Here is a 56,087-nt window from a genome sequence, read left to right as displayed (position 1 = left end):
ATCCACTCGCCCTCGAATCGATCTGCTCCGTTTGCTCCGCGGTCGTCGACGAGGTAGTCGCCACGATTGAGGTGTTTGTGGTGCGAGAGGATCAGACGTTTGTACGCGACGCTGCCTTCCTCCATTCCGAGGTGCTCTTGGACCCACAGAACCTTGTCGTGCCAGGCTGTGGCGTTCTTCCACGGCGCCGTCGAGAGGATGTAGGTGTCGAACTGCTGTGCCAGTTGGTGGTAGGCGTCGATAGCGCCGTCGAGAGGATCCATGCGAGAGAAGATGTGCGGCGCTTCGTCGAGGTCGTTCTTGTACTTCTCTCGGACGCCGTCGGTCAGGCGATCGATGCCCGACTGGAAGTTGACCAAGGTGTTGTCGAGATCGACGTAGAGAATCTTTTTGGAAGCCGGCATGGGAACCCTCTCTGGAGACTTTCTGAGTGCGAAAGAGTCCAGTTTTACGCAACTGGACTGAGATCAGTGCATTCTTCCCCCTGATCACAATCGCACGGGGGTCTGACAGCGTCGTTCTCGCGGTCTGAAGTCTTGTCGTGGAAGATGCCGCCGAGGGGTGCTGCCAGGCGAAACTGCTCCAACCGAATGTATGTACCTTCACCTTCGGCGGGCGCGAAGAAGTAGACGAGTGCCACGAAGAGTCCGATGCCGATCAGGGTTGCGAAGGTAGTCATGGACATATGATCAACTTGACTGGTATTGAGTTACATAGCCAAGTTGTCGATACTGGACTGCATGATGACTCGAGTTCTCGGTGCCCGTTCGCTTGCGCGCGATCTGGGATCCTGGCAGGAAGAGTCCGGACGCAGGCCCGCGTACCGTGCGCTTGCCGACGGTATCCGCCTGCTCGTGCACGACGGTCGCGTTCCGCTGGGAGTCGCACTGCCGAGTGAGCGTGAACTTGCGGCGGTACTCGAACTCAGTCGAACCACGATCACGTCGTCGTACTCGGTGCTGCGAGACGAGGGGTACCTGATCAGCAGGCAGGGTTCGCGAAGCACCGTGGCATTGCCTGCCGGCGCGCGGCCGAACGGGTTGATGTTCCGCTCCCATCAACCCGGGCCGAGTGGCCCCGTCGTCGACCTCAGTTACGCGGCGATGGCAGCTCCCGCCGCTCAGGTCGAACTGGCGTATGCGTCTGCGCTGCAGGAACTTCCGAACTTCCTTCCCACACACGGGATGGAACCGGTCGGGATCGCCGACTTGCGTGACGTGATCGCGCAGCGCTACACGGCGCGGAGTCTTCCCACCACCGCCGAACAGATCATGGTGACCTCGGGTGCGCAGCACGCGCTTCGATTGTTGCTGTCGGTGCTCACCTCACCCGGCGAGCGAGTGCTGGTCGATCATCCGACGTACCCCAATGCGCTGGAAGCGATTCGGCGAAACGGCGCTCGGCCCGTACCGGTTCCGGTCCGACCGGAGTTCGCGGCCGCCGGAGCCTGGGATCTCGACGGGATTCGTAGTGCAGCAAGGCAAACCGCTGCCAGAATGGCATACCTGATCCCCGACTTTCACAACCCGACCGGCCTCTGCATGGACTCTTCCGGCCGCGCCGAGCTTGCGAAGATTGCGCACGAAACGCGAATGACTCTGGTCGTCGACGAGACGATGGTGGATCTGTGGCTCGACGCACCACCGCCGGCGCCGGTCGCCTCACATGGGCGAGGCGCAGCGAAAACCGAAGTGGTGACGCTCGGTTCGACCGCGAAGTCGCTGTGGGGCGGGCTACGTGTCGGTTGGATTCGCGCCGATGCCGCGCTCATCACCCAGTTGGTGGGGGCGCGTGCCGCGGTCGACCTCGGTACTCCCGTCATGGATCAGTTGGCAGCCGCCTACTTGCTCGCCGACGACCGCTCGTTGCTCGAACAGCGTCGCGAAGTTCTGCGAGAACAGCGTGCGGTACTCCTCGGTGCGGTGGCCGAGCATCTGCCGGACTGGCGTCCCACCATCGGTTCCGGCGGAATGTCGGTCTGGATGCGAATGTCCGCGCCCGTCTCGACGGCGTTGGCGGCGGTGGCACCCAACTTCGGCGTACTCCTTGCCGCCGGCCCCCGTTTCGGCGTAGAAGGTGCGTTCGAACGATTCATCCGCGTGCCGTACGCACGTTCTCCCGAGGACCTCATTCGCGGCGTTGCGTCCATCGCCGCTGCGTACGACACTCTCGCGACGGATCGCGACACGGCAGACCAACGAATGGTCGTCGTCTGAGAACTGGGTACACACCCTGAAAGTGGTGTGAAACCAGGAGGTAGGGCATGACGGCGGTAGACGGTACAGGCGCAGCGGGAACCAGTGCGGCGGAAGCGCTCGCAGAACGATTGTTCGCGGCCACGCTCGGGGCATCGGAGCTGCAGGCCGTGTATCTGGGCGACCGGTTGGGCTGGTACCGCGCGCTGAGCGATCACGGCCCGCTCACGTCGACGGAGCTGGCGGACCGGACAGGGACCGTCGAAAGATATGCGCGGGAGTGGCTCGAGCAGCAGGCCGTCGCCGGTTATGTGGACGTCAATTCGGATGCCGATCGCCGGTACAGCCTGCCGCAGGCCCACGCCGATGTTCTGTTCGACGACGAGAACCTACTTTTCCTGGCGCCGCTGGCGAGGCTGTTCGTCGCGACGACGTCGTCGATGCCACGTCTACTCGACGCTTATCGTCACGGTGGGGGAGTCACGTGGGAATCGATGGGCCCCGATGCTCGCGAGGGTCAGGCGCTACTGAATCGGCCGATGTATCTCCATCAGCTCTGTCAGCAGTTTCTGCCGGTGGTCACCGACCTGCACGCCACACTTTCGGACGGCGGGCAGGTCGCTGATCTCGGGATGGGGGAGGGCTGGTCGTCGATCGCGCTCGCCCTCGGATACCCGAAGATCGAAGTGCACGGCTTCGACGTCGACGCGGCGTCGGTGAACGCTGCCCGTCGTAACGCTCATGATCGGGGGGTGGACGACCGCGTGCATTTCTCGTTGGTCGACGTCGCCGGACAGGCTCCTGAGGCCGGGCGAGCCGATGCCGGGACCTACGACGCCGTCTTCGCTTTCGAGTGCCTTCACGACGTTCCGGATCCGGTGGGTTTTCTTTCCACGGCTCGGGCGATTGCCCAGCCGGGCGCTCCGGTGATCGTGATGGACGAACGAACGGCGGATGAGTTCGATCCCGAGGCGGGTCCGATCGAGCAATTGCTGTACGGATTTTCGCTGACCTGCTGCTTACCGGACAGTCTTTCGCATCCGGGAAGCATTGCCACCGGGACGGTGATGAGGCACTCGACACTCGAAAGCTATGCCAAGGCGGCAGGTTTCGAGCGGGTGGACGTGCTGCCGATCGAGCACGAGATGTTCAGGTTCTACAGGTTGGGCTGACGCCCCGTGCGCCTTTTTGGTTGCAGTAACTACCAAAAAGGCGCACAGGGGCCGAAGGCCCTAGGTCCAGACCGTATCGATATCCGTCGCCTCACGCGCCGGCGCAGCGGGCGTCGTGGTGGGCGTGCGCGAGAAGCGCGGTGCGGGAGCATGCTGGGTGACGCCGTCCAGTTCGATGAGCGAACCGCGAGCCGCGATGTGTTCGTTGGACGGAGCCTCGGCGAAAGTCAGGACAGGGGAGACGCAGGCGTCGGTGCCGAGGAAGATCTTGGCCCACTCGTCGCGAGTCTTGGACAGGAACTTTTCGGTGAAGAGCTTCTTCATGTCGTCCCACTTGGACGTGTCCATCTGGTGAGGGAGCGTCGCGGGATCGAGTTCGAGGCCCTCGAGCAGCAATGCGTAGAACTGGGGTTCGATGGATCCGACGGCCATGTACTTGCCGTCGGAGGTCTCGTAGGTGTCGTAGAACGGAGCGCCGGTGTCGAGGAGATTGACGCCGCGCTCGTCGGACCAGACGCCGCGACCGCGGAATGCCCACATCATGTGGGAGAGCGCGAGGGTTCCGTCAACCATTGCCGCGTCGACGACCTGGCCCTTACCGGACGTCGAGCGCTCGACGAGAGCCGACAGAATGCCGAAGATCAGGAACATGGAACCGCCGCCGAAATCGCCGACCATGTTGAGCGGCGGGACGGGACGTTCACCCTTGCGTCCGATGGCGTTGAGGACACCGGTCAGTGAGATGTAGTTGATGTCGTGACCGGCGGCGTTGGCGAGCGGTCCTTCCTGTCCCCAGCCCGTCATACGGGCGTAGACGAGGCGCGGATTGCGCTCCGAGACCACGTCGGGTCCGAGTCCCATGCGTTCCATGACGCCGGGGCGGAAACCCTCGATGAGGACGTCGGCGCGGCCCAGGAGATCGAGCACTTTCGCGACGTCGGCCGGGTCCTTCAGGTTGGCCTCGACGATGCGGCGGCCGCGCTTGATCTGGTCGGTTGCGTTCGAGTCCTGCGGAATCTGCCCTGCGCGCTGCACGATGACGATGTCGGCGCCCATGTCCGCCAACAGTGTCGCGGCGTGCGGGCCCGGTCCCAATCCAGCGAATTCCACGATCCGAATGCCCGCGAGCGGGCCCTTCTTCTCCACAGCTTCTGCAGACACACGCACTCCCAATTCAGACGGTGACAACACTTCTGACCCGACGGTAACGTGTCGAATCGATCAGGTGTGCTCCGGGGCACTGTGTCCGCCGAGGGAGGCGCCGATCACTAGACGGCGGCACCCTCGAACTGAGCGTTGTAGAGACGGAAGTACGCGCCCGCCGCTGCGATGAGTTCGTCGTGTGTGCCCTGCTCGACGATCTTGCCCGCCTCCATCACGACGATCAGATCGGCGTTACGGATGGTGGAGAGCCGGTGCGCGATGATGAAGCTGGTCCGCCCGACGCGCAACGCGGACATTGCTTGCTGCACAAGCTGTTCCGTACGTGTGTCGACCGAGCTCGTCGCCTCGTCGAGAATCAGCAGCGACGGCTCCGACAGGAATGCACGAGCGATCGTGATGAGCTGCTTCTCGCCGGAGCTGATGTTCGACGCCTCCTCGTCCAGCACGGTGTCGTACCCGTCCGGGAGGGTGTGGATGAAGCGGTCGACGAAGGCAGCGCGTGCGGCTTCGTGAATCTCGTATTCGCTGGCGCCGAGTCGGCCGTATGCGATGTTGTCGCGGATCGTGCCGCCGAAGAGCCAGGTGTCCTGCAGAACCATGCCGACGTGCTTGCGCAAGTCGGAGCGGCGCATCTGCGAGATGTCGACGTCGTCGAGAGTGATTCGGCCGGAGTCGACTTCGTAGAAGCGCATGAGCAGGTTGACCAAGGTGGTCTTGCCGGCACCGGTGGGCCCGACGATGGCGACCATCTGCCCGGGCCGGGCCGTGAGGTACACGTTCTCGATCAACGGCTTGTCCGGCTCGTACCGGAACGAGACGTTCTCGAACTCGATGTGACCGACGTTGCGATGACGTCCGGCGGGCTCGGGGAGAAGCGGCACGTCGATGTCGGGCGACTGCTCGGGTTCGTCGAGAAGCTCGAAGACCCGCTCCGCCGACGCGGCTCCGGACTGCAGGCTCGTCGACATGGACGCGATCTGCGTCAGTGGCTGGCTGAACTGGCGCGAATAGACGATGAAGGCCTGAACGTCACCGAGTGACATGTTGCCGCTGGCGACCTTGAGAGCGCCGACCACAGCGAGCAGCACGTAGGTGATGTTTCCGACGAAGTTCATGACCGGCATGATCAGGCTGGAGAGGAACTGTGCGCCGAAGGACGCGTCGAGGAGCTTCTTGTTCTGCTCGGCGAATTCACGCTCGGCTTCGGCCTGATGCCCGTACACGCGTACCAGGTCGCGACCGCTGTAGTTCTCCTCGATCTGCGCGTTGATCTTGCCCGTCTCGGTCCACTGAGCCTTGTACAACACCTGTGCTCGCTTGGCGACCCTGGCAACGAGGAGCACCGATACCGGCACCGCGATCAGTGCGATCAGGGCGAGCATCGGAGAGATGACGAACATCATCGTCAGGACGCCGAGGACGGTGAGCACCGACGTCAGGAGCGAGGTCAACGTCGACGACAGCGTCGACGAGATGTTGTCGATGTCGTTGGTGACGCGGCTGAGGATCTCGCCGCGCGGTGTCTTGTCGAAATACGGAAGGGGGAGACGGTGAAGCTTCGCCTCCACCGAGGCACGCAGGTTGTAGATGGTCTTCTGGACGATGATGTTGAGGAGGAATGCTTCCAACCAGGCAAGCAGCGACGAGAGCAAGTACACGCCGATCGCGAGCATGACGACCTTGCCGATGGCGTCGAAGTTCAGACCCACACCGGGAACGACGTCGGTCGAGTTGGCGACAAGATCGGCGAACGTCGAATTCCCTGATGCCCGGATGGCGTCTGCGGCCTGCTCGCGGGTGAGTCCGGCGGGCAGGCTCTTGCCGATGAACCCGGCGAAGATGAGGTCTGTCGCGTGACCGAGGATTTTCGGCACTGCGACCGACAGCGCGATGCTGGCGATCGTCGCAACGACGACACAGAAGACCGCAAACTTGTGCGGCTGCAGAAGCGAGAGAAGCCGCTTCATCGTCGCCTTGAAGTGGCGAGGTTTTGTGTCCGTCGCGGTCAGCGCGGGCTTCGGCTCTTTGTCGGGGGTCTCGGGGTTACTCGACTTCGCATCCCCGTCCGCGGATTCAGGTTCGCTCGGGATCTTGGCGAACACCACCGTCGGGGCATCGTCGAAGTACTGGCTGTTGGGGCCGCCCCATGTCGGGTCCTGCGGGCTGGTCATGCGCTCATCTCCGCGGGAATCTGGGAAGCCACGATCTCTTGGTACGTCGGACAGTTGGCCAGAAGGAACTGATGGTCGCCGAGGCCGACCGGCGCACCGTCTTCGAGGACCATGATCTGGTCGGCATCGATGATGGATGCGACGCGCTGAGCCACGATGATGACCGTCGAATGAGTCGAAACCGTCCGGAGTTCGCGTCGGACCGCGGCGTCCGTATGCATGTCGAGAGCGGAGAACGAATCGTCGAAGACGAAGATCCGGGGTCTGCGGACCACCGCTCTGGCGATGGCGAGACGTTGTTTCTGTCCGCCCGAGAGATTGCCGCCGCCCTGCGCGATCGGTGACTCGAGACCGTCGGAGAGTTCCCGGACGAAGTCGTCTGCCTGGGCGATGGTGAGGGCTGCCCAGATGTCGTCGTCGGTGGCGGTCGGGTTTCCGTAGCGGATATTGCTCGCGATCGTGCCGGCGAACAGATAGGCCTTCTGGGGCACGTATCCGAAGTTGGCGAAGAGTTCGTCCTGATCCCAGCCACGGACGTCCAAGCCGTCGACCAGGACGGCGCCGGCTGTGACGTCGAAGAGCCGGGGGATGAGTGAGACGAGGGTCGATTTGCCACTGCCCGTACTGCCCACGATCGCGGTGACCGTGCCTGGCATGCATCGCATCGAAACATTCGACAGAACCGGCGTTTCTGCTCCCGGATACGTGAATCCGGCTCCACCGAACTCGACCACGCCGTATGGGCTGGTCGGGCGAAGGGGCTGGGCCGGCGCGGGCACGGTCGCCTCGGTGTCGAGTACTTCGGTGATGCGGTCGGCGCACACGGCGGCGCGGGGGATCACGACGGCCAACATGGTCGCCATGACCACCGACATCAGGATCTGCATGACGTAGGCGAGGAAGGCGCTGATCTGTCCGATCTGCATGTCCCCGGTGTCGACCAGATGCGCGCCGAACCACAGGACCGCCACGCTCGACAGGTTGGCGATCAACATGACGGTGGGCAGCAGAACCGCCTGGTACCGGCCGATGAGGAGCGAAGTGTCGGTCAGTTCCTTGTTGGCCTTGTCGAAGCGGATCGTCTCGTCGGGTTCGCGAACGAAGGCGCGAATGACACGCATACCGGTGAGCTGTTCGCGCAGTGATCGATTGATGTTGTCGATCCGCGTCTGCATCGTCCGGAAATGCGGGATCAGCTTGGCCACCACGACCGAGACGGTGATGCCGAGCAGTGGTACCGAAATCGTCAGGAGCCAGGACATCTGCAGGTTCTCGCGCAGAGCCATGATGATGCCGCCGATGCACATAAGTGGGGCGCTGACAAGCATCGAGGACGTCAGCATGACCAGGGCCTGGATCTGCAGGACGTCGTTGGTGTTGCGTGTGATCAGCGTCGGCGCACCGAAACTGTTGAATTCGCGATCCGAGAAACTGCCGACTGCCTTGTAAAAGGCGCCTCGAACGTCGTGGCCGAAGCCCATCGACGATTTTGCAGCCAGATAGGTCGATGCGACCGACGCGATGATCGACGCAAGCGAGACCAGGAGCATGATCCCGCCGGTGGACATGATGAATCCGGTGTCGCCTCGGGCGACGCCGTCGTCGATGATCCGCGCGTTGAGTGTGGGGAGGACCAACGACGCGATGGCCCCGAAGAGTTGCAGTGCGAGGACCCCGGCAAGCAACCAGCGGTACGGCGGCAGGTACGTCTTGAGGAGTTTTGCTAGCACGACGGTTCCCGGTGAGTTGCCTCGGTTGCCGCTCGTTCGCGATTGATCACACGCACACGGTATGACAGATCGCGGTCGAGGTTGGCACCGACTCTGACGATTGCATCCTTTTGTCCTAATTGACTGTGATCTCGAACACACTCGAATTCGAGATTGGATTCAGGTCACAGCACCTGAACTGCAGGTTTACATATTAATCCAATGTGTCACGTTTTCGCTTGGACAGAAACAAACTGGACGTACGTATTTAGCTTGGCTACAAAGACGTGGAGCGAACAAAACGTGCGCCGCGTCATAGATATTCATGCAAGGAGTCACATATGGGATCCCTCGGAAACCTCCTCAAGGCCAACGGTATGGGCTGGGGCATTCTCCAGCTTCTGCCCCTGGTCAACATGCTCAAAACCCTTCAGGGGCTGGACACCGCGAGCTCGAACTCCTGACGTTCGACCTCGAGAAATCTTCCGAAACAACGCAGGAGTAGTCGCATGACCTCGATTCAGAATCTCGACGCCTTCCTCAAGAGTGTTCTTGCATTCGTGACCAAGTTGAACGCGGGATCGGCAGACGGCTCGGGTTCGGCCGGTTCGGCCGCCGAGTAGTTCTCGGTCCTCACTTCATCTCAACTGCATTCCGACAAAAGGAGGCCCGACATGGGTTCATTCGAAGACTTCAGCGGCGTCGTCAAGACGTTCATTCCGGTGCTCAAGGACCTGTTCACGGCACTCGGTGGTGGCTCTCTCACCCCTGGGACGGGATCGGCGGCCGATAAGTAAGTCCAGTTTGTCCGAAAGTGTGGCTCGCAGTTGTCTGCGGGTCACACTTTTCGGCTTTTCACTGTGAGCTAAATCACATTATGGGACATTCTAGAGGGTGGATTTGCCCTTTGAACTGCAATTATCCGTAAGGGTGTGACCGAAAGTCCGCATTGATAGCTATTAGGTAGCTAGACAAGTGTGGAAAGCCGGTCTATAAATGCAGGCAGCGCCAAGTAAGTGCGCTACATCACAGCTCGGGATGTTGTTCGGGGGGCGGTTCAGCCATCCGTGCGGCAGAAGTTCCCGAACCATCTCGGCCACCGCCTGCGGCCGGAATGGCGCTGGAACATCACATCACCTCACATACAGGAGAACCTCCTATGTTCGGATCACTCAGCACCCTCGGACCCCTGCTCACCGCGCTCGGAGCTTTCCTCAAGTCCGTTCCCACCGAATCGCTGTCCGGCAAGGGCGAGGGCTCGTCCACCGGTTCACTCTCGGGTCTGTCCAGCGGATCCGCCGAGTAGTCATCCCTTCCGGCAGGTCCATTCGGCTCTGCCGATCGGATTGCATGCAGGTGCCCTCTGTCCACTGTCGTGGCCGGAGGGCACTCGCGTTTGCGGAGATGGTCGCAGCTGCCGTTTTGGCATGTGAACACAGAACTGCGAGTGGCAGCACCTGCGTACGATGGTTCGACGACATCGGCATACGGTCACCGCGACGTCCGGTGCTCCCGAATTCAGAGGTAGCCGACCGCGAGGTGACGCATGGTAGGGACGAGTCGCTTTCTGCGCCTTCTCCTAGTGCTGGCCGTCGTACTTGCGGCATCGTTGATCGGCATCCTCACGCGCCCACCAGGTTTGCTCGCGACTTTCTGGTGCGCCAACGCCATTCTGCTTGGAATGATGGTCAGATGGCCGGTCCTGATCGAATGGCGGACGTGGATCGCCGCGGCCGTCGGATACGTCTGCGCTGACCTGATTACGGGCAACTCGCTGTCGCTTGCCCTGCAGCTGAACGGGGCCAACCTCGCCGGAGTGACGCTCGGTGTTCTCGTTCTGTACTACTTGAAGCGCACACCGTTCCGATTGGTCGATTCGCAGTCGCTGGTATGGATGGTCTTTGTTTCGTTCGTCGCGGCGACTGGTACCGCGGCCACTGCCGGCGCCTTGGACCGGCTCTTACGCGGTCAGTCCTTTGCCGACACGTTTTTCCACTGGGGTGCCACCGAGGTCATGGCGTACCTGCTGGTCCTTCCTCTCATTCTCACTCTCACCATCCCATCGAGTCTTGCCGAGTTCCGCAGGAAACTGACCGCCAGAACTGTCGCCGCTCTGAGCGTTCCGCTACTCGCCACTGCAGCCTGCGTGCCGATCGCCCTCAGTATCGAAGGGCCGATTGCGCTGGTCTTGCCGATTCCAGCTCTCCTCTGGTGTGCCACTCGCATCTCGGTTCCGAGCACTGCCTTCGTTTCAGTGGTCTGGTCGGTGTGGTCACTCATGATGGCGGGTAGCGGTCGACTCGACATCGGAGATCAAGCCGCCTCGACGTGGAACGAGGACGTCATCACATCCGTAGCGGTCACCCTGATCGCGTTGGGGCCGATAGCGGTTGCCTGTGCGACCGAGGAACGCCGTGCTGCCGAGCGTGAGCTCTTCCTTGCCGTCGAATTCGACCATCTGACCGGGGTCCTCTCGCGCGGTGCGTTCCTCGGCCACGCGGAAGCGGAACTTGCCGACGCGGCTCGCACACAATCTCCGGTCGGCCTGCTGATGCTCGACCTGGACCACTTCAAGAGCATCAACGACACGCATGGACATATGACCGGTGACAGCGTTCTCGCGAACTTCGCCGAGCGGGCCGCTGACCGATTGTCGGACGGCGATCTGATCGGAAGGCTCGGCGGCGAGGAGTTCGCCGTTCTGCTTCCGGACTGCAGCTACGCGCGAGCAATCGATGTCGCCGAGGCGGTCCGCGGCGCGCAAGTCGAGTACTCGGCCGAATCAGATGTGACGAGCACCGTCAGCGTCGGCGTCGCGTGGGTCGATCATGCGACGCCGGCGCTGTCGACCCTCATGAGCGTCGCAGACGAGGCTCTGTACGACGCCAAGCGTGCTGGGCGCAACCTCGTGAAAGTGCACCGCGTCGGCAACGACACCGTGCCGCAACGGAATTCCGAGCCGGACACTGCCACCCGCACCTATCGCAAACCTGCGCTACCCCGAACGATCCGGCGAGGATTTGGCCGCGAAGGTGTGGTGGACGGCCGATAACCGCGCTGACCTGCATCGGGATTGGCATATAGTCGCACCCATGCAGCTTGATTCGACGCCTTCGCCCCTGCCGACGCTTCCGCTCCGATTCGGAACCCCACTGACCGAGAACTCCATCCGCGTGATGATGTTGGGATCAGGCGAGTTGGGTAAGGAAGTTGTCATCGCGCTGCAGCGTCTGGGCGTCGAAGTGATTGCGGTGGATCGGTATCCCGATGCCCCTGGGCACCAGGTGGCTCATCGTGCTCATACCGTCGACATGACCGATCCGGAAGCACTGCTTGCCGTCATCGAGTTGGAAAAGCCTCACTTCGTGGTTCCCGAGATCGAGGCCATCGCGACGGATGCGCTTGCACTCGTCGAAGAACGCGGGGGTGCGGTGGTCATTCCGACCGCCCGAGCCACCCAGCTCACGATGAACCGTGAGGGAATCCGTCGGCTCGCGGCCGAGGAGTTGGGCCTGCCCACTTCGCCGTACGCTTTCGCGGACTCGCTTGCCGAAGTGCAGGCAGCGACAGACCGAATCGGTTTCCCGTGCGTCATCAAGCCAGTCATGTCCTCGTCGGGGAAGGGACAGTCGACGGTTCGATCCGCCGAAGATCTCGACGCCGCATGGGATTACGCGATGGCCGGAGGTCGTGTGAATCACGGCCGGGTGATCGTCGAAGGCTTTGTCGATTTCGATTACGAGATAACGCAATTGACAGTTCGAGCCGTCGGTGAGAGCGGTCAGGTCGAGACGTCGTTCTGCGAACCGATCGGGCACCTGCAGGAGGCCGGAGACTACATCGAATCGTGGCAGCCGCAGCAGATGTCCGCGGTTGCCCTCGCCTCGGCCCGAGACGTCGCCGAGAAGGTGACCACGGCTCTGGGCGGGCGAGGCATCTTCGGCGTCGAGCTATTCGTGAAGGGCGACGACGTCTTCGTCTCCGAAGTGAGCCCACGGCCGCACGACACCGGATTGGTGACTCTGCGGACGCAGCGACTTTCGGAGTTCGAACTGCATGCCCGCGCGATCCTGGGCTTGCCGGTCGACACGACGCTCACGTCTCCGGGAGCATCGGCAGTGATCTACGGCGGAGTGGAGGCAAAGGGGATCGGATTCGACGGCGTCGCCGAGGCGCTCGCGGTTCCCGAGACGGACCTGCGGCTCTTCGGCAAGCCGGAGAGCTTCACGCGTCGTCGCATGGGTGTTGCAGTGTCGACGGCCGCCGATGTGCCTACTGCACGCGACCGTGCTCGCGAGGCTGCGTCGAAGGTGCGTCCCGTCGGATGAGTCCAGCGGCCGAGGTCCTCGTCGGGCTGGTCATCCTGGTCGGTCTGATCGGTGTCGTCGTTCCGATTCTCCCGGGGACGCTTCTCGTTTTCGGTGCAATTCTGGTGTGGGCGATCATGACCGGTGGTGCCACGGCGTGGACGGTGTTCGCGCTGTCCGCGCTGGCACTGGTGGTCACCGGGATCGTGAAGTACACGTGGCCGGGCAAGCGGATGAAGTCCGGGGGAGTGCCCAACCTGTCGGTGGTGGTCGGCGGCGTCGTCGGCATCATCGGGTTCTTCGTGATTCCGGTCGTGGGGTTGTTCCTCGGATTCATCGTCGGAACGTATTTCGCGGAACTAGCGCGGCTGCGCCGTTACGACATCGCTTGGTCGTCGACGCTTCACGCGGTGAAGGCAGTCGGATTGTCCATGCTGGTGGAACTGTTCGGAGCGCTGATCGCGGCGGGGCTGTGGCTGGGAGCCGTTGCGTTCACCTGAGCGCAGCGGTACCAGGAGCGGGCGTTGTCGCACATGACCGCGGGCAGGTCGTCGCCGACAGCGTCGGCGATCACGTCCAGGTCGTGGACCTCGAACGCTCGACGTGCCCGTGTACCGGGTAGATCGGTGCCGAACATCAGCGCAGCGGGATTGACCGCGTGGATCTGGCGCAGCACATCGCTGACGTCGGAGATGGTGGTGCGGCCGAACCCGGTGGCTTTGACGCGCACTCCGCGGTCGACGAGGTTGAGGAGATACGGCAGTCCGCGGGTGGACATTCCCAAATGGTCGATGCTCACCGCGGGCAATTTGGCGAAGACCGGTTCCAACGACAGCAACAGCGTGGCATCGACGTAGAACTCGGCGTGCCAACCGACCAGATCGAATGCGCGGTTGGCAAGATCGGCAAGCAGACGCAGGTCGGTGGCGCCGCGGCGCAGGTTGAACCGGACGGCACGTACTCCCAGTGCGTCCAGAGCAACGATGTCTTCATCCGTCGCATCGAGCGGCAAAGCAGTGACGCCCACCCAGCCTTCGCCAAGTTCGGACAAGGCAGCTTTCAGGTATTCCTGGTCATTGCCCTGGTACGACGCGGTCACCACCGCGCCGCCGTCAACGCTGAGGCCCTTCAGCGAGGCAATCCGGGCCCGGTAATCGGCCACGGTGAAGGGCTCAGGCAGGTACCCGTGATTCTCGACCAGCGGGAAGCGCGGGTCGATGATATGCACATGGGCGTCAAACACGGGGTCTATTTTGCCCTGTTGCCCTGGGTCCCTGCACACACCACCGGCCCGATGTGACCTGGGTCGCGTCGGGCCGGTGGAGGGCTTCTGTTCAGTTACTTCCGCGCACTCAGTTCGCGCGGTCGGGCTCGGATGCCTTCAGCATGTCGTGACGCTCGACGACCTTGATGCGCTCACGGCCCTCGGGCTCGCCCAGGCTGCGCTCGTGCGCGTCGAGGCGGTACCAGCCCTGCCAGGTCGTGTACGGAACCTGCTTGCCTTCGAGGAACTCGATGACGGCGTTCTCGTCGGGGTTCGCGGCGCCCGCGAAGTCGACGGAGTCCTCGAGAAGATTCGCGACGGTTTCGTTGGCGTCACCCTTGGTGTGGCCGATGAGGCCGACGGGGCCGCGCTTGATCCAGCCGGTGACGTAGGTGGCCGGCATGAACCGGGCTGCGCCCTCGGCGTTGTCGTCGGCGACGACGCGTCCGGCGTCGTTGGGGACGGTGCCGGCCTGGTCGTCGAACGGCAAGTGCGTGATGTTCTGCGAGAGGTAACCGACGGCGCGGTACACGGCCTGGACATCCCAGTCCTTGTACGTGCCGGTGCCCTTGACGTTGCCGGTGCCGTCGAGCTGAGTGCGCTCGGTGCGCAGGCCGACGACCTTGCCGTCTTCACCGAGGATCTCCGTGGGAGATTCGAAGAAGTGCAGGAACAGCTTGTGAGGACGGGCTCCGACGTCGCGAATTGCCCAGTCCTGCAGCGTATTCGCAACCATGTCGACCTGCTTGGAGTTGCGGCGAGCCTGCTCGGAACCCTCGTCGTAGTCGATGTCCTCGGGGTCGACGATGACCTCGATGGTCGGCGAGTGGTCGAGTTCGCGCAGTTCGAGAGGGGTGAACTTGGCCTGGGCCGGGCCGCGGCGTCCGAAGACGTGAACCTCGACGGCCTTGTTGTTCTTGAGGCCCTCGTAGACGTTGGCGGGGATCTCGGTCGGCAGCAGTTCGTCGCCGGTCTTGGCGAGAACGCGGGCGATGTCGAGGGCAACGTTGCCGACGCCGAGGACGGCGACCTTCTCGGCTTCGAGCGGCCACGTACGCGGTACGTCGGGGTGGCCGTCGTACCAGGAGACGAAGTCGGCCGCGCCGTAGCTGCCGTCGAGTTCGATGCCCGGGATGCCGAGCGCACGGTCGGCGTTGGCGCCGGTGGAGAAGATGACCGCGTCGTAGAACGACTGCAGGTCGTCGAGGGTGATGTCGGTGCCGTAGTCGATGTTGCCGAGCAGGCGTACCTGAGGCTTGTCGAGCACCTTGTGCAGGGCGGTGATGATGCCCTTGATGCGCGGATGATCAGGCGCGACGCCGTAACGAATCAGGCCGAAGGGCGCGGGCATGCGCTCGAAGAGGTCGATGCTGACGCCGCGGCCGGAAACTGCGGTGTCGGATTTCATGAGGGCGTCGGCGGCGTAGATGCCGGCGGGGCCGGCGCCGACGATCGCGACCCGGAGTGGGCGGTTGGAGTCAGTCATCGTGAGGACAGCTACCTTCTTCGAAGTTCGGACAACATATCGACAAGTATCCAATTTAGCCGAACCTAAGCACAGTGCCTCGGTTGCGGCCGAACGGATCCACACTCTCACTCGATCGGTTGTGGGTAAACCTATTCTTTCCTCCCATTCTCCTGTTGTCTCGGGTATCCGGGGTAGGGGCCTGATCCTTGACGGGCCACAATTTCAAGTTGTGGGGGACTATTGGCGTTATGAGTGACGAGCTGCGCGAATCCGACAACATCGATGGCAAGAAGGCGTCTGCGGGGCCGTTCCTCTTGGCTGTCGCCATCGTCGCCTTGATCCTGGGTGGAATCTTCGTCGCATCGTGGATCTCGCCGGCCGAGGAGAACGTCACCGAGTCGGACCGCGTGAGCCGCTCCGTCACCGACTACGTCGATGCCGAGAATCGGAATGACGCGGAGACGATCAAGACCCTGACCTGCGCGAGCTTCAATTCGAGCAACGGTCCTATGGCCGGCGTCGACGGGACGGTCGAGCTGAAGGGTGTGGACGGGGTCGCGGTCAACGGCGATCGCGCCCGGGCCGACGTGACGATCACCGGTGGCGGAGCGGGCGAGCGAGTCTCGACCTGGGCCCTGACCCGTGACGGCAACCGTTGGGTCGTCTGCAACTGACGGCCCGCTCAGGCGCTCACGGCAGTCTTGTGAAAACATGGACTACGTGAGTTACGCAGGCGATCTGACGCCGGAGCAAGCCTGGGAGCTGCTCCGCGAAAACCCCGACGCCGTGCTGGTCGACGTGCGGACCGATGCGGAGTGGAAGTACGTCGGTGTCCCCGATGTGTCCTCCCTCGGCAAGCAGGCTGCACTGATCGAATGGGTGAGCCACCCGACCGGCGCGCGCAATGACAACTTCGTCGACCAGTTGAAGGAAGCCGGCATCACTGCTGATTCCTCCGGGTCGGAGCGTCCGGTGATTTTCCTGTGTCGATCCGGACAACGTTCCATCGGTGCGGCGGAAGCTGCGACTGCGGCGGGCATCGGCCCGTCGTACAACGTGCTCGACGGGTTCGAAGGCGCATTGGGTGCCGACGGACATCGCGGACTTGTAGGTTGGCGGGCCATCGGCTTGCCATGGAGGCAGCAGTGAGCGGAATTCCCCAGGGTGGCGCATTTCAACGAGCGCTGCCGGACGACGTCGGTCTCGGCACCCTCGGTGTTCGCGGCGGACTGATGCGTACCGGGTTCGAGGAGACTTCCGAAGCGCTGTTCCTCAACTCCGGATTCGTCTACGAGAGTGCAGAAGCCGCCGAACAAGCCTTCACCGGCGAGGTGGATCATTTTGTCTACTCCCGCTACGGCAACCCGACCGTCAAGATGTTCGAAGAGCGTCTGCGTCTCATCGAAGGTGCAGAAGCCTGCTTTGCGACTGCCAGCGGAATGTCGGCAGTCTTCACGGCGTTGGGCGCACTGTTGGCCAACGGCGACCGATTGGTGGCTGCGCGCAGTCTCTTCGGATCCTGCTTCGTGGTGTGCAACGAGATTCTTCCGCGCTGGGGAGTCGAGGTCGTCTTCGTCGACGGTGAGGACAACGCGCAGTGGGAAGAGGCGCTGTCCGTGCCTACCACGGCAGTGTTCTTCGAGACGCCGTCCAACCCGATGCAATCTCTCGTCGACGTTCGACGGGTGTCGGAGCTTGCTCATGCAGCCGGTGCAAAGGTAGTGCTGGACAACGTCTTCGCGACGCCGCTTCTGCAGCGCAGCCTCGATCTGGGGGCCGACGTCGTGGTGTACTCCGGCACCAAGCACATCGACGGTCAGGGGCGCGTGCTTGGTGGCGCGATTCTCGGTACCGAGGAATACATCAGCGGTCCCGTTCGAGAACTGATGCGGCACACCGGTCCTGCGCTCAGCCCGTTCAATGCGTGGACTCTGCTCAAGGGCCTGGAGACGATGCCGGTTCGTATTCGGCACTCCGTGGCTTCGGCACTCGAGATCGCCGAATTCCTCGAAGGACACTCCGGCGTCAAGTGGGTCAAGTATCCGTACCTGACGTCGCATCCGCAGCACGAGCTCGCGAAGTCTCAGATGAGCGGTGGCGGAACGGTTGTCACGTTCGAGCTCGATGCGCCTGACGGAGAGGGCAAGAAGCGGGCGTTCGAGGTTCTCAACGGCCTGCGCGTCATCGACATCTCCAACAACTTGGGAGATTCCAAGTCGTTGATCACTCACCCCGCCACGACAACGCACCGGGCCATGGGGCCGGAAGGCCGTGCAGCAGTGGGTCTTACAGACGGCGTTGTCCGTCTGTCCGTCGGGCTCGAAGACACGGCTGATCTGTTGGCTGATCTGAAGCGAGCACTCGGCTGAATCGCTGGAGCGCCTTGCCTCGAACTTCCGACGGCAAGGCGTTCTACGGTGCGGGCGTGAGACCCAGTTGTTTGACGTCGATCGTCAACGCCGTCGTATTCAGTGTGAGACCTGAGCTTGTCGTGTCGGTGGGGTAGATCGTGAACAACACCTGCGCCGTCAGATTGGTGTTGTTCAGGGCCGACGTGACCGCGATGAGGTTCGGCGTCGGTGCTGTGCTGTCGTACAGCAGATTGTTGCTCTGATCCGTGACGTACGTGCGAAGGTCGATGTTGGCGGCTGCGAGCCCGCCGCTCAACTTGGTCTTGTCGACTGTCACGTTCGCTTTCAGACGTGGGCCGGTGGCCATCACCTTCGAATCGCAGAAATACGTGTAGTTGAATCCGGGCTTGAGCCGGTAGGTAGTGATGTCCGGGATATATACGAGTGGATTCGGATTGGTGGGCGCGTTGACGTAGACCTGCGAATACCAGCCCCCGCCGTTCGTGGTCACGCATGCTCCCAGATCCAGGGTCCCGGACTGGACAGCGGCGCTTGTCAGGGTCGCACTGTCGGTCCACTTCGCCAATGTGCCCGAGCCGCCGAGCAATACAGCTCCGGCCGCGGCGACTGCCATTGCAGCCTTCGTCGTCTTCTTCATCACGGCACCAGTGCCTTGATTTCGTCCGGAAGTTCGCTCGGGGTAGGAGATTCGGCCCAGACTCCCGTTGACGTGTCGATGACGGTGACTCCGGAAGGGGTGATTACGTATAGCTGATCGGTACCGGTGAGCCAATGCAGGACAGCGTCGCTGTCAACGGGACCTCGATATACCTCAGCGCCCGATGAATTCGACACGGACACAACCGTTCCGCTGGCAGTCGAGAGCTTCTGGGCGCTGAGACCGGTCGTGGTCGCCGGGGCGTCGACGGGAACCTCGCTCGGGGTGGTCGTAGTTGGTGGCACCGTTGTCGTTGTCGTTGTCGTTGTCGTTGTAGCGGTCGTCGTCTGGGGCGCCGTAGTTGTAGCCGGTGACGAGGTGGTTGTCGACGGTGCAGTTGTGCTGGTGGTTGTCGACGGTGCAGTTGTGCTGGTGGTTGTCGACGGTGCAGTTGTGCTGGTGGTTGTCACAGCCGGCGCCAATGTCGTGGTGGGCGTGGTGGATGAGGCGGTCGTGGAAGTGACGGCCGTAGTAGGAGTGCTCGGAGCGTCTGCCGCCAGTGCCGGCGCTGCCGATCGACTGAGAGCAGATGTCCCGCTGATCGGACCGCCACACGAGTAGAGCAGGCCGACGAGAATGCTGAATTGGTAGCCGGAGTACGACGGCGTGACCGACGTGCCGCTCAGTCCATGGATTTCGATGTTGTAGGTGCCGACTATGAGCGGGAACGCGACTGTTGTACCGCCCGAGCCGTATCTCATGGAGCCTGTAGTAGACGTTGCGGTGTAGTCGTTCGACCCCAAAAGGTTTCCGCTGGCGTCGCGAGCGATGAGGCGGTATGAGCTTCCGACAGTCGCGGGCCAAGTGATCGTTACTGCGACCGGAACAACGAGCGCAAAATTCACCGCGCAACTGGCTGTGCTTGGCGACGTGGGAAAGGTTGCAGCAGTGCCGAACTGAATGCTTGTTGCCGCGGCTGTGTCGGTGTACCCCGCCTTGGTACCACCGATCTGGGACACACCGACCACCGTGAGACCGACCGTAGCCAAGGCGACGATGGCCTTGAGGGCATGGGAGTCGCCGCGTATGTCCTGACGATCCCGCTGAGGTTCCTCCGCGTCGGAAGCCTCACGTCGACGGAACGCGATGTACAGGAGCCCGCCGACGGCAATCGCACCAAGCACAAGCCCACTCGGTCCGGACAGCCAGACTGCCACGTATCCGAGGCGGTTGATGCTGAAGAAGACGCGATCGGCTTCGGTGATGACGTAGGGATCGGGATCGGCGATCGGATTTGCATCACCACGCAGTTGTGCGACGGCAAGGTTGTTGCCCTGCTGATCTATTGATTCCACACGATGGGTGATGCGCGTGCCTTGGCTGTCGGAGACGCTGACGATGTCACCGACCAGCACTTCCGAAGCAGGCACGGTGCGCGCGAATGCGAGAGCACCGGTATCGATCGTGGGTGACATCGATCCACTCCGAAAGATCAGCGGGGTGATACCGAAAGCCAGACCGGCGATGAAAATGATGATGGATACCAAGCCTGCGAGGGCTCCCAGGCTGAGCAGGACTTCCCGTACCCGGTTCTGCATCGAGGCCTTTGCATGTTTTTTCGTGTGTCGAGCCATTGCCATCACACCTTTGCCGTGAAGGTCAGGACGATGTTCGACGTGCTGTTCGTCGGCGGTGTCGGTGTTGTCGGAAGCTGCACCGAGACACATAAATTCTCGGTAGCCCCGACCGCCAGTGGGCGGTCGGGGCTACCGATGGCTTGATTCGCGGTGAGTGTCAGCGCGAGCGAGGACACAACGTTGGCGCCGTCAGTGCACTTGTTGGCAACAGTTCCGTTGGAGGAAACCGTCATTCGTAGAGAAGTCGTCAACGCACCGCTACTCGTAGACGTGATCGTGTACTTCAGTGGGACAGTTGCCGCTGTGCCCAGGTTGTTGACCTTGATCAGAGCGGTGTTCGAATCACCGGGAATCATTCCGGACTTGCCAAGCTCACTGAAATTCAGGGACTTGGTCAGGGTGGGCTGGGCGGTGCTGTTCAACTGCAGATTGATAGAACCCGTCGTGATGTTGCCCGAGGTTGCCGTGGCGGAAGACGTCCAGGCCGCGAGCGTGGTCACTCCGCCGACACCAAGCACCATCCCCAGCGCGAGCAGCGCGCGAAAACGCGTGCTGGTCAACAGGTGACGAATCCGATGGGCCGGACGGTCAGGGCGCGAGGGCATCGTGCTGGCCTTTCTCGATCTGGGCGGAGTCTGCGGGCGCGAAAGTTGCAGGGTCAGGAGCCAATCGGGCTCGAGCCCGCTCCTTCCGGCCGTCACGGATGCCGCTGATCATCATGTACGACGCGTACAGCAGTAGAGCGGTCACTACGATCACCACGATCACGGTGCGCTGCTCTCCCGTCAGCCAGGTGTTCACGTAACCGAGATAAGGCAGGCTGTACCAGACCTTTCCCCGGATCTGCACCGGCCGCACTTCCTTCTCGTCAGGCTCACCGTTCGCATCGCCCTGGGTGATGAAAGTTCTTTCACCCTTCTGGTTTTCACTTGTGGCGATGATCCGGTGCGTGACGACGGTCGGCTGACCCGATTCCAGCTGGTACGTAATAGGTGTACCGATCCCCAGTTCGGACGGATCGACAGGTTTGACCACTACCAGTGATCCAGGGTTGTACGTCGGGCGCATCGAACCGGTCAGAATCGTGAAGCGCTGTGCTCCGGCAAAGAAGGGAACGACAATCGTTGCGACGATGACTGCCGAAATTGCCAGCAGCAGTGTCCAACTGACGATAGAGGTGATCCACCAGAGTGGGCCGGTGCGATCGGTGCGCTTCGTGGAGTGTTTTGTCATACCGGACCTGCCTGGAAGGTCAAGGTCGTGGTGCTTGTTGCACCTGAGACCGCCCCGACGCCTACCGTGAGTCGCAAGCACAGAATGTACGTACCGCCTGAGACCAGTGGACTCGGCATGTACGCCGGTGAAACCGGGTACTGCAGCGATGCATCCATCGATCCGGACGTCAGTGGGGTCACTGCCGGAGCCGCGGTGTTGACGCCGGCAGGGCAGGCGCCTTCGTTGGCGACTCCGTAAGTGGTCAACGTGAATCCCGTAAATGCGGTCGTCGACTGCATTCGCCATTGCAGAGGATCAGTCCCCGAATTCTTGACGGTGAGCGGTGCTTGCACCGTGTTTCCCGGGACAACGGGCGTCGCGGCCGTCGTCAAGTTCGCCAGGGTGTACGCCGCACTGGTTCCGGCAGATGTACCAACCGTGAGGTTGACGCTGGCGGCTGTCGCCGTACCGCCATTCGCGCTCGCCGAATCGGACCACAGCGCGAGCGACTGCTGTGACGATGCAAACACCGCTACAGCAGCCACCGCGACTGCGATCGCTCCCCAGACCTTTTTCCTCATGAAATTACGGGGCCGGTGTCAGTGCTGTCTGAGTGACGACCAACTTCATCGCCGACAAGTTCAGCGACTGGTTCTGCGCGACCTGATTGGCCACCTCGTTGAAGTTCAGCCGGACTCCGACGTGGACGATCGTTCCGTTCTGGGCTTTGGTGATCTGCGAAATCGGGTTGCCGCCAGTGTCCTTGATTGTCGTCACGGGCACGACAGCAGCGGCAAGCTCGGCGCTGTTCGCACCCGGAACGATTCCGGCCGTATCAGCGGTCAGAACAGCCGCGAGACGATCGCCCACTGCGGTCACAGTGACGTCGCAGGTGTATTCGATGCTCTCGGTGGTGACTATTCGGTAAGCCGAGATGTTGGTGATCGCGGTCTTCGTCGGGTTGAGGGAGTTCCACCCGCCACCGACCGGTGCGCAAGAGCTCAGGTCGAGGGCGCCGGACGTGACGGGCCCGCCGCCACTGACGTCGGCCGAATCGCTCCAGACTGCGAGCGAGCCGGCACCGCCGAGGAGGAGGGCACCGGCCGCCGCAGCAGCGATCGCACCCTTGGTCTGCTTCTTCATGAAAATCTCATTTCATGTCTGGGACCCGAAATGGGGCCATTCAGACATGAGTATCAGACACGGCAAACGATTCGTTACCACTTTTCGAAAAATCAATTTTACGACTGGAGTCCAACTGTCACTCGGTGTCGAAATGAGCTTTTACCTGCGTCTAACTACTCGTTTGTAAGTTTGGTGCGAATAAAACCGTTGGTTTGTTCAGTTGGACAAAGCGGACGAGTCGGAACCTGGCAAATCTGCTGTTTTTTACCAGTTAATTACCGAGTTTCGGTTTTGTTTTGCAATTTGAATCAATTGTTTGTGTTGCTACGAAATGGATCGGTTGTTGTTCCCACAAGATCGGCGACCGACTCGAGGACGATGGTCGGGCGATAGGGATAGAGCTCTACCGACGCGCGGGTCGAGATCCCGGTCATCACCAGAATCGTCTGCAGTCCGGCTTCGAGGCCACAGACGATGTCGGTGTCCATGCGGTCGCCGATCATCAACGTATTGGCGGAATGAGCGCCGATGGACCGCAGGGCTGAGCGCATCATCAAGGCGTTGGGCTTGCCGACGTAGTAGGGATCGCGTCCGGTTGCCTTGGTGATGAGTGCCGCGACAGAGCCGGTGGCCGGCAGCGAGCCGTCTCGCGACGGTCCAGTGGCGTCCGGGTTGGTGGCGATGAACCGCGATCCACGCTCGACCAGGCGAATGGCGGTGGTGATTGCCTCGAAGGAGTACGTTCGCGTCTCGCCGAGGACGACGTAGTCGGGGTCGCTGTCCGTCAGAACGTAACCGATGTCGTGCAGGGCAGTGGTCAGGCCCGATTCGCCGACCACGTAGGCGCTGCCGCCCGGCCGCTGGTTGGCCAGGAACGTCGCGGTTGCGAGCGCTGACGTCCAGATCGACTTCTCCGGGATGTCGAGTCCCGAATTGAGCAGGCGTGCTCGCAGGTCACGCGGGGTGCGGATGGAGTTGTTGGTGAGCACCATGTACGGGATGTCGTTCGACGCCAGCTCTGCCAGGAACGTGTCCGCTCCAGGTATCAAGTGCTCCTCGTGGACGAGAACCCCGTCCATGTCCATGAGGTAGGTCCAACCGGTCTGATCTTCTGTACTGGTCATTACTCCAGTATGTGCGGGTGGCGCCCGATGTGGGCGGTCAAGCGAGAAGGCGCCACAGTCCGATCAGGCCGACGACGACAATCGTGTAGCGCAATGCAGTGGGGGACAGGCGCCGTCCGTAGCGGGCGCCGAGAACGCCACCACCGAGCGACCCGACAGCGATCAAACCGGCTGCTGCCCAATTGATCTGATCGAATGCCAGAGTGATGTACATCCCTGCTGCAACGATGTTGACGAGCAGCGACAGCAGGTTCTTCGCGCCGTTCATGCGCTGGAGGGTTTCCGGGAGGATGGCACCCATCACACCGATGAGAAGGATGCCCTGCGCGGCAGTGAAGTACCCGCCGTAGATCCCGACTGCAAAAGTGCCGGCGGTCAGGAGCATCAGCCTCTTGGTGGACAGCGTCGTTTCTTCGGTGGAACGCTTCTTGGCCCACGCCTGGATGCGTGGTTGGAGGAGGACGAGCGCGAGAGCGAGGACCAGCAGCACCGGAACGATGGTCTCGAACAGTTTCTCGGGTAGATGCATGAGCAACCACGAACCGAGTAGTGCCCCGGCGAGTGACGCCGGAATCTGCCACTTCAGTCGATCCCACTGTCCGGACAGCTCACGTCGGTAGCCCCAGGTACCCGAAACTCCGCCGGCGACGAGCCCGACCGCGTTGGACATGGTTGCGGTCACGGGCGGCATGCCGAAGGCGACCAGCGTCGGGAACGTGATCAGCGTTCCACTGCCGACCACGGCGTTGATCGCGCCCGCGCCGATACCGGCCAACAAGATGAAGAAAGCGTCGAGTCCACTCACTCCGCAGACGGTACGGCAGAGGAAAAGTCAGTCCGGACGGCGGTCCCGGTCTCCATTCGAACGCTCCATTCAACACGCCGAACGCGGCTGCGGACACCGTTGGAATCAATGCGATTTCAACATCGTGGACCCTTCATTTCCCTTGCAGTGCAGGGAAATACAACATTTGACGACTCGACATTTCGCGTCTAGTCTTTGCTCACCATCCAGAGCGACCGAGAGACCTGGCTCGTCGACGTCGCAGCAACCCCCCGAGTGATCGGGAGCGGGTGCTACCGCCAGGACCGATGGAAGGCATCACATGGGTACCACTTCGCACGCTGCGCACAAGCGACGTCACATCGATCTGTGCCGCACCGCTTCGTGTCACTGTCGCTGACCGAACTCTCGTCGTCTTCGCAACTCGAGCACACCAACTCGAGGACACAGCTGCGTTCCCATTCCCCGAAAGGTCTATTCGTCATGTCCACTCCGTCAGGTAGCGCGCCGTGAGCGCGCCCACCGATGTCCGCCCCGAAAAGTCGGTGTCCGAGTCGCAACTTCCCGACTCGGAGCTTGTCGTCGCTCGCACCTGGCACCCGCTGCGCTGGGTGATCAGTGCGGTCGTGCTGGTCCTGCTTGCTCAGTTCATCCACGGGCTCGTCGTCAACCCCGGCTGGGACTGGCCGACGTTCGCGCAGTACTTCACCGCGAAATCAGTGCTCGCCGCGTTGTGGATGACGATCAAACTGACCTTGTGGGGGACGATCCTCGGTTTCGGTCTCGGTGTCTTCCTGGCGCTCGGTCGGTTGTCGAAGAATCCGGTCCTGCAGGTGATCGCCTGGACCTACATCTGGGCCTTCCGCTCGATTCCACTCATCGTGCAGCTGCTCTTCTGGTTCAACATCACTTACCTGTACCAGACACTTTCTCTCGGAATACCTTTCGGGCCCGAGTTCTTCACCTTCCAGGTCAGCGGTGTGATCGGCGGATTCACCGCAGCAGTCATCGGTTTGGCGCTGCACCAGGCTGCATACTCGGCCGAGATCATTCGCTCCGGAATCATCTCGGTGGATCACGGTCAGATCGAAGCTGCTCACTCGCTCGGCATTCCGCGCAGTCGCCAGTTCTTCAAGATCGTTCTCCCGCAGGCAATGCGGGCGATCCTCCCCAACGCCGCCAACGAGGTCATCGGACTCTTCAAGGGAACGTCGATCGTCTCCACCATGGCAATCGCCGAACTGTTCTACCAGGTGCAGGTCATCTTCGGCCGCAACGGACGAGTCGTGCCCCTGCTGATGGTCGCCACGATCTGGTACATCATCCTCACGACATTGCTCTCGATCGGTCAGTACTACGTGGAGCGCCACTATGCACGAGGATCCGCTCGTGCTCTTCCGTTGACTCCGGTACAGAAGGCGCGCAAGAAGTTCGAAGAGATTCGCGATGCGCGTCTCGATATTCCGAGAGGTGCTACCCGATGACCGCAGAACTGGCCGAAGATTCGGTGTACGCCGTCGAAGCACGCGGAATTCACAAGTCTTTCGGTGCCTTGGAAGTACTTGCCGGCGTTGATCTCCTGGTTCGCAAGGGCGAAGTGACCGTCATTCTCGGTCCGTCGGGTTCCGGTAAGTCCACCTTGCTGCGAACCCTCAATCACCTCGAAAAAGTCGACCGCGGAACCGTACGGATCGACGGAGAGCTGATCGGATACCGGCGCAAGGGAAATCGACTCCACGAACTGCGTGACCGCGAGATCCTGAAACAGCGTTCGCACATCGGATTCGTGTTCCAGAACTTCAACCTGTTTCCGCACCTGACCGCATTGGAAAACGTGGTGGAAGCGCCGCTCTCGGCCCAGAAGCGTGATCGTGACGAGGTGTACCGCGAGGCCCGCGCGCTGCTCGAGCGAGTGGGAGTGGGGGACAAGGCGGACGAGTATCCCCGCCAACTCTCCGGTGGCCAGCAACAGCGCGTCGCGATAGCGCGAGCGCTGGCACTGCGGCCGGCGGTCATTCTCTTCGACGAGCCGACGTCGGCGCTCGACCCGGAACTGGTGGGCGAGGTTCTCGAAGTCCTGGCTCAGCTGGCCCGTGACGGCGCCACCTTGGTGATCGTCACACACGAGGTCGGATTTGCTCGGGAAGTGGCGGACACTGCGGTCTTCATGGACGGCGGCGTCATCGTCGAACAGGGCCCGCCTTCGCAGGTGATCGACAATCCGGTCCACGAACGGACCAAAGCCTTTCTCTCCCGCGTCCTCTGACGCGACCCAGACTCTTTCCCGGAAGGAAAAATTGATGTTCTCCACATCCCGTCGCGCGACTTTTCTGATCTCGGCGCTTGCCACCGTCGGATTGCTCAGCGCTGCATGCAGCAGCGCGGACGCCGAGTCCGACGGCGCCCAGGTCACCGCTGCTGCGGGTTACAACCTCACGGCCGATCAGAACCGCATCAGCACCGACAAGGTGGATTCCATCGCCGCCGAGCTACCTCAGGACATCCGCGATCGTGGCACGCTGCGCGTCACCGGTAGTGCCGGTTCCGCTCCGCCGCTCCGTTTCTACGCCGACGACGACACCACCCTCATCGGTTCCGAGACCGACTTCGCCTATCTGATCGGTGACGTTCTCGGCTTGAAGGTCGACCTGCAGACAGCAGATTGGGCACAGAACTTCGTCCGGATCGACTCCGGTGAGGCCGACGCCTTCCTCTCCAATGTGACTGTCACAGAGGAGCGTAAGGAGAAGTACGACTTCGCGACCTACCGTCTCGACACCCTCGCCTTCGAAGCCAAGAAGGGTGCCGGAATCTCCATCAAGGAACCCAAGGACGTCGCGGGCAAGAAGATCGCCGTCTCCTCGGGCACCAATCAGGAAGCGCTGCTGGTCAAGTGGAGTGAGCAGAACGTCGCGGCCGGCCTGGCGCCTACCGACATCTCCTACTACCAGAACACCACCGACTACTACCTCCCGCTGCAGTCCGGCCGGATCGACGCCTACTTCGGCCCGAACCCGTCGTCGCAGTTCCACGCCAAGCAGTCGGGGGAGACCGAGGTTGTCGGTGAGTTCTCCGGGGCCGGCGACACCCTGCAGGGGCAGATCGCGGTGCTGGTGAAGAAGGACAACGGCCTGATCAAGGCGATCAACGACGCGATCAACCACACGATCGAGAACGGCACGTACCAGCAGATCCTCGAGCGCTGGAACATCACCAGCGAAGCCGTCGACACGTCCCTGATCAACCCGCCCGGCCTTCCGAAGACCAAGTGAGCTCTCGTCCATGAGTGAGATTTTCGATGTGATCGTCATCGGCGGAGGACTCGTCGGGTCCTCCGCCGCATGGCGGCTCGCGGCACGCGGACGTAGCGTAGTTCAGCTGGAACAGTTCGGGCCGAGTCACAAGCACGGTGCGTCGCACGGTACTTCGCGTATCTATCGGCAGGCGTACGACAATCACCTGTACACAGGTTTGGCGGCCGGCGCGCTGCCGCTGTGGCGGGAGTTGGAGACCACGACGGACATCGGGTTCCTGGAACTCACCGGTGCCGTCGATCACGGCCTGCCGCAGGCAGTGCAGTCCAAGGCGAAGATACTTCGCGAGGCGGGCATCAAGGGTGAGATCCTCACTCCTGCCGAGGCGTCCGCCCGTTGGCCGGGGCTGCGATTCGACACCACGGTGCTCCATCATCCCGACGCAGGCCGGTTGCACGCGGACCGCGCAGTGACCGCTCTGAAGGCAGGAGCGGTGTTTGCGGGCGCCGAGGTCCGTCACGATGTTCGGGTGTTGGCACTCGCGCGGGCGTCCTACGGCGTGGACGTGGTGACGGACAGTGGAACGCTCGCAGCTCGTCAGGTCGTGATCGCGGCCGGTGCGTGGACTGCGGACCTGATCGCAGACAGCGGTCTCGGCTCCGAGATCGTATTGCCGACACTGCGCACGACACAGGAACAACCAGCACACTTCGCACCGCTCGATCCCGGAGTCGAGTGGCCGAGTTTCGTTCACCACACCGGCGCAGAATTGGAGACCGCGGGGATCTACGGGCTCGGTTCCGAGGACGGGATCAAGATCGGCGAACACGCGACCGGGCCGGTGGTGACTCCGCAGACCCGTGACTACACCCCTGACGTCGACGGAGAGCGGCGATTGGCCCAGTACGCCGAGTCGTGGTTGCCCGGCGTCGATTCCACCCGTGTCGAGTCGATCACGTGCCTGTACACGAGCACGCCGGACAGTAACTTCGTCATCGACCGAGTCGGCGCCGTCACGGTGGCGGCGGGATTCTCGGGGCACGGGTTCAAGTTCGGTCCGGCCTTGGGTGAACTTGTGGCGGACCTCGTCGACGGAACCACCCTCGCTCCGGAAGTTTTCAGGCTGGGGGAGCGTTGACCAGATTCATGGAGGAAAGTGTTGTGGCACTGGAGCTCGGAACTCGACAGCTCGAGGGTGTCGGAGCGGTAGAGGTCTATTCGGTATCGCAGGACGATCCCTTGGCAGCTCCACTGATCGCGGAGTTGGCACTCGAATACAGTTCGCGTTACGGCGGGACTCGCGAAGCGATGCTCGATGATCTCACGACGTATCCGGCAGAAGAATTTGCCTACCCGCAGGGTGCGCTTCTGGTGCTCACCCACGACGGTCTGCCGATCGCCGGTGGTGCGTTTCGTCAATTCGATTCCACCACTGCCGAACTGAAGAGAATCTGGACGTCGGTCGACTATCGGAAGCGCGGCCTCGGCAAGGCCGTCGTTCGCGAGTTGGAACGAGAGATCGAACTTCGTGGATACAACCGTGTGTTTCTCACGACGGGTCCTCGGCAGCCGGAGGCCGTCGCGCTGTATCTGTCCAGTGGATACACACCGCTTTACGACGCTTCACTCTCGCCCGAAGAGGTGGGCGTCCACCCGTTCGAGAAACAACTTCGGGTGCTCGAAAATGTGACTCGAGCAGCAATTCCTACCGACCGGGTTGACAACACCCGGGTTTGACCTCGTACACTTGCGAACGACCATCCAGAGCGACCGAGAGACCTGGCTCATTGACGTCGCAGCAACCCCCCGAGTGATCGGGTGCGGGTGCTACCGCCAGGACCGATGGAGGAACACGAAATGAAGGCAGTCGAAGGCGGTTTCGATACCGCCTGGTCGCGTCGTCACGTAGACCTGTGCCGCACCGCGGGATCTTTCTGTACCAACTGACCTCTCGGTCAGTCATTCACACTCAGGCGAGTCGTCGACAAGTCTGTTTTCTCTTCTCTCACAAGTGATTCGTGCTCGATCGCCTTTTTCGTCTCAGGCGACGGGTGCGCTCTTCGGCATGCCTCTTTAGGAGTTCTTGGTGTCTTCGCCCTCATTCGGTGCCCGCAAACGCGCGACCGTAATCGCCGGTATCGGTGCTGTCTCGGTTCTCGGCACCGTCCTCGCCGGCTGCAGCAGCGGGAGTGACAGTGCTGCCGACGCAGGCCCCGCCCAGTCCGGCGGAACCCTTCGCTACGGTCTGTCGCAGGCGCCGACGTGCGCCGATCCGGCCCAGGCCGGCAGTAACCAGACCGTGTATGTCACTCGGACAGTGGTGGATTCGCTTACCGATCAAAATCCCGACACCGGAGAGATCACCCCGTGGCTCGCCAAGAGTTGGGAGATCAGCCCCGACGCCGCTAGCTTCACGTTCGTCCTTCGCGACGACGCCACCTTCAGTGACGGCACACCGGTGACGGCGGATTCGGTGAAGAAGACCTTCGACTCGGTCAAGAACCTGGGACCGAACGCGTCGTTGGCGAAGAGTTACCTGTCCTCGTACACCGGTACCGACGTCGTAGATGCTCACACGGCGAAGATCAATTTCTCCGGACCCAATGTTCAGTTCCTGCAAGCAACTTCGACGCCACAGCTCGGAATCCTCGCCGATTCCACCACCGCGCTGGCATCCGAGCAGCGCTGCCCCGGTGCAGCGGTGATCGCCTCCGGACCGTTCGTGTACACCGACTGGCAGCAGGACAAGAGCGTCAAGATCGCCAAGCGTGCGGGATACAACTGGGCCTCGGATGCGGTCGCGCATCAGGGCGAGGCGTACCTCGATGGCGTCGACTTCACGGTGGTTCCCGAATCCGGTGTGCGGGCGGGCAGCGTGGCCTCCGGCCAGCTCGATGCGGTCAGCGATGCGCTTCCGCAGGATGCGCCGCAAATCGAGGGCGCGGGTGGACGAATCCTCACAAGGCCGAACCCGGGTGTGAGCTTCTTCTTCCAGCCCAACGTCAGTCGCGGCGTTCTCGCTGATCAGGCTGTTCGTCAGGCCATCATTCCCGCGATCAACCGCCAAGAACTCGTCGACACCGTTCTGGATCCGTCGTTCTTCTCGGCCACGAGCCCGCTGGCTCACACCACTCCGCTCTACAGCGACGAATCCAGTGTCGTGACGTACGACGCCGACAAGTCGGCGAAACTCCTCGACGCGGCTGGTTGGAAGACCGGCAGCGACGGTATCCGCGAGAAGGACGGGCAGAAGCTCACTTTCAGCGTCACCTTCAGTCCGGTGTTCTCGGGTAACCAGGCCATCCTCGAGCTCGTGCAGCAGCAGCTCAAGAAGGTCGGCGTCGACCTGCAGCTCAACTTGGTCTCGAACGGTGAATGGACCGAGAAGGGAGTATCGGGTGATTACGATTCGCTGTATTACAACAGCACTCGCGCGGACGCCGACATCTTGCGGGCATCGTTCAGCACCGAAGGCCGCAACCTGAACCGTCGCGGCGCAGATCCGGAGCTCGACAAGGTACTCACAGACCAGCTTGCAGCCACGGACAACGGCCAACGCGGCGAACTGGTATCCACCGCACAGGAATTGATCCTCGACCGTGGACTCTCCATCCCCACCATCGAGCTCTCGCAGGCCATCGGCGCCGGATCGAGTGTGCAGGACCTGAACTTCGAAGCCTCCTCGCGCCTGCAGTTCTACGACGCATGGTTGTCGGGTAAGTAATCATGACTCGATACGTACTCACCCGACTGGGCCAGGCCGCAGTGGTTCTGTGGGCCGCCTTCACCATCTCGTTCGTGATTCTGTTCCTCCTGCCGAGTGATCCCGTCAGCATGGCTGCCGACTCGTCCGGTCAGGGTGTTGCAGTGGATCAGGCTGCGCTCGATCAGCTTCGGGCACGGTACGGCTTGGACGAGTCGGTGTGGGTGCAGTACTGGACGTCGCTGACGAATGCTCTTCGCGGCGATTTCGGTACGTCCATCTCCACCGGTCAGTCGGTGACGGATGCCATCTTCTCGGCGCTGCCGAGCACTCTGGTCTTGGCAACCACCGCTTTGGTTCTGGCCGTGTTGTTCGGAGTGGCGATCGCGTTCTTCGCTGCCTACACCCGCAAGCGGTGGCTCGCGAATCTGTTGTTCTCGCTGCCGCCGCTGGGTGTGGCGGTGCCTACCTTCTGGGTTGGCCTGATTCTTCTGCAGCTGTTCTCGTTCCGTCTGCACATCTTCCCCGCTTTCGGAGACAAGGGATTCGCAACGGTGATTCTTCCGGCGATCACCTTGGCGATCCCGACCGGCGCGGTGATCGCGCAGGTGCTCACGACCAGCCTGCAGTCGACGCTACGTTCGCCGCACGTGGAGACTGCGTACGCCAAGGGCGCAAGCCGTTGGCGCGTGCAGACCCGTCACGCGTTGCGACTGGCGAGCATTCCGGCATTCACGATTGCCGGTGTGCTGGTCGGCACGCTGCTGGCGGGCTCGGTGGTTGTGGAAACGGTGTTCTCCCGCGCGGGCGTCGGCCGTCTGACACAGACGTCGGTGATGGCGCAGGACATCCCGGTGGTGCAGGGAGTCGTTGTGTTCGCCTCTCTCGTGTTCGTGCTCGTCAACCTCGCGGTCGACCTCTTCTACCCCTTGATAGATCCACGGATCATCCAGACGAAGAAGAGTCACACCGAAAAGTCGAATACCGAAAGCTCGACCGATCTGGAGCCGGCTCATGTCTGACACATTGATCGAACCCCTACTCCTCGATCCGACCGTCGAGGCGAAGGCACCTGTTGTTTCGCGCCGAAAGTCCACGGCCATCGGCTGGATCCGAAAGCCCGGCTTGGTGATTCCGGTGTTGATCGTGTTGCTTGCCATCGGCTTTGCCGTCGCACCCGGATTCTTTGCCAGCGGCGATCCGTTGTCCGGTGTCCCGGCGGACAAACTGCAGGGCCCGAGCCTGGCTCACTGGTTCGGAACCGACAATCTCGGTCGTGACCTGTACACACGGTTCGTGCACGGCGCCGCGCTGTCCCTGACCGCAACCTTGGTGGCGGTCGGAATCGCATTGGTGGCGGGATCGATAATCGGTTTGCTCGCGGGCTTTGTCGGTGGCGTCGTCGACGCCGTGCTGATGCGCATCGTCGACGTGCTGCTGTCCATTCCGGCGCTGCTGCTCTCGTTGGCACTGGTGACCGCACTCGGCTTCGGCACCATCAACGTCGCCATTGCTGTCGGCGTCAGTATGGTCGCCAATTTCGCGCGAGTGATGCGTGCCGAAGTGATGCGGGTGCGCGGAGCTCAGTACGTCGAGGCCGCGTTCAGTTCGGGTGTGCAGTGGCTCGGTGTCCTGCGTCGGCACGTGCTTCCCAACTCCTACGCGCCGGTGGTCGCGCTGTCCGCTGTCGAGTTCGGGCAGGCAGTACTGGCGGTGTCGGCTCTGAGCTTCTTGGGATTCGGCGCCGTTCCGCCTACCCCGGAATGGGGATCGCTGGTATCCGAGGGACGTAATTTCCTCGCCAATGCCTGGTGGATGACCACACTTCCCGGTCTCGCGATTGTCGCCGTGGTCATCTCGGCACACCGTATCGGCCACGAGATCGAAAGGAACAACCGGCGATGAGCACGACCGAGGAACAGTTGCTTTCCGTCACCGACTTACAGATCGCCTACGGCGCCGAGCCCGCGGTATCCGGCGTGAGCTTCACCGTCGGTCGGGGCGAAGTAGTTGCGGTGGTAGGGGAATCGGGTTCCGGTAAGTCGACCACGGCCCACGCGATATTGGGTCTGCTCGCCGGCAGTGGCCACGTCACCGGCGGGACCGTCGAGTTCGAGGGTGAACAGATCGACTCGTATTCCGACCGTGCGTGGCAGCGAATCCGCGGCGCGCGTATCGGTTTGGTGCCGCAGGATCCGACGACCTCGCTCAACCCGGTGACGAGGATCGGCGACCAGGTTGCAGAAGTCCTCCGGATCCACGGCCTCGCAGACCGTCGCAAAGCCCGGTTGGACGCCGTCGAGGTGCTCGAGCGCGCGGGTATCGACCGGCCGGAAATCCGAGCACGCCAGTACCCGCACGAGCTCTCCGGCGGTATGCGGCAACGCGTTCTGATCGGTATCGCGCTTGTCTCGAACCCGGCCCTCGTCATCGCCGACGAGCCGACCAGTGCTCTGGACGTCACGGTTCAACGACGCATCCTCGACCACTTGGACGAGCGAATCGCCGAATCCGGTGCCGCCGTGCTCCTGATCACGCACGACCTGGGTGTGGCCGCAGACCGCGCGGACCGGATCCTGGTGATGCAGGGCGGCAGGATCGTCGAATCCGGCCGCACCGCGGATATTCTGGACAACCCGCGAGACGAGTACACGAAGAAACTTCTGAGCTCTGCGCCGAGCCTGTCCTCGGGACCAGTCGTTCGCCCGGTCCGCCAGGACACCAGCCCGCTGCTGACCCTGACGGGAATCACCAAGCACTTCAACGTCGGACGCGGGAGTTCGATCACCGCGGTGAACGAAGTGTCGCTGACTGTTCCGAGGGGTCAGACGGTGTCGCTGGTGGGGGAGTCGGGCTCCGGCAAGTCGACCACGGCGCGCATCGCCGTGCGATTGGAGCAGGCGGATGCCGGCACCATCACCTTCGACGGCCAGGACATCACGAAGGTCAAGGGCAGCGACCTGCGTGAGCTGCGCCGAAGGATCCAGCTCGTGTATCAGAACCCCTATGCATCACTCGACCCGAAATTGTCCGTCCAGGACATCGTTGCGGAGCCGCTGCGGGCCTTCAAGGTTGGTGGACGCAGCCAGCAGCAGAGTCGTGCAGCAGAGTTGCTCGATCAGGTTGCACTTCCCGAGCAGTTCCTGAGCCGCAAACCGGCCGAACTCTCGGGCGGCCAGCGTCAACGGGTGGCGATCGCTCGTGCGCTCGCTTTGAAGCCGGACCTGCTCGTTCTCGACGAACCTGTGTCCGCTCTCGACGTCTCGGTGCAAGCGCAGATTCTGGCGCTACTCGACGAGTTGCAGCGCGAACTGGGCCTGACCTATCTCTTCATCTCCCACGATCTTGCGGTTGTTCGCCAGATCAGCGACGTCGTCGGCGTCATGCAGTCCGGGCGATTGCTCGAAATCGGTACTACCACCGAGATTTTCGACAATCCCCGAAACGAGTACACACGCACACTTCTCGACGCGATCCCCGGGCGGGATCATTCGACACGAAAGGCCGAACATGTCCGAGCGTAGTTCCGGAGCATTCCTGGTCGGCCTCGAATTCGAGGGAACCGGAGCTCATCCGTACTCCTGGCGACGCGAGGATTCGCGCGCCGAAGATCTGTTCACGCCGTCGTACTGGGTGGACCTGGTGGCCACCGCGGATCGGGGTGGGGTGGATCTGGCGTTCCTCCCTGACTCGTTCGGACTGCAATCCGAGGGCCAGCACGCAGTGCGGGGCAGATTGGAGGCGGTTGCAACTGCGGCGCGGCTGAGTGCTGTGACCTCGCGTATCGGCCTGATCCCCACTGCGACAATCACGCACACCGAGCCGTTCCACATCTCCAAGGCCGTCGCGAGTATCGACTACTCGTCAGCGGGGCGGGCCGGCTGGCAGGTCGCGGTGTCCGACACCGCTGAGCAGGCGTCGTTGTTCGGCCGAAAGTCAGTGCAGGGCCCCGAGTCCGCGTGGGAGGAAGCGTCCGAGGCTGTCGAGGTGGTCAGTCGGCTGTGGGACAGCTGGGAGGACGACGCCGAGATTCGTGACGCTGCGAGCGGACGATTCATCGATCGGGACAAGCTGCACTACATCGACTTCGAGGGAAAGAACTTTTCCGTCAAGGGCCCGTCCATCACGCCGCGCTCCCCGCAGGGGCAGCCGCTGATCGCCGTCGACGCGAGCAGGCCGGAGGCACGCGAACTCGCGGTTGCGCGCGGAGATCTGATTCGGATCTCGGCAACCGATCTCGCCGAGGCCAAAACTACGGCCAAGCTGGTCCACGCGAGTGCCGCCGCCCTCGGGCGCAGCGTGCGGGTTCTCCTCGACGTCGACGTGCTCCTCGGCGCCGATCGCGGTGCCGCCGACGACGCTTTGGCGGAACTCGAGGAATGGGCGGGAGCGCCGTATGCCCCGCACTCGCTGTTCTATCGCGGTGACAGCGCGGGTTTGACTGCGCTGCTGCGTGAGATCGGTGGGCTCGCCGGGATCGACGGTGTGGTTCTGCGTCCACTGGCGCTGGCCGCCGCCGTGGACAAGATCGCGACGGACATAGTGCCAACTCTCAATCCGCGACCGAGTACCGCCCCGACGCTGCGCGAGCGGTTGGGCTTCCAGTTGCCCGTCAATCAGTTCGCGTAGCGCGAGTAGAGAACAGGAACACCGATGAAACAGAACAGGATTCGCAAGCAAGTTCATCTGGGCGCTCACTTTCCCGGCGTGAACAACACCACGGTGTGGACCGATCCGGCGTCCAAGAGCCAGATCGAGTTCAGCTCGTTCGAGCATCTCGCCCGCAGTGCCGAACGCGGATTGTTCGACTTCTTCTTCCTCGCAGAAGGTTTGCGCCTGCGCGAGCATCAGGGCAAGCTTCACGACCTCGACGTGGTCGGCCGCCCGGATACGTTCAGTATTCTCAACGCGGTTGCCGGTGTGACAACGCATCTCGGCCTGGCCGGGACGATCAACACCACGTTCAACGAGCCGTACGAGTTGGCCAAGCAGTTCTCGACGCTCGATCATCTCTCCGACGGCCGCGCCGCGTGGAATCTGGTCACCTCCTCGGACGCATTCACCGGTGAGAACTTCCGCCGCGGTGGGTATCTGGAGCATTCCGAGCGGTATGCACGCGCAAACGAGTTGGTCGACGCAGTACGGACGCTGTGGGACAGCTGGAGCATCGATCGTCCGATCGTCGACCGTGAGCGCGGTATTTTTGTCACCGACCAACAGGTCGGCCAGTTCCAACACTCCGGCAGGCAGTTCGACATCACCGGGCGCTTCGAAGTTCCTCGGAGTCCACAAGGGCACCCAGTTCTGTTGCAGGCAGGTGACTCCGACGAAGGACGCGAGTTCGGCGCCGCCAAGGCTGACGCCATCTTCACCGGACACGGAACCCTCGAAGCAGGCAAGGCCTTCTACGCCGACGTGAAGGGACGCCTGGCCAAGTACGGACGCACGCACGCAGACCTCAAGATTCTCCCCGCCGCCACCTTCGTCCTCGGTGACAACGCCGCGGACGCACAGGAGAAGGCATATCACATCCGGCGGCAGCAGGTCGGACCCCAGACTGCCATCGCTTTTCTCGAACAGGTTTGGGGCAGAGACCTTTCGCAGTACGACGCCGACGGCCCGTTGCCGAAGGAAGATCCGTCGGACGACGTCAACATCACTCGCAGACGCGTCCGCCACGTCAAGGATCCGCGAGCGGTCGCCGATCAGTGGCGAGCGAAGGCCGAGGCCGAAAACCTCAGCATCCGTGAACTCATCATCGAAGTGACTGCCCGCCAACAGTTCGTGGGTAGCGCCGCCGAGGTCGCTGCCGAGATCGACAGCTACGTCCAGGGCGACGCGAGCGACGGATTCATCCTCGTTCCCCACATCACCCCCGCGGGACTCGACGAGTTCATCGACACCGTCGTACCAGAACTACAGGACCGCGGCAGTTTCCGGACCGAGTACTCAGGAACCACCCTGCGCAGCCATCTCGGGCTGCGCCACCCGCACGAGCAGGCTGAAGGAGTCCGCGCATCATGACCGTTACCGACACTTCCACCAGTACCTTCACCGGCGATTGGAATGCCTGGCACGCCTCGCGCGACGCCACCTTCGGCGAACCCCTCGGCTGGCTGAGCCTGACTGCGTTGCATTGGCTGGTGGACACCGATTCCACCTTCGCGGACCTGCCCGGTGCATGGCGCGCCGACGCGAATGCCGTTGTCGTCACCGCGACGCCCGCAGACGACTTGTCGATCGACGGCGTCGCCGTGGACGGTTCGGCCACTCTGAATCCGATCGAGGGGGCGCCGGGACTGATCGTCAAGCAGGGCGCACGGTTGGTCGAGGTCATCCGCCGCACCGGCGAGGTGGCTCTGCGGATCCACGATTCGTCGGCCCCGGCATTGGCGCAGTTCAGTGGTATCCCGACCTTCGAGCCGAACCCGCAGTGGCGCATCGAGGGTGTCTTCACAGCTTTCGAGGAGGCTCGCACGGTGACGACGGGCGCGGTCGTCGAGCGCCTCGAGCATCATCACGACGCCCGCGGAACCATCAGCTTCGAACACGACGGTGCAACGTATACGCTGATTGCGTTCGCGGGCAGGGACAACGGCTTTCACATCCTGTTCACCGACGCGACCAGTGGTGTGTCCACCTACCCGGCCGCACGCTCGCTGCACGTGAGCGCACCTGAACCCGGTGGCGCGGTAGTCCTCGATTTCAATCGGGCGTCGAACCTGCCCTGCGCGTTCACCGATTACGCGACGTGCCCGGTGGCCCCCGCCGAGAACCGCCTGGCGTTCGCGGTGGAAGCCGGCGAGAAGACACCGGACACCCGCTCCGAAAGCGGACCGAGGTGAGCGCGCCGCTGTCCGTACTCGACCTCTCGCCGATCAGTGAGGGCGGAACGGCCCGCCAGGCTTTGCGGAACTCGCTGGACCTCGCTCGTTCTGCCGAAGCGTGGGGATACAAGCGTTACTGGGTCGCCGAACACCACTTCGTCGGCGTTGCCTCTTCGTCGCCAGCAGTGCTTGTCGGGCTGATCGCGGCCGCCACCAACACTATTCGCGTCGGCTCGGCCGCCGTGCTGCTGGGCAACAACACGGCGGCTCAGGTGGTCGAGGCCTTCGGTACCGTCGAAGCGTTGTATCCGGGTCGTATCGATCTCGGTATCGGGCGCAGCGGACAGCGTCGGGTGGAGGCACTTCGCGCGGTCGCTGCCGGAACGCCTGCGCCGGCAGAATCGAAGCGAGAGAACGTCGTACGCGACGGCGTCGTGATCCCGGCGCCCTTCGATCCAACCGGTCTTCTCACGTCACCGCGGTTGCAGGCGTCGTTCGAGGCATTGGCGTTTCCGGGCGCGCAGGCGCCCGATTTCGAGCAGCAGGTCGACGACATACGCTCGCTCCTGAACGGTACCTACAGAACCCGCGACGGCATCGAATTGCACGCCAGTCCCGGCGAGAATGCCGACGTCGAACTGTGGGTGTTCGGAAGCAGCGCGGGCCCCAGTGCCGAGCTCGCCGGACGACTCGGATTGCCGTTCGGTGCGAATTACCATGTGGCGCCCTCGAGTACGCTCGATGCCGTCGAGGCATACCGCACAGCATTCCGACCGTCGGCAGTTCTGTCGGAGCCGTATGTCGTCGTCTCCGCGGATGTTGTTGCTGCGGAAGACGATGCGACGGCGAGGGAGTTGGCGTCGACCTTCGCGCACTGGACGCACAGCATTCGCAGCGGACACGGCGCCATCCCGTACCCCGATCCCGCGACAGCGCTCCCACTTTCCGACGCCGACAAAGCAGTGGTGGAGGATCGGCTGATCACGCAGTTCGTCGGTTCACCGTCCACCGTCGCCGACAGGCTCGACAGTTTGCAGAAGCTCACCGGAGCGGACGAATTGGTGATCACCGGGGTGACCCATCGGCACGAGGATCGTCTGCGCTCGTACGAGCTGCTTGCCAAGGAATGGGGACTACCCGCACTACTGGCAGCGTGAGTTTGCCTTGGTCCATTAGTGTCGAGTGATGTTTTCACCTCGAGATGCGCTTGCGGTTGCTCTTGACGTAGCGCGTGAGGGCATGGAGCTCGGGGAGATGCCGATCGGCGCAGTCGTGTTCGACGACGACCGTGTGCTCGGGCGGGCGTATACGCAAGAACGGGCACTCGGCCGACGGGTAGTCCATGCGGACCTTCAAGCGCTCTTGCAGGCCGACGAGGCTCTCGGGTTCACTCGAGCGTCGGGTGAATTGACATTGGCGGTCAATCTCGAACCATGTCTCATGTGTATGGGTGCCGCGATCACGCTCGGTGTGACCCGGGTGTGGTTCGCTCTCGAATCCCCGAACGACGGTGCGGCGGAACTCGTGCAGCTGTGGGCGCCGCCTGTGGAACTTCCGTTTTTCTGTAAGCCGCGTGAAGTCCTCGGCGGCATCCGCCGTGACGAAGCGCGAAATCTGTTCGCTGAATACGCCACCGGCACTGGCCCCGCCGGGATGCGGGACTGGGCGCGCAGTCTCACCTGACGCCATGGCTTGTAAGGAGGGCCGTGAGGCTCACGCCCCGATAGCGCCCGCGATCATCGGCCACGACGCGCGCATGTCGGCTTCGAAGAGCCCCCAGGTGTGGGTGCCTTCGGGTCGGAAGCTGAACGTCGCGGGAATGCCGAGCTGACCGAATCGCCCCTGCAGGGCAGCGGTGCACAGGTTGGTGATGCCTTCGAGGACCGCGCCGGGAACGACTCCGGCGGCCATCGCCAGCGAGTTGATTCCGTCCACCGGGCCGGGAAGGCCGTTGCCGGTCGAGATGAACAGCGCTGTGCCACGCAGTTTCTCGGCGTTGATCAACGGGTCGTGCGCCGCCCACTGCGGGCTACCCCACGGCCCCCACATGTTGGCCGCGTTGCCGCCGCCGAGTATCTCGACCATCGACCGCACCGCTGCCTGACCGAGCGGGTCGCCGGCGCGCGGACAGCCGCTGTACGAGCCGACTGCTCGGTAGGTGCCCGGCGACTGGATCGCGAGGTCCAGAACCGGTCCGCCGGCCATCGACACACCGCCGAGAGCGTTGACGCCAGTCGTGTTGTACCGAGCGTTGACCGCCGCCGGTAGTTCCTTGGTGAGGTACGTCTGCCACTTGTTACGGCCCAGCACCGGATCGTCGGCGTTCCAGTCGGTGTACATGCTGAACTTGCCGCCGACCGGCATGACCACGTTGACGTGTTTGTCGTCGAAGAAGTCACGAACTCCGGTGTTGTTGAACCACGAGATCCCGTCCTCGCCGCCGCCGACACCGGTCAACAGATAGAAGGTCGGGGCCGGGCCTCCTCCGGCCGGCGAAATCACGTCGTTGGCGATCCAGCGGTCCATCGAGGGGGAGTAGACGTCGATGCGACTGACCACGGAATCCGCGCTCGCGGTCGGCGCGCTGAGGCCGAGAAAGCCGGCGGCCATGGCCACCGCCATCGTCAGCCGAACCGTGAAACGACGTGTCTTCATATTTCCCCCCAGGCGCAAGCCGGACAGCGTATTTGTGCCTTCCAACAGTGGCACAATGCGAAGAGGAGTGACGAATGTCCGGGTAACAGTCGTATAAGAAGATGGAGACAATTGCGTGGGATCGCAGTCGCACCACCCCGAATCCGACGTGATTCGGCTGGCCTTCGGGCTGGCCGCGATCACGGCTGGTGCGGCGCGCAGAACCGCTGGTCTCGCACTTGATTCCGTGCAGCGGATCCCTGTCGTCGGTGACGCACTCGACGGCGCGATCACTCAGGTCACCACTCGCGGCACGGAAGCGATGCACTCGACCGTGGAGTTCGCCGACTCGACCTTGCGGACGGTGATCAAAGCTGTCGTCGACGCTGCTCTGTCCGAAGTCGACATCACCAAGATCGTCGTCGACCACGTGGACATCGACAAGATCGCCGAGAACATCGACGTGGACAAGATTGCCGAACGGGTCTCGCTCGAACCGATCATCGACCGGGTCGACGTGGACGAGATCGCAAGCCGCCTCGACGTCAAAGCGGTGATCGATCGCCTCGATCTCGACGGGATAGTCGACACGGTCGACCTCGAACGCCAGGTCAACCGCATCGACCTCGTCAAGATCGCCGACCAGGTCATCGAGGGCGTCGACCTGCCCCAGATGATTCGTGAATCGACCGGTTCACTCTCCACGGAAGCCGTGCACGGAGCTCGAGTGCAGGGCATGCAGGCGGACGACGCTGTCGCCGGCTTCGTCGGGCGACTCTTCGGCCGCGACAACGCACCGTCATCAGATAAACCGTCACCAGATAAACCGTCGACAGAGACCGATCCGAAGACGAACGCAGGCGAACGCTAGTGGCCCAGGAGAGTTCCGGCCCAGCCGGCATCGTCACCCGTGGACTCGCCGGACTGATCGACCTGGGCGTCGTCCTGCTCCTGATGGGTTCCGTGTACGTGGGCTTCGCCTTCGTCCGACTGCTCTTCTCGCCACAGAGTTTCACTTTCTCGGAACCGGGAATCTTCCTGTCCACGACGGCATTTCTCGGTGTCTCGGTGGCGTATCTGACCGCCTGCTGGGCGACCACCGGTCGGACTGTCGGGTCCCTCGTGATGGGGCTGCGGGTGATCACGTCCGGGCATCGCCTCGTGCGCTGGCCGTTGGCCTTCATCCGTGCGGTGCTCTGCGTGCTCTTCGCCTTCGGATTGCTGTGGTCGGCGGTCGATCGACGACGACGTTCGTTGCAGGACATCGTTCTGCGCACCGAGGTCGTCTACGACTGGCGTCAGGACCCGGATCTGGTGGCACCGCACGGAGGTGAGCACGCATGAGTGAACCGAACCGCCCGGACGAGCGCTTCACCCTTGCCAGCGAGCGCACCTTCCTCGCCTGGATGCGTAGCTCACTCGCCCTGCTGGCCGGAGGCATCGCCGTCGTCCAGTTGGTACCGGAATGGAGTACCGGGTGGGTTCGCACGACTCTCGGTCTGACCCTGATCGCACTCGCGGCGGCAGCCGCACTGGTAGGTATGCGACGCTGGCTACAGGTGAAGAAGGCGCTCGAGGACGGAGCGGCGATGCCGGAACCGCACGCATTGTGGCTGTTTGCACTGGCACTGGCCGGGGTTGCCGTCGCAGCCGGCGTGGCAACGGTGGTCACCAGCCTCGCTCGCTGAGATACGCAGAGAAGTCCCAGCGGTGTCTGGATAGTCTGCAAAGAACGTGAAGCATGTCAGAGAAGTAAACGAAACAGACGACAAGGGAGTGCACGGTGGCGCAGGAACTCAAGCTCGGATACAAGGCATCGGCTGAGCAATTCGGCCCTCGCGAACTGGTAGAGCTGGCAGTTCTGGCAGAGCAGCACGGCATGGATTCCGTTGCGGTGAGCGATCATTTCCAGCCGTGGCGCCACAACGGTGGCCACGCACCGTTCTCGCTCGCCTGGATGACCGCCGTCGGTGAGCGCACCGAGCGCGTGCAGATCGGCACGTCCGTGATGACGCCGACGTTCCGCTACAACCCGGCAGTCATCGCTCAGGCGTTCGCGACGATGGGATGTCTCTACCCGGGACGCATCATGCTCGGCGTCGGCAGCGGTGAGGCTCTCAACGAGATCGCCACCGGCTTCCAGGGCGAGTGGCCCGAGTTCAAGGAACGCTTCGCGCGGCTGCGTGAGTCCGTGCGGTTGATGCGTGAGCTGTGGCTGGGCGATCGTGTCGACTTCGAAGGCGAGTACTTCACCACTCGTGGCGCGTCGATCTACGACGTTCCCGAGGGAGGCATTCCCGTGTACATCGCGGCCGGCGGACCCGTTGTCGCCCGGTACGCGGGACGTGCCGGTGACGGCTTCATCTGCACCTCCGGAAAGGGCATGGAGCTCTACACCGAGAAGCTGCTTCCAGCCGTTGCCGAGGGCGCAGCCAAGGCCGAGCGCGACGTCGCCGACATCGACAAGATGATCGAGATCAAGATCAGCTACGACACCGATCCGGAGGCTGCACTCGAGAACACCCGCTTCTGGGCTCCGCTGTCCCTGACGCCGGAGCAGAAGCACAGCATCGAGGATCCGATCGAAATGGAAGCCGCTGCCGACGCTCTGCCCATCGAGCAGGTGGCCAAGCGTTGGATCGTCGCTTCCGATCCGGACGACGCCGTCGAGCAGGTCAAGGCCTACGTCGATGCCGGTCTCAATCACCTGGTGTTCCACGCACCGGGCCATGATCAGCGCCGGTTCCTCGAACTGTTCGAGCGTGACCTCGCGCCTCGCTTGCGTGCTCTGGGCTGATCCTCGAGATCAACTGAACGGTGTCTGCCACTCGACGTGTGGCAGGCACCGTTCGTCTTTCTCGTAGCCGCCGGTTGTCGGCACGAGCGTGAGCGTGACCACGATCAGTGGCAAGGTGGGCGGCGGCCCACACTAGGCTGTTGGGCATGCCAGAAGCGCCCGCTGCCGTGTCGAGTGTCTACGTTGCCTCTCCTGAAGGTGACACCGGAAAATCCACCATCGCGCTTGGCGTGCTGCAGATGCTGTGCGCGACCGTCGCCCGGGTCGGTGTCTTCCGCCCGATCGCCCGCTCTACCGAGGAAACCGACTACATCCTCGAACTGCTGCTCGAGCACACCACCGCCGATCTCTCCTACGCCGACGCACTCGGCGTCACCTACGAGCAGGTTCACGCCGATCCTGAAGCCGCGCTGGCCGACATCGTCGCGAACTACCACACCGTGGCCGAGCAGTGCGACGCCGTCGTCATCATCGGAAGTGACTACACCGACGTAGCAAGCCCGAGCGAGCTGAGCTTCAACGCCCGCATCGCCGTGAACCTCGGCGCGCCGGTTCTGCTGGCGGTACGCGGCGCTCGGCGCAGTGTCGAGGAGGTCGCCCAGCTCGCGCATCTATGCGCCGCCGAGTTGGCCGCCAACCACGCTCATCTGCTCGCCGTCGTCGCCAATCGTTGCGATCCCGACAAGCTCGACGAGGTCACCGCAGCGCTGTCCGACATCGGTGTTCCGACGTGGAGCCTGCCGGAGATTCCGTTGCTCGTCTCGCCCACGATGGCCGAGTTGATGGAGGCCACCGGCGGCGAGTTGTATTCGGGTGACCCGGAACTGCTGCACCGCGAAGCGCTCAAGGTGATGGTGGGCGGCATGACCGCGGAGCACATCCTCGAGCGTCTGGTCGAGGGCATGGTCGTCATCGCACCGGGCGATCGCTCGGACGTTCTGCTCGCATTGCTCAATGCACATGAGGCGGAAGGATTTCCGTCGCTCGCGGGCATCATCATGAATGGCGGGATCACACCGCACCCGGCCATCGCAGCGTTGATGGCCGGCCTCAAACAGCGTCTTCCGATCCTGACGACAACCCTCGGTACCTTCGACACCGCAAGCGCCGCAGCCCAAACCCGCGGACGCGTGGCAGTCGGTTCGCAGCGCAAGGTCGACACCGCGTTGAGCTTGATGGAACAGCGCGTCGACGCCGACGTCCTGATGGACCGACTGGCACTGCCGATCCCGTCCGTCGTGACCCCACAGATGTTCGAGTACAAGCTCATCGACCGCGCTCGACGCGATCGCAAGCACATCGTCCTGCCTGAGGGTGACGACGACCGGATCCTGCGCGCGGCCGGCCGGCTGCTGCAGCGCCAGGTTGCCGACCTGACGATCCTCGGTGACGAACCCAGTGTGCGTCGACGCGCAGCGGAACTCGGCGTCGACATCAGTGGCGCGCAGGTACTCGCACCCGCGCAGTCCGAGTACACCGAGCGCTTCGCACAGGAATACACCGCGCTGCGTGCTCACAAGGGCATGACCATCGAGCGGGCCCGCGAGGTGATCGCCGACATCTCGTACTTCGGAACGATGATGGTGCACTTGGGAATTGCCGACGGCATGGTCTCCGGTGCCGCCCACACCACCGCTCACACGATTCGACCCTCGTTCGAGATCATCAAGACCGCCCCCGGTGTCTCGACGGTCTCGAGCATCTTCCTGATGTGCCTGGCCGACCGCGTTCTCTCCTACGGTGACTGCGCCGTGGTTCCGGACCCGACGTCGGAGCAGTTGGCGGACATCGCGATCTCGTCCGCACAGACGGCGTCGCAGTTCGGGATCGATCCGCGCATCGCGATGCTCTCGTACTCCACCGGCGATTCGGGCAGCGGAGCCGACGTCGACAAGGTTCGCACCGCGACCGCTTTGGTGCGCGAGCGTCGACCGGATCTGTTGGTGGAAGGGCCCATTCAGTACGACGCCGCCGTCGAGCAGAGTGTCGCCGACAAGAAGATGCCGGATTCGCTGGTGGCGGGCAAAGCAACGGTGTTCGTGTTCCCGGACCTGAACACCGGCAACAACACGTACAAGGCAGTGCAGCGTAGCGCCGGTGCTATCGCCGTCGGGCCGGTTCTGCAGGGACTGAACAAGCCGGTCAACGACCTCTCGCGTGGAGCGTTGGTCCAGGACATCGTCAACACCGTGGCTATCACGGCAATACAGGCACAGGGAGCGCAAGCGTGAGCGACGGCACCGTGGTGGTCATCAATTCCGGCTCGTCATCCATCAAATTTCAACTCGTGCATCCGGATACGGCGGAATCGGTGGCACACGGTCTCATCGAGCGCATCGGTGAGCCCGACGGCCACATCGTCTACAACCACCGCACCGGAGTCGAAGACCGGAGCCTTCCGATCGCCGATCACCGCGCAGGTCTGAAGATGGTGCTCGACATCGTCGCCGAGGTCGGGCGGCCGCTGAGTGAGGCCGGAATCATCGCAGTCGGTCACCGAGTCGTGCACGGTGGTGACATCTTCTATTCGCCGACTCTCATCGACGACGGCGTCGTGAAAGCCATCGAAGATCTGTCGAACCTTGCGCCGCTGCACAATCCCGCCAACGTGATCGGTATCGAGGTGGCGCGCGAAGAACTGCCAGACGTTCCGCACGTCGCAGTGTTCGACACCGCCTTCTTTCACACACTGCCCGCGGCGGCGTCCACCTATGCGATCGATCGGGATGTGGCCAAGGCCAACCAGATTCGCCGGTACGGCTTCCACGGGACCTCACACGAATACGTGTCTGGACGGGTCGCGGAGTTCCTCGGCAAGGATCCCGCCGAGCTGAATCAGATAGTCCTGCACCTCGGAAACGGCGCTTCGGCCTCGGCAATCAAGGGCGGCAAGGCCATCGACACCACGATGGGCCTCACCCCGCTCGAGGGTCTTGTCATGGGCACCCGCAGCGGCGACATCGACCCAGGCATCATCTTGCACCTCAATCGCAACTCTGGAATGAAGGTCGACGAGATCGACGACCTCCTCAACCGGCGCTCCGGTTTGAAGGGACTGTCGGGAGTCAACGATTTCCGTGCCCTGCTCGCACTGATCGAGGGCGGCGACCAAGACGCACAACTTGCGTACGACGTTTACGTACACATGCTCCGTAAGTACATCGGCGCCTTCATCGTTCAACTCGGTGGCGTCGACGTCATCACCTTCACCGGCGGTGTTGGCGAGAACAACATCGACGTACGACGCGACAGCCTGGCCGGGCTTTCCCGTCTCGGTATCGAGGTCGATCCGGCTCTCAACGAGGCGAAGAGTCGCGACGAGCGTCGTATCTCCGCATCCTCGTCGGCGGTCGAGGTGCTGGTGGTCCCCACCAACGAGGAGTTGGCGATCGCCCGCGCGGCGAAGGCTTTGGTGGCCGCACTGTAGGTTTCTGCAGCACTGTAAACCTCGGGGCGTCCGTCAGAAATTGCTGCGCGGACGCACCGCATTCGCCCGGTCCACGAGGGCGTAGCGGTGCGTGCGGGAGGTCGTGGCGCGAGCGAGGGCGCGAAGGCAGGCTTCGGTTCCGGTGCGCAGACCTTGCTCGGTGAAGGGCAGGTCGAGGATGGGTTCGAGTTCGGTGTGCGAGCGATTGCCGTAGCGAATCCAATCGAGTGCCGTGCCCAACACCAGGGTTCGCATCTGCAGGCTTCGGCTCTCTTCAGCAGGTAGCGCCCGAACACGACGGGCGGCTTCCCGCAGAGTCGATTCGTCGAGTTCGGCGATCGGAACGCCGGACAGCATCGTCAGAGCGCTGGACATCCGTGCGACGTTGTAGTGCCGGGAAGACGTGGGTACTTCGTCGAGGGCGGCGATGGCTGCCTTCTTGTTGCCGTGATCGGCGAGTTGTCGGGCGAGCCCGAATGCTGCGCTCACGTAGTTTCGTTCGGTCCGCCAGACGGTGCGGTAGTACTTCTCGGAGAAGCGGCACCATTGGTCCGGGTCGTCGCTCTCCCAGTGCTGGAGAATCAGTTCTGCCGTCGCTGCCAACGCCAGCTTGGGGGCAGCCTCGCCGGGCAGTGCGGTGAGAACTGCCTCGAAGTGACTGAAAGCGGGCTCGAATCGGTCCAGTTGTAACGCCGCAAGTCCTCGATACCACTCGATCTTCCAGTGGTCCCCGATGTTCTGCTGGAGTTCGCCCAGAACTGTCAGTGCGGTTTCCGGATCACCGAGATCGAGATGAGCCTTGGCCTCGGCCAGTCGAACTTCGCCCGAGACGGCGGCCGCCGGTGTGCCCGATGTTCGGTCGATTCCGTTCTCGCGGGCGTGTTTCAACGCATCGAGGGTCTGCGACGGTTCGCTGTGCACCGCTGCCGCCAGCAACGGCGCGCTGGGATCGGTGGGGTCGACCAACGGAATGGGAAGTGCGTGCGCAACTTCGCGCGGATCGAGAGCGGCGTCGTGGCTGACACCGTCCACGTACACATCCGTTTGCCCGACCAATTCATCGGTGCCGAAAGACGTTCGCTGCCTGCTGAACACGAGCGAGAGTCCGGGATTTTCCTGCCCGGTCTGCTCGGCGAGGATTTCTCGCAGAACGCCGGTGAGTTGTCCCGCGATTTCCTCGGCGGACTGAAATCGCTTCTTCGGATCCGGGTCGGTGGCGCGTAGCAGTAGACGGTGGAAGAACTCGTGGTCGCGCAGTAGTGGCTCGTCCTCGGGTTCGGGAAGGCCGTCGAGGTACCGTCCGTGCTTCGAGGGCATGTCGAGGGTGAGAACCGCGAGTGTTCTTCCGACGGTGAAGATGTCGGAGGCGATGGTCGGACCGGTCTCGATGATCTCGGGTGCTTGATAGCCGGCGGTACCGTACAGGTATCCGTAGTCTTCGATTCCGGACACGGCGCCGAGGTCGATCAGCTTCAACTGGTCCTCGGTGACCATCACGTTCTCGGGTTTGAGGTCGTTGTACGCCAGGCCGGTGGAATGCAGATAGCTCAGCGCCGGAAGGATTTCCAGTACGTAGCCGATTGCCTGCTCGATCGGCATGTGCTTGCCGTCCGGGAATTCGGCCAGCACCTCTCGCAATGATCGCCCACCCACGTACTCCATGACGATGTACCCCATGGGTGTGCCGTCCGGGCGTGGATGCTCGACGAAGTTGAAGATCTTGACGATGCTGGGGTTGGCGACCTCGGCGAGGAACTGACGCTCGGCCACCGCAACGGCTTGCGCTTCGGAATCACCGAAATGCAAGAGCCCCTTGAGAACTACCCACCTGTCGCTGACATTGCGATCGATCGCGAGGTAGATCCATCCCAGGCCGCCGTGCGCGATGGGCCCTTGAACCTCGTATTGACCGGACACCAATTCGCCCTCTTCGAGGAGTGGGCGGAAGTCGAAAGTGGAACCGCACTTGGGGCAGGTGCCGTGCTGAGTTGCCTTGGTGCTTGCGCTCTTACGACCGACTGGTTCGTTGCATTTCCAACAGAACCGTTTCCGCTCGGGGACGGTCGGGTCACTCATCACCGCAGATGCGGGGTCGATCTGAGGGACGGGGGGAACCTCGACCAGGCCGCCGCCGAGGCGCAGCTTTCGCCCCGACCGGCTGCGGCGGGATCGAGTGGAGCGGCCGGTCGGGGAGGAGGACGCGGACGGCGTGGTTCCTCGTATCTGGGCCGAGGTCGGTTCGAGACGCTCGTAGGCGCCCGTGGCTTCGGGCTCGGGCCGCTCGTAGGCGCCGGTGGCTTCGGGTTCGGGACGCATGGAAGCCTGCGTGGCGTCGGGCTCGGGGCCGGTTTCTTCGGTCATGTCAGCCTCAATCCCGGTAGACGGCCGGCGGGGGACCGGGCGAAGGACCGAGGACGCTGAGCCAGCGGTCGTAGATACGGTTCCAGGTCCCGTCGCTCCGGATCCGATCCAGTGTTCCGTTGACGAATCGGACCAAGTCGGGGTTGTCCTTGTTCACTCCGATTCCGTATGGTTCGACGCCCAGTGAGCCACCGACCATCATGAGATACGGGTCTTGCGAGGCGAGGCCCGCGAGGATCGTGTCGTCGGTGCTGATCGCGTCCACCTGCCCCTGCTGGAGGACGACGAGGCAGTCGGACCACATCGGGACGGTGACGACGGTGGCTTCGGGTTGGAGTTGCTGGATTCGAGTGGCCGAGGTCGTTCCCCGGGCAGCGCAGACCCGCTTGCCTGCGAGGTCGTCGATGCCGCGGACGGATGACCCCTGCAAGACCTGAATTCGTTGTTCAGCGGAGAAGTACTGCGTCGAAAAGTCGACCTTCTCGCGCCGCTCGCACGTGATGGTCATGGTCTTGACGACCACGTCGACCATCGATTCCTGGAGTGCGGCGATCCGATCGTCCGACGTCAGGATTCGGTACTCGATCTTCTCCGGGTCACCGAGCAGATCTCGGGCGATTTCGCGGGCGATGTCCACGTCGAAACCCTCGAGGCGCCCGGTGGCCGGATCGCGAAAGCTCATGAGGTTGGAACCGGTGTCCAGGCCCACGATCAGCCGCCCGCGGGCGCGGATGGCGTCGAGGCTCGGCGTGGGTGGCTGCGGAGATGCGTCTGCGGGGGTGGGCCGCAGGCTCGCGGTGAGGTTGGTGCACGACGCGGTAGTCGTCGGTGTCGGGCTGGGAGCGATGGTGGCCTCGGCCGGCAGCGGCGGTTCCGTGTACGACGTGGCGCCTGCGTTGTCCAAGTCTTCGGCTCGATCCGCACCGCAACCGGCGAGCATCAGCATGGCCGCTGCCAGAACCGCGACACATACGGCCGGGCTCTTCCTCCGCATCACCGGTACTCCCGTCACTGATACTCCCGCAGTCGAGGCCAGAATCCGATGAAGATTCCGGCAACTCCGAGAACTGCCAATACAGACATGCCCGGTGCAGAGGCAGCCAACACCCGGGAGGCGTACGAGACGTCGGACCGAAGATTCGTGCGCGAATCCACGATTCCCTGCCAGAGTTCGTGATCGAGCTTTCCGTACTCCGCGGCCGAATCCTGTTCTCCGGCGCCGATGGTGATGGCTGCGGCGGACGTGAAGTCGCCGTTTCCGAGACGGTCGTACATGCGCGTGTGCGCAGCCACCCACTGCTGGCGCGAGTCGAGTGCGGCGGTCAGCACTTCGCTGTTCACTCGGGCGCGTTCGTCGCTTTGCAGGCCCTCGAGGATGTCCCGCAGAGCATCGACCTTGCGGGTGAACGTCACGTTGTCCTCGGCGGTCGAATCCCGCCTCGCCAGCGTGAGGGTTTCCACGGTGCGTGCTTGCTGCGCCATGATTCGTGCCTCGGTCAGTTCGTGCAGTGGCTCGGCCCCGGCGTCGAGCGCGCGCCCGGTGGCCAGTGCGGAGACCAGTCCGACCGTGAGCAGCCACAGCAGAGCTGCAGCGACCGCGAGCGAGGCAAGGATCAACCCGAGATTGAAGCGTCGGCGACTCTTGCGGGAGAAGTACATCTGTGTCGCCACCAGCGCGCACAGCACGAAGACGAACGCCACGATCGGCCACCACGGTGGAGTCTCGAAATCGCGCTGTACTTGGGAGACCAGCGTCTCCTGCGAGGCGTGCAGTTGCTGGGCCATCGGCAGCAGCGAGGTCTGCATCAACTGCGAGGCCTCGCTCAAATATGCTGCCCCGACCGGGTTTCCGACGCGATTGTTCGCCCGTGCAGTTTCGACCAGCCCGGTGTAGACGGAGAGGTCGGTCGAGATTGTGGTCAACGCGCTGTGACCGGCAAGATCGGTCGAGTCGAGACCGGCCGACGCCTGGACGATCTCCGCAGAGGCCTCACCGATCGACTGCGTGTATCGGTCGCGGACTTCGGCGGGTTCGAGGCCGCCGGAGATGAAGGCGGTGGCCGCGGCGGCGTCTGCCAAGGACAACGCACTGTAGAGATTCTGGGCCGAGTTGGCGAGAGGCTCGGTTTCGACGAGGAGGAGGTCGAGGTTCGCCTGGCGGTTCTCGATCGCTGCGGTGGCGAGGAGTCCGGCGATCAAAGTGATCGCGATCAGGATCAGTCCGACGACGGTCAACCGGCCAGGCGTCGAGGACATGAAGGCCTGCAGTTCGCGCCGCAGAAGTGCCTGCTCGTCCTCCGCCGACACTGATGTGGCCTCGGAGGGCGGCAGCGACCGGGGTTCGATGGACGGGACGACACGGTCGACCATCGAGCACCTCACTTCGCTGTAGGCGGGCTACCGAGAAATGATGCCGCCGAGAAATGATTCAGGGCATCTTCGCGAGCATATAAGCATCACCTACACCTGGAGCAGATTGAAACGGTTAGTGTGGGACAACGGCGAGAGCAGGCGGAGCGAGGTAGTCGATGCGTGGTGACGGTGACGGTTGGTCCATCGGATCGGACGGTACTCGGCATTGGGGTAAACACGGAGCCGCAGGACTGCTTCTGCGTGCCCCCGATTCGGACGGATCACCCATGGTCTTGCTGCAGCATCGTGCGGCGTGGAGCCATCAGGGCGGAACGTGGGCACTGCCCGGCGGAGCGCGGGACTCACACGAGAGCACGACGCACGCTGCCGTCCGGGAAGCACACGAAGAAGCAGGTATCGCCGAGGACGCCGTCCGTGTCCGCGGGGAAGTAGTGACGATGCGCGCCGAGAGCGGGTGGACTTACACCACCGTCGTGGCTGACGCGGCGCATCCACTGTCGACGGTTGCCAATGGTGAGAGCACCGAGTTGCGGTGGGTACGCGAAGCCGACGTCGACTCACTGCCGCTGCATCCGGGCTTCGGTTCCTCATGGCCCGACCTCCGGACCGAGCCTGTTGTGGCCGTGGACGGCGATCCGCACACCGTCGTGCTCGAGGACGGCGGATTCGGATGGTTGTCGGGTAGTTCCCACCACGGCAGTGACCAGGCAGGCAGCGACCAGGCAGGCAGCGACCAGGCACGCAGCGACCAGGCAGGCAGCGACCAGAACCTGTCCGAGGCGAGCAGTACCCAGTCGTAGCAGTCGAGTCTTCACAGTTCATACACAGCAGAAGGGCCGGACTCCGCGGGAGTCCGGCCATTCGGTGTTTCGGTCGTCGACCGAAACGAGGCTCAGCTGAGCGAGTTCAGCGCCGTGATGAAGCTGACCGCGGTGATACCGAGCTTGAGCAGCTCGCTGATCTTGCCGAGGTTCAGGTCTTCGAGCGATTCGGTGCTGAGCGAGCCGGTGTCGAGGGATCCCATTTAGTGCTCCTAGGTTCAGTTAGTAACTGGAGGTAAACTACAACAAACCGAATGGGATGTGACACGCAATCGAAGCAACTGTGAGCAAGATCACTTAATCCGACTTTTCGGACATTCAATCGCACCTAGGAACTGGGAGTTTGTTGTCTGATCGGACAACTTCCGTTCACAATTCGAGTCAGGCGTGCTGACCCGTAACTGTGCGGAAATCGCCCGGCAAACACTTGACGAACGCCAGTTACCGGCTTTCAGCGCCCAGCGACGGCTGCGGCGAGGCGTTGCGCGGCCGCCTGGGGGTCCGATGCTTGCGTGATTGCACGCACGACGACGATGCGCGTGGCGCCGGCATCGAGCAGCTCTGGCAGACGTTCCTCGTCGATGCCGCCGATCGCGAACCAGGGCCGCGGCGGTGCGGCGTCGGCGGTCGATCGAACCAGTTCCAAACCGGACGCACTTCGATTCGGTTTGGTCGGTGTCGCCCAGACCGGCCCGGTACAGAAGTAGTCGACGCCCTCTTCGATGGCGGCCAGACTCGCCTGCGCGCGACTGCTCGTCGAACGCCCGATGACGACGTCTTCACCGACAACGGTTCGCGCGTAGGGGACGGGAATGTCGTTCTGGCCGAGGTGGAGGATGTCGGCGCCGGAAGCCATCGCGAGATCCGCGCGATCGTTGACGGCCAACAATGCGCCGTGGCGTCGCGCTGCGGCCGCGAGAATGCCCAGCGCCACCAGTTCGTCCTTGGCCTCGAGCGGGCCGAACTCGCGCTCACCGGCAGAGCCTTTGTCACGCAATTGGATGATGTCGACTCCGCCGGACAATGCTGCCTCGGCGAACTGCGCGAGGTCGCCTTTCTCGCGGCGCGCGTCGGTGCACAGGTACAGCCGTGCTGCTGCCAGGCGCTCGCGCCGGTCGATGTCGTTACTGGGATGTGTGGGGTGCACGGAGCAAACGGTAGCCTCTAGGGAGCAAGGTTCGACACGGGAGTCCTGAAACGTCGTCGTCACTTTTTGTCGTGACTGCGAGGTTCGTAGGGCTGAGAGGGGATCGCGACCAGATCCCGACCGTCAGACCTGACCCGGATCATGCCGGCGCAGGAAGTGGAGGTGGAGTTTCGTGAGTACACACGCTCGTACGGTGTCGGTTGTCGGCGGCGGTGTCATCGGTCTCGCTATCGCGTGGCGAGCAGCCCGCGACGGGTGGGCCGTTCGGTTGTACGACCCGTCCATTGGATCAGGTGCTTCGTGGGTGGCGGGCGGAATGCTTGCCCCGCTTTCCGAAGGCTGGCCGGGTGAAGAAACCGCGTTGACAATCGGTGCAGCGTCCCTGGAACGGTGGCCGACGTTCGGTGAGGAGCTCGGAAAATTCGGGCAATCGGTCTTCACCGCGGACAGCTCGCTGACGGTTGCACTCGACGCTGCCGACGCGCAGGACCTGCAGACCATCGCCGAGTGGGTGAGCTCGCAGGGGCACGAACTCGAAGTTCTCGGTCGCGCGCGCATCCGTGAACTCGAACCGATGCTGGGCCGGGGCATCCGGTCGGGGTTGATGGCTGTTGGTGAGTCCGCCGTCGACAACAGACTTCTGCTGGCGGCGTTGCAGAAGGCCTGTGCGGAATCCGGCGTCGAATTGATCGCGCGGGCCGTCGACGACCTCGCCGAACTCGATACCGATCAGATAGTGCTCACCGCCGGTATCGCGTCACCCAAGCTGTGGCCCGGGCTACCGGTACGCCCGGTCAAGGGCGAAATCCTTCGCTTGCGCAGTAGGCCTGGAGTCACCCCGTCGCCCAGCCGTACCATCCGTGGCAGCGTCCACGGGCGGCCCGCCTACCTCGTCCCGCGCGGTGACGGAATCGTCGTCGGCGCAACACAATACGAGTCTGGTGAGGACACACAGGTCACGATGGCCGGCGTACGGGACTTGATCAACGATGCCGAGGCCCTGATGCCGGCGATCGGCGAATACGAACTGTACGAGTGCGCGGCAGGTCTGCGTCCGATGACGCCGGACAACCTGCCGTTGATCGGGCGCGTGTCCGATCGTGTTGTCGTCTCCACCGGGCACGGCCGCAACGGAGTCCTGCTGACGCCCGTCACCGCCGATGCGACGGTCGCGTTGCTGAACGGCACATCTTTGGTCGAGGTAAAAGGAACCGAACCCGAGCGGTTCGCAGTAGCTAAGGAAAATTCATGAGTGAGCAGGTCCCGATCGGGATCACCGTCAACGGCGAAGATCTCGAGTTCGATCGAGCAGTCACGGTGACCGAACTTCTGACGCACCTCGAGTTGCCGAGCAAAGGCATCGCCGTCGCCGTCGACGGTGCGCTCTTTCCTCGCGGGCGTTGGGACGAATCCGTCGGACGTGGTTGGGAAATCGAGATCCTCACGGCGGTGCAGGGTGGCTGAGCAGGACCTTCTCACTATCGCGGGCCGCAGTTTCGGTTCCCGGCTCATCACGGGGACAGGCGGCGCCGCCAACCTTGCGGTGCTCGAGGAAGCGCTTGTCGCCTCCGGTACCGAACTGACCACCGTCGCGATGCGGCGAGTCGACGCGGCCGGCGGCACCGGCGTTCTGGACCTGCTTCGTCGCCTCGGAATCGAACCGTTGCCGAACACCGCCGGGTGTCGGGGCGCCGCCGAAGCGGTCCTGACGGCGCAGTTGGCACGCGAAGCGCTCGAGACGAACTGGGTCAAACTCGAAGTCATCGCCGACGAGCGGACTCTGCTGCCCGACGCAATCGAACTCGTCTCCGCCGCAGAACAATTGGTGGACGACGGATTCACCGTCCTGCCGTACACGACGGACGATCCGGTGCTGGCGCTTCGCCTCGAAGAGGTCGGCTGCGCGGCAGTCATGCCGCTCGGTTCACCCATCGGGACAGGGCTGGGTATCGCGAATCCGCACAATATCGAGATGATCGTCGAGCGCGCCGGCGTGCCCGTCATCCTCGACGCCGGAATCGGAACGGCCAGCGACGCCACCCTTGCCATGGAGTTGGGCTGCGACGCCGTCCTGCTTGCGACAGCGGTGACGCGGGCCAAGAATCCCGCGTTGATGGCGTCGGCGATGCGGCACGCAGTGGTAGCAGGTTTCGAAGCGCGTCACGCCGGCCGGATTCCCAAGCGGTTCTGGGCCCAAGCATCGTCCTGACGGACCATTTCCGGGTGTTTTCTCAGGGTTATGCCCGGATTGTCCGGCTTCGTGTCCTACCTGAGTACCACTCGGAACTAGACCTGTGGCCGATGTGCTGGTCATTGCCGGTAGGGCAAAGTTCTCCTCATGATTGAGCTGAGGGGATTGACCAAGGTTTACGGACCGACGAAAGCGGTGGACGATTTGT

General features: G+C 62.9%; 58 protein-coding genes and 3 riboswitches (1 of these 61 running past the window's edge). Of the genes, 37 read left to right on the top strand and 21 right to left on the bottom strand.

Features of this window, described 5'->3' with window-relative positions:
- Both QRN54_RS24800 and QRN54_RS24795 read right to left on the bottom strand, forming a co-directional pair.
- Positions 1–404: the 5' portion of a 5' nucleotidase, NT5C type gene (locus QRN54_RS24800; protein ID WP_063314828.1), read on the bottom strand. 67 nt of this gene lie to the left of the window's left edge; 404 of the gene's 471 nt are visible here — the first part of the coding sequence; its start codon is at positions 402–404; its stop codon lies beyond the left edge, outside the window.
- Between the two features lie 44 nt (positions 405–448).
- On the bottom strand, positions 449–679 hold the full coding sequence (locus QRN54_RS24795; RefSeq protein WP_063315130.1) for a hypothetical protein: 231 nt from the start codon (positions 677–679) through the stop codon (positions 449–451).
- A gap of 61 nt (positions 680–740) precedes the next feature.
- On the opposite strand from QRN54_RS24795, the gene yczR reads away from it, so the two are divergent.
- Both yczR and QRN54_RS24785 read left to right on the top strand, forming a co-directional pair.
- Positions 741–2,216, top strand: coding sequence for a MocR-like transcription factor YczR (gene yczR, locus QRN54_RS24790; protein ID WP_285183328.1), 1,476 nt, complete (start codon positions 741–743; stop codon positions 2,214–2,216).
- Positions 2,217–2,263: 47 nt separating this feature from the next.
- Positions 2,264–3,367, top strand: coding sequence for a class I SAM-dependent methyltransferase (locus QRN54_RS24785; protein WP_285183327.1), 1,104 nt, complete (start codon positions 2,264–2,266; stop codon positions 3,365–3,367).
- Between the two features lie 60 nt (positions 3,368–3,427).
- Here QRN54_RS24785 and QRN54_RS24780 read toward each other — a convergent pair whose 3' ends face one another.
- The 3 genes from QRN54_RS24780 to QRN54_RS24770 all read right to left on the bottom strand — a co-directional run bounded on the left by QRN54_RS24780 (position 3,428) and on the right by QRN54_RS24770 (position 8,432).
- Positions 3,428–4,528: a CaiB/BaiF CoA transferase family protein gene (locus QRN54_RS24780; RefSeq protein ID WP_042924245.1), complete on the bottom strand. Its 1,101-nt coding sequence runs from the start codon at positions 4,526–4,528 to the stop codon at positions 3,428–3,430.
- A 107-nt stretch (positions 4,529–4,635) separates the two neighbouring features.
- Positions 4,636–6,702, bottom strand: coding sequence for an ABC transporter ATP-binding protein (locus QRN54_RS24775; RefSeq protein WP_285183325.1), 2,067 nt, complete (start codon positions 6,700–6,702; stop codon positions 4,636–4,638).
- On the bottom strand, positions 6,699–8,432 hold the full coding sequence (locus tag QRN54_RS24770) for an ABC transporter ATP-binding protein (RefSeq protein ID WP_007726810.1): 1,734 nt from the start codon (positions 8,430–8,432) through the stop codon (positions 6,699–6,701). Before QRN54_RS24770 ends, QRN54_RS24775 begins: the two co-directional genes overlap by 4 nt.
- A gap of 320 nt (positions 8,433–8,752) precedes the next feature.
- Here QRN54_RS24770 and QRN54_RS24765 point away from each other — a divergent pair, with 320 nt between their 5' ends.
- The 6 genes from QRN54_RS24765 (at position 8,753) to QRN54_RS24740 (ending at position 13,218) form a co-directional block, all read left to right on the top strand.
- Positions 8,753–8,875, top strand: coding sequence for a hypothetical protein (locus QRN54_RS24765; protein WP_003944443.1), 123 nt, complete (start codon positions 8,753–8,755; stop codon positions 8,873–8,875).
- 210 nt (positions 8,876–9,085) lie between these two features.
- Positions 9,086–9,208: a hypothetical protein gene (locus tag QRN54_RS24760; RefSeq protein ID WP_019749478.1), complete on the top strand. Its 123-nt coding sequence runs from the start codon at positions 9,086–9,088 to the stop codon at positions 9,206–9,208.
- A gap of 362 nt (positions 9,209–9,570) precedes the next feature.
- A complete protein-coding gene (locus QRN54_RS24755; RefSeq protein WP_007726811.1) occupies positions 9,571–9,717 on the top strand; it encodes a hypothetical protein in 147 nt (48 codons plus the stop codon).
- 240 nt (positions 9,718–9,957) lie between these two features.
- Positions 9,958–11,463 carry a GGDEF domain-containing protein gene (locus QRN54_RS24750; RefSeq protein ID WP_285183324.1) on the top strand — a complete coding sequence of 502 codons (1,506 nt, stop codon included), beginning with the start codon at positions 9,958–9,960 and terminating at the stop codon, positions 11,461–11,463.
- Positions 11,464–11,503: 40 nt separating this feature from the next.
- Positions 11,504–12,739: a formate-dependent phosphoribosylglycinamide formyltransferase gene (purT, locus tag QRN54_RS24745; protein ID WP_285183323.1), complete on the top strand. Its 1,236-nt coding sequence runs from the start codon at positions 11,504–11,506 to the stop codon at positions 12,737–12,739.
- On the top strand, positions 12,736–13,218 hold the full coding sequence (locus QRN54_RS24740; RefSeq protein ID WP_042924222.1) for a DUF456 domain-containing protein: 483 nt from the start codon (positions 12,736–12,738) through the stop codon (positions 13,216–13,218). Before purT ends, QRN54_RS24740 begins: the two co-directional genes overlap by 4 nt.
- Here the strand turns inward: QRN54_RS24740 and QRN54_RS24735 are convergent.
- Both QRN54_RS24735 and QRN54_RS24730 read right to left on the bottom strand, forming a co-directional pair.
- Positions 13,122–13,961 carry an amidohydrolase family protein gene (locus tag QRN54_RS24735; RefSeq protein ID WP_223304639.1) on the bottom strand — a complete coding sequence of 280 codons (840 nt, stop codon included), beginning with the start codon at positions 13,959–13,961 and terminating at the stop codon, positions 13,122–13,124. The two genes, QRN54_RS24740 and QRN54_RS24735, sit on opposite strands and share 97 nt — an antisense overlap.
- A gap of 109 nt (positions 13,962–14,070) precedes the next feature.
- Complete coding sequence (locus QRN54_RS24730) at positions 14,071–15,468, bottom strand: FAD-dependent oxidoreductase (RefSeq protein ID WP_285183322.1); 1,398 nt, start codon at positions 15,466–15,468, stop codon at positions 14,071–14,073.
- A 230-nt stretch (positions 15,469–15,698) separates the two neighbouring features.
- Between QRN54_RS24730 and QRN54_RS24725 the strand changes: the two genes are divergently transcribed.
- Genes QRN54_RS24725 through QRN54_RS24715 form a run of 3 tightly spaced genes read left to right on the top strand, consistent with a single transcriptional unit; the run spans position 15,699 to position 17,819 of the window.
- The gene (locus tag QRN54_RS24725) at positions 15,699–16,124 is read left to right on the top strand and encodes an Rv0361 family membrane protein (RefSeq protein ID WP_007726820.1); all 426 of its coding nucleotides are present in this window, start codon (positions 15,699–15,701) and stop codon (positions 16,122–16,124) included.
- Between the two features lie 46 nt (positions 16,125–16,170).
- Positions 16,171–16,599 carry a rhodanese-like domain-containing protein gene (locus QRN54_RS24720; protein ID WP_007726822.1) on the top strand — a complete coding sequence of 143 codons (429 nt, stop codon included), beginning with the start codon at positions 16,171–16,173 and terminating at the stop codon, positions 16,597–16,599.
- The gene (locus QRN54_RS24715) at positions 16,596–17,819 is read left to right on the top strand and encodes an O-succinylhomoserine sulfhydrylase (RefSeq protein ID WP_172403504.1); all 1,224 of its coding nucleotides are present in this window, start codon (positions 16,596–16,598) and stop codon (positions 17,817–17,819) included. The genes QRN54_RS24720 and QRN54_RS24715 overlap by 4 nt, the downstream gene beginning before the upstream one ends.
- 43 nt (positions 17,820–17,862) lie before the next feature.
- Here the strand turns inward: QRN54_RS24715 and QRN54_RS24710 are convergent, their stop codons facing one another.
- The 8 genes from QRN54_RS24710 to QRN54_RS24675 form a co-directional block, all read right to left on the bottom strand.
- Entirely contained in the window at positions 17,863–18,459 is a 597-nt protein-coding gene (locus tag QRN54_RS24710) for an alternate-type signal peptide domain-containing protein (RefSeq protein WP_054782213.1), read from the bottom strand.
- A complete protein-coding gene (locus tag QRN54_RS24705; protein WP_285183321.1) occupies positions 18,459–20,093 on the bottom strand; it encodes a signal peptidase I in 1,635 nt (544 codons plus the stop codon). The genes QRN54_RS24710 and QRN54_RS24705 overlap by 1 nt, the downstream gene beginning before the upstream one ends.
- Before the next feature lie 5 nt (positions 20,094–20,098).
- On the bottom strand, positions 20,099–20,701 hold the full coding sequence (locus QRN54_RS24700; RefSeq protein ID WP_063314824.1) for a SipW-dependent-type signal peptide-containing protein: 603 nt from the start codon (positions 20,699–20,701) through the stop codon (positions 20,099–20,101).
- A complete protein-coding gene (locus QRN54_RS24695; RefSeq protein WP_063314823.1) occupies positions 20,685–21,329 on the bottom strand; it encodes a signal peptidase I in 645 nt (214 codons plus the stop codon). Before QRN54_RS24695 ends, QRN54_RS24700 begins: the two co-directional genes overlap by 17 nt.
- The gene (locus QRN54_RS24690; RefSeq protein WP_081557533.1) at positions 21,326–21,892 is read right to left on the bottom strand and encodes a hypothetical protein; all 567 of its coding nucleotides are present in this window, start codon (positions 21,890–21,892) and stop codon (positions 21,326–21,328) included. The genes QRN54_RS24695 and QRN54_RS24690 overlap by 4 nt, the downstream gene beginning before the upstream one ends.
- A 4-nt stretch (positions 21,893–21,896) precedes the next feature.
- The gene (locus QRN54_RS24685) at positions 21,897–22,454 is read right to left on the bottom strand and encodes an alternate-type signal peptide domain-containing protein (protein WP_047269467.1); all 558 of its coding nucleotides are present in this window, start codon (positions 22,452–22,454) and stop codon (positions 21,897–21,899) included.
- 290 nt (positions 22,455–22,744) lie between these two features.
- Positions 22,745–23,560: an HAD-IIA family hydrolase gene (locus QRN54_RS24680; RefSeq protein ID WP_003944345.1), complete on the bottom strand. Its 816-nt coding sequence runs from the start codon at positions 23,558–23,560 to the stop codon at positions 22,745–22,747.
- Positions 23,561–23,597: 37 nt separating this feature from the next.
- On the bottom strand, positions 23,598–24,365 hold the full coding sequence (locus QRN54_RS24675; protein WP_003944404.1) for a sulfite exporter TauE/SafE family protein: 768 nt from the start codon (positions 24,363–24,365) through the stop codon (positions 23,598–23,600).
- Positions 24,366–24,564: 199 nt separating this feature from the next.
- A riboswitch (SAM riboswitch) is annotated at positions 24,565–24,659 on the top strand.
- Between the two features lie 7 nt (positions 24,660–24,666).
- Between QRN54_RS24675 and QRN54_RS33660 the strand changes: the two genes are divergently transcribed.
- From QRN54_RS33660 to QRN54_RS24605, 16 genes are all read left to right on the top strand, one after another.
- Positions 24,667–24,744, top strand: a complete 78-nt coding sequence (locus QRN54_RS33660; RefSeq protein WP_350318888.1) for a putative leader peptide — start codon at positions 24,667–24,669, stop codon at positions 24,742–24,744.
- Between the two features lie 109 nt (positions 24,745–24,853).
- Positions 24,854–25,828: an amino acid ABC transporter permease gene (locus tag QRN54_RS24670; RefSeq protein WP_003944440.1), complete on the top strand. Its 975-nt coding sequence runs from the start codon at positions 24,854–24,856 to the stop codon at positions 25,826–25,828.
- Positions 25,825–26,610, top strand: a complete 786-nt coding sequence (locus tag QRN54_RS24665) for an amino acid ABC transporter ATP-binding protein (RefSeq protein ID WP_054781841.1) — start codon at positions 25,825–25,827, stop codon at positions 26,608–26,610. Before QRN54_RS24670 ends, QRN54_RS24665 begins: the two co-directional genes overlap by 4 nt.
- A 34-nt stretch (positions 26,611–26,644) precedes the next feature.
- Positions 26,645–27,616: an ABC transporter substrate-binding protein gene (locus tag QRN54_RS24660; protein WP_063314821.1), complete on the top strand. Its 972-nt coding sequence runs from the start codon at positions 26,645–26,647 to the stop codon at positions 27,614–27,616.
- Between the two features lie 10 nt (positions 27,617–27,626).
- A complete protein-coding gene (locus QRN54_RS24655; RefSeq protein ID WP_064074667.1) occupies positions 27,627–28,736 on the top strand; it encodes an FAD-dependent oxidoreductase in 1,110 nt (369 codons plus the stop codon).
- Positions 28,737–28,744: 8 nt separating this feature from the next.
- A complete protein-coding gene (locus QRN54_RS24650; protein WP_042925869.1) occupies positions 28,745–29,335 on the top strand; it encodes a GNAT family N-acetyltransferase in 591 nt (196 codons plus the stop codon).
- Positions 29,336–29,352: 17 nt separating this feature from the next.
- Positions 29,353–29,447: riboswitch (SAM riboswitch) on the top strand.
- Entirely contained in the window at positions 29,441–29,545 is a 105-nt protein-coding gene (locus QRN54_RS33655) for a putative leader peptide (RefSeq protein WP_019749498.1), read from the top strand. (Overlaps the previous riboswitch by 7 nt.)
- A 139-nt stretch (positions 29,546–29,684) precedes the next feature.
- Entirely contained in the window at positions 29,685–31,322 is a 1,638-nt protein-coding gene (locus tag QRN54_RS24645) for an ABC transporter substrate-binding protein (protein ID WP_285183320.1), read from the top strand.
- 2 nt (positions 31,323–31,324) lie between these two features.
- Positions 31,325–32,323, top strand: a complete 999-nt coding sequence (locus QRN54_RS24640) for an ABC transporter permease (protein WP_063314819.1) — start codon at positions 31,325–31,327, stop codon at positions 32,321–32,323.
- Positions 32,316–33,206 carry an ABC transporter permease gene (locus tag QRN54_RS24635; RefSeq protein ID WP_042925872.1) on the top strand — a complete coding sequence of 297 codons (891 nt, stop codon included), beginning with the start codon at positions 32,316–32,318 and terminating at the stop codon, positions 33,204–33,206. Before QRN54_RS24640 ends, QRN54_RS24635 begins: the two co-directional genes overlap by 8 nt.
- On the top strand, positions 33,203–34,825 hold the full coding sequence (locus QRN54_RS24630; protein ID WP_209907945.1) for a dipeptide ABC transporter ATP-binding protein: 1,623 nt from the start codon (positions 33,203–33,205) through the stop codon (positions 34,823–34,825). Before QRN54_RS24635 ends, QRN54_RS24630 begins: the two co-directional genes overlap by 4 nt.
- Positions 34,812–35,930 (top strand): LLM class flavin-dependent oxidoreductase, encoded by a 1,119-nt coding sequence (locus tag QRN54_RS24625; RefSeq protein WP_209907947.1) that lies wholly within the window; start codon positions 34,812–34,814, stop codon positions 35,928–35,930. The genes QRN54_RS24630 and QRN54_RS24625 overlap by 14 nt, the downstream gene beginning before the upstream one ends.
- Positions 35,931–35,954: 24 nt before the next feature.
- Entirely contained in the window at positions 35,955–37,325 is a 1,371-nt protein-coding gene (locus QRN54_RS24620; protein ID WP_285183319.1) for an NtaA/DmoA family FMN-dependent monooxygenase, read from the top strand.
- Positions 37,322–38,146 (top strand): DUF1684 domain-containing protein, encoded by an 825-nt coding sequence (locus tag QRN54_RS24615; RefSeq protein ID WP_209907951.1) that lies wholly within the window; start codon positions 37,322–37,324, stop codon positions 38,144–38,146. The genes QRN54_RS24620 and QRN54_RS24615 overlap by 4 nt, the downstream gene beginning before the upstream one ends.
- Positions 38,143–39,285 carry an LLM class flavin-dependent oxidoreductase gene (locus tag QRN54_RS24610; protein WP_285183318.1) on the top strand — a complete coding sequence of 381 codons (1,143 nt, stop codon included), beginning with the start codon at positions 38,143–38,145 and terminating at the stop codon, positions 39,283–39,285. The genes QRN54_RS24615 and QRN54_RS24610 overlap by 4 nt, the downstream gene beginning before the upstream one ends.
- A gap of 28 nt (positions 39,286–39,313) precedes the next feature.
- Positions 39,314–39,811, top strand: coding sequence for a nucleoside deaminase (locus tag QRN54_RS24605; RefSeq protein WP_076948810.1), 498 nt, complete (start codon positions 39,314–39,316; stop codon positions 39,809–39,811).
- A 30-nt stretch (positions 39,812–39,841) separates the two neighbouring features.
- Here QRN54_RS24605 and QRN54_RS24600 read toward each other — a convergent pair whose 3' ends face one another.
- Positions 39,842–40,783, bottom strand: coding sequence for an alpha/beta hydrolase (locus tag QRN54_RS24600; RefSeq protein ID WP_054831836.1), 942 nt, complete (start codon positions 40,781–40,783; stop codon positions 39,842–39,844).
- A gap of 115 nt (positions 40,784–40,898) precedes the next feature.
- Between QRN54_RS24600 and QRN54_RS24595 the strand changes: the two genes are divergently transcribed.
- From QRN54_RS24595 to QRN54_RS24570, 6 genes are all read left to right on the top strand, one after another.
- Complete coding sequence (locus QRN54_RS24595) at positions 40,899–41,633, top strand: hypothetical protein (RefSeq protein WP_054831837.1); 735 nt, start codon at positions 40,899–40,901, stop codon at positions 41,631–41,633.
- Positions 41,633–42,106: an RDD family protein gene (locus QRN54_RS24590; protein ID WP_003944375.1), complete on the top strand. Its 474-nt coding sequence runs from the start codon at positions 41,633–41,635 to the stop codon at positions 42,104–42,106. Before QRN54_RS24595 ends, QRN54_RS24590 begins: the two co-directional genes overlap by 1 nt.
- Positions 42,103–42,450: a YidH family protein gene (locus QRN54_RS24585; RefSeq protein WP_003944317.1), complete on the top strand. Its 348-nt coding sequence runs from the start codon at positions 42,103–42,105 to the stop codon at positions 42,448–42,450. Before QRN54_RS24590 ends, QRN54_RS24585 begins: the two co-directional genes overlap by 4 nt.
- Before the next feature lie 95 nt (positions 42,451–42,545).
- Positions 42,546–43,559: a glucose-6-phosphate dehydrogenase (coenzyme-F420) gene (fgd, locus tag QRN54_RS24580; RefSeq protein ID WP_003944371.1), complete on the top strand. Its 1,014-nt coding sequence runs from the start codon at positions 42,546–42,548 to the stop codon at positions 43,557–43,559.
- A 146-nt stretch (positions 43,560–43,705) separates the two neighbouring features.
- A complete protein-coding gene (pta, locus tag QRN54_RS24575; protein ID WP_285183315.1) occupies positions 43,706–45,790 on the top strand; it encodes a phosphate acetyltransferase in 2,085 nt (694 codons plus the stop codon).
- Positions 45,787–46,986: an acetate kinase gene (locus QRN54_RS24570; protein WP_285183314.1), complete on the top strand. Its 1,200-nt coding sequence runs from the start codon at positions 45,787–45,789 to the stop codon at positions 46,984–46,986. The genes pta and QRN54_RS24570 overlap by 4 nt, the downstream gene beginning before the upstream one ends.
- Positions 46,987–47,019: 33 nt before the next feature.
- Here the strand turns inward: QRN54_RS24570 and QRN54_RS24565 are convergent, their stop codons facing one another.
- From QRN54_RS24565 to QRN54_RS24555, 3 genes are read right to left on the bottom strand one after another with little or no spacing between them, the layout of a single operon-like run.
- Entirely contained in the window at positions 47,020–49,347 is a 2,328-nt protein-coding gene (locus QRN54_RS24565; protein WP_212633987.1) for a serine/threonine-protein kinase, read from the bottom strand.
- Between the two features lie 7 nt (positions 49,348–49,354).
- Entirely contained in the window at positions 49,355–50,341 is a 987-nt protein-coding gene (locus QRN54_RS24560; RefSeq protein ID WP_042925914.1) for a glutamate ABC transporter substrate-binding protein, read from the bottom strand.
- A gap of 14 nt (positions 50,342–50,355) precedes the next feature.
- Entirely contained in the window at positions 50,356–51,717 is a 1,362-nt protein-coding gene (locus tag QRN54_RS24555) for a GlnX family signal transduction membrane protein (protein WP_042452116.1), read from the bottom strand.
- A 158-nt stretch (positions 51,718–51,875) separates the two neighbouring features.
- Between QRN54_RS24555 and QRN54_RS24550 the strand changes: the two genes are divergently transcribed.
- Positions 51,876–52,520: an NUDIX hydrolase gene (locus tag QRN54_RS24550; protein ID WP_047269455.1), complete on the top strand. Its 645-nt coding sequence runs from the start codon at positions 51,876–51,878 to the stop codon at positions 52,518–52,520.
- 92 nt (positions 52,521–52,612) lie between these two features.
- On the opposite strand, the gene QRN54_RS24545 is transcribed toward QRN54_RS24550, so the two are convergent.
- Positions 52,613–52,744, bottom strand: a complete 132-nt coding sequence (locus QRN54_RS24545) for a hypothetical protein (protein WP_003944354.1) — start codon at positions 52,742–52,744, stop codon at positions 52,613–52,615.
- A gap of 248 nt (positions 52,745–52,992) precedes the next feature.
- The gene (thiE, locus tag QRN54_RS24540) at positions 52,993–53,688 is read right to left on the bottom strand and encodes a thiamine phosphate synthase (RefSeq protein ID WP_007726855.1); all 696 of its coding nucleotides are present in this window, start codon (positions 53,686–53,688) and stop codon (positions 52,993–52,995) included.
- A 26-nt stretch (positions 53,689–53,714) separates the two neighbouring features.
- A riboswitch (TPP riboswitch) is annotated at positions 53,715–53,861 on the top strand.
- Between thiE and thiO the strand changes: the two genes are divergently transcribed.
- From thiO to QRN54_RS24525, 3 genes are all read left to right on the top strand, one after another.
- Positions 53,861–54,940, top strand: a complete 1,080-nt coding sequence (gene thiO / locus QRN54_RS24535) for a glycine oxidase ThiO (protein ID WP_285183306.1) — start codon at positions 53,861–53,863, stop codon at positions 54,938–54,940. (Overlaps the previous riboswitch by 1 nt.)
- Positions 54,937–55,152, top strand: a complete 216-nt coding sequence (gene thiS, locus QRN54_RS24530; protein ID WP_003944402.1) for a sulfur carrier protein ThiS — start codon at positions 54,937–54,939, stop codon at positions 55,150–55,152. The genes thiO and thiS overlap by 4 nt, the downstream gene beginning before the upstream one ends.
- Positions 55,145–55,897 carry a thiazole synthase gene (locus QRN54_RS24525; RefSeq protein ID WP_007726857.1) on the top strand — a complete coding sequence of 251 codons (753 nt, stop codon included), beginning with the start codon at positions 55,145–55,147 and terminating at the stop codon, positions 55,895–55,897. Before thiS ends, QRN54_RS24525 begins: the two co-directional genes overlap by 8 nt.
- The last annotated feature ends 190 nt before the right edge of the window (positions 55,898–56,087 follow it).

Source organism: Rhodococcus sp. MEB032, assembly GCF_030208925.1.
Taxonomy (GTDB): Bacteria; Actinomycetota; Actinomycetes; order Mycobacteriales; family Mycobacteriaceae; genus Rhodococcus_F; species Rhodococcus_F qingshengii.
Note: the sequence above shows the minus strand (reverse complement) of the source record. Positions and strands in the feature narration are given on the sequence as shown.

What these genes read in the sequence shown, in the direction of transcription:
- QRN54_RS24685 (WP_047269467.1), bottom strand. Translation starts at nt 22,454, where the DNA reads ATGAAGAAGCAGACCAAGGGTGCGATCGCTGCTGCGGCGGCCGGTGCC.
- QRN54_RS24740 (WP_042924222.1), top strand. Translation starts at nt 12,736, where the DNA reads ATGAGTCCAGCGGCCGAGGTCCTCGTCGGGCTGGTCATCCTGGTCGGT.
- QRN54_RS24755 (WP_007726811.1), top strand. Translation starts at nt 9,571, where the DNA reads ATGTTCGGATCACTCAGCACCCTCGGACCCCTGCTCACCGCGCTCGGA.
- QRN54_RS24585 (WP_003944317.1), top strand. Translation starts at nt 42,103, where the DNA reads ATGAGTGAACCGAACCGCCCGGACGAGCGCTTCACCCTTGCCAGCGAG.
- QRN54_RS24605 (WP_076948810.1), top strand. Translation starts at nt 39,314, where the DNA reads ATGTTTTCACCTCGAGATGCGCTTGCGGTTGCTCTTGACGTAGCGCGT.
- QRN54_RS24760 (WP_019749478.1), top strand. Translation starts at nt 9,086, where the DNA reads ATGGGTTCATTCGAAGACTTCAGCGGCGTCGTCAAGACGTTCATTCCG.
- QRN54_RS24600 (WP_054831836.1), bottom strand. Translation starts at nt 40,783, where the DNA reads ATGAAGACACGTCGTTTCACGGTTCGGCTGACGATGGCGGTGGCCATG.
- QRN54_RS24565 (WP_212633987.1), bottom strand. Translation starts at nt 49,347, where the DNA reads ATGACCGAAGAAACCGGCCCCGAGCCCGACGCCACGCAGGCTTCCATG.
- QRN54_RS24695 (WP_063314823.1), bottom strand. Translation starts at nt 21,329, where the DNA reads ATGACAAAACACTCCACGAAGCGCACCGATCGCACCGGCCCACTCTGG.
- QRN54_RS24795 (WP_063315130.1), bottom strand. Translation starts at nt 679, where the DNA reads ATGACTACCTTCGCAACCCTGATCGGCATCGGACTCTTCGTGGCACTC.
- QRN54_RS24640 (WP_063314819.1), top strand. Translation starts at nt 31,325, where the DNA reads ATGACTCGATACGTACTCACCCGACTGGGCCAGGCCGCAGTGGTTCTG.
- QRN54_RS24650 (WP_042925869.1), top strand. Translation starts at nt 28,745, where the DNA reads ATGGAGGAAAGTGTTGTGGCACTGGAGCTCGGAACTCGACAGCTCGAG.
- QRN54_RS24615 (WP_209907951.1), top strand. Translation starts at nt 37,322, where the DNA reads ATGACCGTTACCGACACTTCCACCAGTACCTTCACCGGCGATTGGAAT.
- yczR (WP_285183328.1), top strand. Translation starts at nt 741, where the DNA reads ATGATGACTCGAGTTCTCGGTGCCCGTTCGCTTGCGCGCGATCTGGGA.
- QRN54_RS24555 (WP_042452116.1), bottom strand. Translation starts at nt 51,717, where the DNA reads ATGGTCGACCGTGTCGTCCCGTCCATCGAACCCCGGTCGCTGCCGCCC.
- QRN54_RS33655 (WP_019749498.1), top strand. Translation starts at nt 29,441, where the DNA reads ATGGAGGAACACGAAATGAAGGCAGTCGAAGGCGGTTTCGATACCGCC.
- QRN54_RS24750 (WP_285183324.1), top strand. Translation starts at nt 9,958, where the DNA reads ATGGTAGGGACGAGTCGCTTTCTGCGCCTTCTCCTAGTGCTGGCCGTC.
- QRN54_RS24560 (WP_042925914.1), bottom strand. Translation starts at nt 50,341, where the DNA reads ATGCGGAGGAAGAGCCCGGCCGTATGTGTCGCGGTTCTGGCAGCGGCC.
- QRN54_RS24700 (WP_063314824.1), bottom strand. Translation starts at nt 20,701, where the DNA reads ATGCCCTCGCGCCCTGACCGTCCGGCCCATCGGATTCGTCACCTGTTG.
- QRN54_RS24705 (WP_285183321.1), bottom strand. Translation starts at nt 20,093, where the DNA reads ATGGCTCGACACACGAAAAAACATGCAAAGGCCTCGATGCAGAACCGG.
- QRN54_RS24785 (WP_285183327.1), top strand. Translation starts at nt 2,264, where the DNA reads ATGACGGCGGTAGACGGTACAGGCGCAGCGGGAACCAGTGCGGCGGAA.
- QRN54_RS24665 (WP_054781841.1), top strand. Translation starts at nt 25,825, where the DNA reads ATGACCGCAGAACTGGCCGAAGATTCGGTGTACGCCGTCGAAGCACGC.
- QRN54_RS24730 (WP_285183322.1), bottom strand. Translation starts at nt 15,468, where the DNA reads ATGACTGACTCCAACCGCCCACTCCGGGTCGCGATCGTCGGCGCCGGC.
- QRN54_RS24710 (WP_054782213.1), bottom strand. Translation starts at nt 18,459, where the DNA reads ATGAAGAAGACGACGAAGGCTGCAATGGCAGTCGCCGCGGCCGGAGCT.
- QRN54_RS24765 (WP_003944443.1), top strand. Translation starts at nt 8,753, where the DNA reads ATGGGATCCCTCGGAAACCTCCTCAAGGCCAACGGTATGGGCTGGGGC.
- QRN54_RS24655 (WP_064074667.1), top strand. Translation starts at nt 27,627, where the DNA reads ATGAGTGAGATTTTCGATGTGATCGTCATCGGCGGAGGACTCGTCGGG.
- QRN54_RS24660 (WP_063314821.1), top strand. Translation starts at nt 26,645, where the DNA reads ATGTTCTCCACATCCCGTCGCGCGACTTTTCTGATCTCGGCGCTTGCC.
- QRN54_RS24680 (WP_003944345.1), bottom strand. Translation starts at nt 23,560, where the DNA reads ATGACCAGTACAGAAGATCAGACCGGTTGGACCTACCTCATGGACATG.
- QRN54_RS24550 (WP_047269455.1), top strand. Translation starts at nt 51,876, where the DNA reads ATGCGTGGTGACGGTGACGGTTGGTCCATCGGATCGGACGGTACTCGG.
- purT (WP_285183323.1), top strand. Translation starts at nt 11,504, where the DNA reads ATGCAGCTTGATTCGACGCCTTCGCCCCTGCCGACGCTTCCGCTCCGA.
- QRN54_RS24775 (WP_285183325.1), bottom strand. Translation starts at nt 6,702, where the DNA reads ATGACCAGCCCGCAGGACCCGACATGGGGCGGCCCCAACAGCCAGTAC.
- QRN54_RS24620 (WP_285183319.1), top strand. Translation starts at nt 35,955, where the DNA reads ATGAAACAGAACAGGATTCGCAAGCAAGTTCATCTGGGCGCTCACTTT.
- QRN54_RS24725 (WP_007726820.1), top strand. Translation starts at nt 15,699, where the DNA reads ATGAGTGACGAGCTGCGCGAATCCGACAACATCGATGGCAAGAAGGCG.
- pta (WP_285183315.1), top strand. Translation starts at nt 43,706, where the DNA reads ATGCCAGAAGCGCCCGCTGCCGTGTCGAGTGTCTACGTTGCCTCTCCT.
- QRN54_RS24630 (WP_209907945.1), top strand. Translation starts at nt 33,203, where the DNA reads ATGAGCACGACCGAGGAACAGTTGCTTTCCGTCACCGACTTACAGATC.
- QRN54_RS24545 (WP_003944354.1), bottom strand. Translation starts at nt 52,744, where the DNA reads ATGGGATCCCTCGACACCGGCTCGCTCAGCACCGAATCGCTCGAAGAC.
- QRN54_RS24690 (WP_081557533.1), bottom strand. Translation starts at nt 21,892, where the DNA reads ATGAGGAAAAAGGTCTGGGGAGCGATCGCAGTCGCGGTGGCTGCTGTA.
- QRN54_RS33660 (WP_350318888.1), top strand. Translation starts at nt 24,667, where the DNA reads ATGGGTACCACTTCGCACGCTGCGCACAAGCGACGTCACATCGATCTG.
- QRN54_RS24625 (WP_209907947.1), top strand. Translation starts at nt 34,812, where the DNA reads ATGTCCGAGCGTAGTTCCGGAGCATTCCTGGTCGGCCTCGAATTCGAG.
- QRN54_RS24635 (WP_042925872.1), top strand. Translation starts at nt 32,316, where the DNA reads ATGTCTGACACATTGATCGAACCCCTACTCCTCGATCCGACCGTCGAG.
- thiS (WP_003944402.1), top strand. Translation starts at nt 54,937, where the DNA reads ATGAGTGAGCAGGTCCCGATCGGGATCACCGTCAACGGCGAAGATCTC.